Here is a 57671-nt window from a genome sequence, read left to right on the forward strand (position 1 = left end):
CAAAGATTCTGTTAATGAACTGGGTGAGAATGGGGATTAGAGCAGCCCTGACAAATCATCAGGGATTTCAAGGCTCTTCATATAACTCTCAGCATTCAATAAATCATCTGCAGTTGGAAGAATTCCACTCCACACACGATCGCGAGCCTCTACATCTTTAATCTCGCGAACCTGCTTCCAAAAAGCTGTTGCTTCACGTGCAAGACGAGGTGAAACCTGTAATCCAAGCATTGAAGAAAATAGTTGTTGAGCAGGTGCAGATGTTGCACGACGACGACGCAAGGTTTCTTGAAGCGCTGAAATATTTGGCAAGCGATCTCCAGCTGCAAGTGCAACAACTTCCTCGCTCCAACCATCAATTAACGCTAAAACTGTTTCAAGCTTTGTTAACGCAGCGCGTTGTGCAGGTGATTCTTGTGGCGTAAAGATGCCGTCATTTAATGCGATTGAGAAGCTTTCAGGGTTTGATGGATCAAAACCATTTCCAGATTCAAATGCACGTTGTGCTTGTTCTTGAATCGCATCCATATCGATGTTGATTCCCTTACCGTAATCGGTAATCGCGGTACGAATGTAGGCAACTAACCAAGGATTGTGTGCAAACAATCGTGCAATCGCTGCTTCACGTAGCGCATGGAAGATTCGCACCTCATCTATCGGAATATCTAGATCTGTTGCCCATTCCTTGATGTTCTGTGGGACAAGCGTTGGATAAGCGTTATCAAGCAACGGCAAGCCCACATCATGTGCGCCAGTGACCTTTCCTGCTAATCCACCGATCGCTTGACCTAATTGAGTTGCAATCAAAGAGCCAATAAAAGAGTTCAGAAGCGCAGAGATCATTCCAACTGGAATCTGCATCTGTGGTTGTTCCCCAACTGGAGTTTCAGGGGCTTCACCTTCACCAAATGAGGCTTGATTTAAAAGATCACCAATTGCAGAGGACAAACCAAGTGCTAGTGGCTCAACAGTTGTCTGCCATCCAGCAAGAGTTGAATCAACCCAATCGGTACGAGCTAACGCCACATTTCCGGTATTAGGAGATTGTGGGAAAAATGTTGCTTCATTAAGCCAAAGCTCTGCAATAGAAAATGCTTGTTCTATATCTGCCACATCATTAGCACCGATAGGAGATGAACCTTGAGCAGTTGCAAACTTCTTCGCGGTATCTCTAACAATATTCTTTGGAAGCGGTTCTGTAGATCCTGTGAAACCGGGACCATTAATTCCTAACTTCGAGAACTGTTCTTGAATTTGCTGCTGCATCTGTTGCATCATGGCAGCGAAATCAACCGGCTCATTAGAGTCGTCTGAGTTTCCTGGCGTGAAACCAAATGGCGTCATAGTTCAATCCTCCCAGTGTTGGAACAAATTTGCTCGCGGATTCATTCCCGCCTTCATCACATGCCTTCATTCCACGGACGCCATGCCAAACCAGTAGGGTAGGCACATGTCCAACGCATTTGCCGCTTTGATCTGGTGGGTAGTTCCCGCAGCAGGCCTCATTGGCGCGCTTGGCTACGTTGTGTGGGTGACAAAGTTTGAAGGAAAGTTCCAACAGGAAACTCAGCGCTCCGTTGGGCAGTTCCAACGTTTCCAGGATTCTCTAAGAGATTCTCAAGCTCGCGATGCAGGCACCGGCGTCATCATTGCTGGTGCAGCTGGCGGGGATGACAGTTCTAGTGATGATGCTGGATCAGATGCAGGTGCTGATGCAGGAAGTTCTGCCGACTAAAGGCGTTTTTGAGTTATTTCAATGTTGCGATTTTCTAAACTCCCCCGCATCGTCACAGTTACATTGTTACTTTTCTTCACACTAGCAACTATCGCTCCACTTCCATTTGCGATTGTGCTTCCAGGTGAGGCTCAAAATATCTTTAAGAATGTCATCACAATCAAAAATCTTGAAAACTATCCAGCATCTGGCCGAATTGATTTGATGTCGATCCGCGTTACCAACCCAGACACCTGGATCTTCGGTCCCGAAGTTATCTACTCGTGGCTAGATGCTGATCGCGCTGTGTATCCAAAATCTGCGATCTACCCTCCAGGAACAAGTACTGAAGAGGAGAGCAAGCAAGCAAAAGCTGACATGGTTGGCTCGCAAGATAAAGCGATTAGCGCTGCTATTAATTACTTGCAATCTCATCCAGAGATTATGGGCAGTGGCTCCCAGGGTGTTGCACGAGCAACCGCATTAGATGGAAAGAAGATTAAGTTCAAAGTTGGTGAAACTGGCGGCCCAAGTGGTGGGCTTATCTTTTCTATCGGCTTAGTGGAGTTATTAACTGAAAAGGATTTACTCACTCACCGACATATCGCAGGCACTGGAACTATCAATGTGCGCGGTGTGGTTGGACCAATCGGTGGCATCAATGAAAAGATCGCCTCGGCTCGAAAGGTTGGTGCAACTCTATTTTTCGCACCAGTAGAAAATGCTGAAGAGATTGCAAATATTCCAGATGGAATCAAGGTTGTTACCGTTGCAACTCTTGCGCAAGCTATTTCATATCTAGAGCGAACTGCAACTAAAGCAGGTTAAAGGAAAGTTACAGTAGCTTTCTTAGGGCTCAACGCAGTTCTGTAATTGAAATTCATTTCCATCTGGGATTTTGCAAACCCCTTGCAACAAAATCACTTTTTTAAGCCTTTATTAAGTTTCACAATGGTCATTTGGGCGGGGCTTGAACTTGGATTGGTAGCCCCAATCGCGTTGCGATAGTTTTGCCCCATGACTAATAACCCCCAGTTTCAACGCCCTACATTTAACTTCCGAGGACGAAAGAGCCCATTAGCTCTCACAATCGGAATTCTTGTAATCATTGGAGCAGCGTTCACAGCCTTAAGTGGTTTCTACGCCGATTGGTTGTGGTTCAAGTCGGTTAACTTCACAAACACCTGGTCAACAATTCTTTTGACGAAGGCCACACTGTTTGTGATCACAGGTTTGTTAACAGCAGGATTTGTTCTACTCAATGTTGTCTTGGCATACAAGCGTCGTCCGCTGTATGTTCCAATGTCACTTGAGGCAGACAACTTAGAGCGCTACCGCGGGCAGATTGAAAATATCCGTGGACGTGTAGTTGTTCTTGGTTCATTAGCTTTGTTCTACTTTGCAGGAACTTCTGGAACGACGTTGTGGAGCACATGGTTGCTCTTTAAGAACTCAACGCCTTTCGGAGTGAAAGATCCACAGTTCAACATGGATATTTCATTTTTTGCCTTCCGCCTACCTTTCTGGCAAACATTGATCTCATGGGCGATTTCAACAATCGTGTTGGCAATTCTTGCCTCAACAGTTGTGCACTACCTATATGGTGGAATTCGCCTACAGGTTCGTGAAGATCGCACAACAGTTGCAGCACGCGTCCAGCTTTCAGTTCTGTTTGGTCTAGTTGTTCTATTGAAGGCGGTTGCATACTGGTTCGACCGTTATGCGCTGGCGCTCAAGGAGAGCAAGCTAATTACAGGTCTTACCTACACAGATGTAAACGCTGTGCTGCCAGCAAAGGCAATCTTGGCTGGCATCGCACTGGTGTGCGCGCTTCTATTCTTTGCAAATATTGTTCGTCGCTCATGGGTACTTCCAGCTGCGGGAACCGCGCTTCTAGTTATCTCATCTGTATTGATCGCTGGACTTTATCCAGCTGCAATCCAGACATTCCAGGTAAAGCCAAGCGAATCATCAAAGGAAGCGGCTTTCATTCAGCGCAACATTGATGCAACCCGCGCAGCATACGGCCTACAAGATGTAACCGTAAGTGATTACCAGGCAACGCTTTCTACATCTGCTGGTCAGCTGACTAAGGATGCAGCAACAATTGCAAATATCCGTTTGATGGATCCCAATGTAATTGCAGCTACCTTCCGCCAATTGCAGCAGATCAAGCCGTACTACACCTTCCCAGATTCATTAGATATTGATCGCTACACAATCGATGGCGTAAAGCGCGATGTTGTTGTTGCGGTTCGTGAGTTAAATATTGAAGGAAACCCTTCACGTAACTGGATTAACGATCACCTTGTTTACACACATGGTTTTGGTTTTGTAGCGGCATACGGAAATACTCGTGATGCTGATGGAAAGCCATCATTTGCTGTTGGCGATCTGCCTCCAACAAAGGGTCTCGGAAAGTTTGAGCCACGTATTTACTTTGGTGAGAATGTTCCTAACTACTCAATCATTGGTGGAGTGAAAACTGATTCTCCAGTTGAGTTTGATTATCCAGATGATGCATCTGCTAACGGCCAGAAGAACTACACCTACTCAGGTACTGGTGGAGTTCCAGTTGGTTCATTACTGAACAAGCTTGTGTTTGCGCTGAAGTATCAAGAGCAGCGCATCTTGCTTTCATCATTGATCAATAAGGATTCAAAGATCCTCTTCGAACGTAATCCTCGTGATCGCGTGGCAAAGGTTGCTCCATGGCTCACACTTGATGGAGATTCATACCCAGCAATCGTTGATGGACGCATTGTTTGGATTATCGATGGCTACACAACAAGTGCTGGCTACCCATACTCAAAGCAGACCACTCTTTCTAGCGCGACAACTGATGCATTAACTACTAATTCATCATCTATTACTGCGCAGGGCAACGAGAACATCAACTACATCCGTAACTCAGTTAAGGCAACGGTTGATGCATACAGTGGTCAGGTTGTTTTGTATCAGTGGGATGAGAAGGATCCAGTCTTGAAGACATGGAGCAAGGCCTTCCCTGGCACGATTCAGCCAAAGAGCAAGATTTCAAAGGATCTGCTTGAGCACATCCGCTACCCAGAGGATATGTTCCGTGTTCAGCGTGAAATCTTGAGCTCGTACCATGTAACAACAGCTGCAGCCTTTTACGGCGGACAGGATTTCTGGCGTGTACCTCGCGATCCATCAACATTTGGTGCGAACGCTGGTGCACAACCTCCTTACTACTTAACACTTCAGATGCCTGGCGATGAGAAGCCAGAGTTTGCATTGACTACTCCATTTGTTCCACGTGGTGGTCGTGAAAACCTTTCAGCATTTGCAGTTGTTAACTCAGACTCAGGTGCTAACTACGGAAAGATCTCTGTTCTGCAGTTGCCTCGAAGCACAAACGTTGCAGGTCCTTCACAGGTTGCATCTAACTTTGAAGCAAAACCTGAAGTTGCTAACTCATTGTCATTGCTCCGCCAAGGTGGATCAGATGTTGTGCTTGGTAACCTGCTGACTCTTCCAGTTGGTGGCGGCTTGCTGTATGTACAACCTGTGTATGTTCGTGCAACAGCAAATAGTGCGGCGTATCCATTGCTACAAAAGGTGCTCGTTTCATTCGGTGATCAAATCGGATATGACGACACACTTAAGGGAGCACTTGATCAGGTATTCGGTGGAAACTCCGGAACTACAGCTGGTGGACAATCAACAAATGGTTCAACAGGTGTAACAACTAATTCATCCCTTGCTAACTCTCTTGCAAGTGCAAAGAAAGCGTATGCAGATGGATTAGCTGCTCTTGCAAAGGGAGACTTTGCAGCCTATGACAAGGCACAGAAGCGATTGAAATCTGCACTTGATGCAGCGATCAATGCGCAATCAAAGAAGTAAGGAAGTCTCAAGAAGTTTTGATCTCAGAGTTAGTGTGAACATTCACAACTAAAATTGAGTGATTTACTTCAAAACTTCTTTTGATAAAGGCCAGATTCATGCGGGTAATTGCATGGATTTGGTCTTTATCTATTGGTGCGCATAAGATTGCATCACCGACGCGGGGTGGAGCAGCTCGGTAGCTCGCTGGGCTCATAACCCAGAGGTCGTAGGTTCAAATCCTGCCCCCGCTACTAGTAACAACAGCATAAAAGGGTCCTCATAGAGGGCCCTTTTTGCTTTACTTAATGCGCAGTGAGTTAGTAACAACCAGGACGCTGCTCGCTGCCATGGCGGCAGCCGCATACAACGGCGACAACAAACCTGCCGCAGCTATTGGAATCCCAATGACGTTGTACACCAACGCCCAACCCATATTCAGACGAATAATCTTGAGCGTCTTCTTAGAAAGCTTCAGTGCAGAGATAACAGATCCAAGACCGGTATTCATCAAGGTGATGTCAGCGCTATTAATCGCTGTATCTGTTCCGGTGCCCATTGCCATAGAAAGATCAGCAGCGGTAAGTGCGGCGGCATCATTGATTCCATCACCGATCATCAAAACGGTGTGGCCTTCACTCTTCATGCGTTCCACAATTTCTAACTTAGTTTCAGGCATCGCATGCGAAACAACATGTGCGGCATCGATTCCAACTGTTGTCGCAACAGATGCTGCAACCTCGCTGCTATCGCCAGTTACCAGCCAAGGGGTAATTCCCATATTGCGCAGCTCTGAAACTGTTTGAGCTGCATCGCTCTTTAATTGATCGCCAACTGCAAAAACAGCAACTGCAACGCCATCCCATGCCATAACGGCAACTGTTAATCCTGCAGCTTGTCCACGTTCAACGGCGGATTTAATCTCTGCGTGGAACTCGGTAGAGCTATGAGCAACAGCAGCAGGTGAGCCAATAAGAACAACTGGGGATAGCGCACCGATTGATACGCGACCTGCTGCACCTGAACCTGGGGTTACAGAGAAATCAGTTACTGCAAAGGTTGGACGAGCATTTGCGCCGCCAACGGTAGATACACCAGATAATTGTGAGCTTGCATTTGCGAGTGCATGACGAGTAATCGCTTGAGCAACTGGGTGATTATTCAGCGCTTCAATCGCTTGAGCAGATGCCAGAATATTTGCAGGTGTTACTACATCTGCAAATGAACGACCAAGAACTGCCGCTGCAGCGGTAGATATCGTTGCATCCTGCACATTCATAACGCCTTCTGTCAGCGTTCCAGTCTTATCAAAGACAACCACATCAACATTTCGTGCGACCTCAAGTACTCGAGGTTCGCGGAGAACAATTCCGCGTGAAGCACCACGTCCTGAAGCCACCAAAAGGGCAACAGGTGTTGCTAATCCAAGTGCGCATGGGCAAGCGATAACCAGCACTGTGATCGCAATAGATACAGATTTAGTAAGAGTTGAACCGGTGAAGTACCAACCAGCAAAGGTTCCAATCGCAAGCACGGTAACAATTGGCACAAATACAGCGCTAATGCGATCTGCAAGACGTTGAATAGGTGCCTTTGTTCCTTGAGCACTAATCACCATCGCAGTAATTCGAGCAAGCTCGGTATCGCTACCAACACGTGTAGCGCGAACAATTAAACGGCCGTTGTGGTTTACCGATGCGCCAATAACCATAGATCCTGGGCGAACATCAACAGGCTTTGTTTCACCTGTCAGCATTGAATTATCAACTGCGCTTTCGCCCTTAACAACGATTCCATCAGTTGCAATGCGATCTCCTGGGCGAACTTCAAACTCATCGCCAATTTGTAGCTGCTCGATCGGAACAATTAGTGGGAATCCCCCACGAACAATTGTTACCTCTTTTGCACCAAGTGCTAATAAAGATGTGAGCGCACTACTCGCCTTTGCCTTTGCACGTGTTTCTAAATAACGACCAAGAATTACAAAGAAGATAACTCCTGCAGCAACTTCGGTGTAGACATCTCCGGCACCGGTTGAGTTGGCATAAATAGACCAACCAAAAGCAGAGAGTGATCCCATTGAAATCAAGTTATCCATTGTTGGATGCGTGATGTTTCGGATCGCAGCTTTGTGAATTGGATATGCAACAAGAAGAACAACTGGAGCACTCAGCGCAATTACAACCCATGCCGTTGGTGAGTACAAAGGATGTGGCAGACCAACAGCATCTAGCCTTTGGTGAACCCACATATCAATCTGGTGATGCCAGCTCATAACCATTGAAATAGCAACGGCTGGAACTGCAAAGATAAATGCAAAGAACAATGCCCGCGCAGATTTCTTGCTGTGCAGAGTTACAGATTGGGCGTCCACTAACAAGGTTGCTGAATAACCAGCTTTTTCAACTACTTTGATTAAATCCTTTGGGCTCATATCTGCTGGGGCCAAAATATGAGCTGTTTCTGTCGCAAAGTTGATTGTTGCACTGACGCCTTCGACCTTATTCAAAGCCTTTTCTACAGAGTTCACACAAGAAGAACAGGTCATTCCCTGTACTGACAGTGTTACTGGTTCTAGTAGCTGGCTCATTGTTTATTCCGTCTCTTATGGATTAAGTCCATTGATCACTGCATTGTGCAGCAATCCATTTGTTGAAACTCCGCTGCCACCAAAGGGACCTGCTTGGCCTGCGGTATTTGTAAATGTTCCGCCCGCTTCGCGAACAATTATGTCCAACGCTGCCATGTCCCACACAGCAAGTGATGGTTCAACGGCTACATCTACCGCGCCTTCTGCAACCAGCATGTGGGACCAGAAATCTCCGATTCCACGAGTGCGCCAAGCGTTTGCAAGCATCTTTTGGAAAGGCTCTAGGCGATCTCCCCAACCAACAAAATCAGAGTATGAAATCGAAGCATCAGTTAATGTTGAAACCTTTGAGACAGAAATTTTCTTCTCGTTAATGGATTGAGCAATTGCATCAAAATCAACCGCAGAGTCATAGGCGAAATCATCTCCTGATGTATCGCCAATACTTAGATCGTTTGGACCAAAATTAAAGCGCACCGTTGCACCATGGCCCTTGGCAGCTGCCCAACGGCGAGCTAACGCTGGTGCACTTGCGATTCCAACAACAACTTCCTCATCGCCTGATGCATCGACCTTCACAAGTGCAATCAAAGTTGCCCAGGTTGGAACTCCACGCATAAAGTTTTTTGTTCCATCAATGGGATCAATTACCCAGTAGCGACCAGAACTTCCCTTATCGCTTCCAAACTCTTCTCCAACTAATCCATCTAGTTGGCGATGAGTTGCAAGTGCTTCACGGATCGCTGTTTCAACAGCGCGATCAGCATCTGTCACGGGAGTGTTATCTGGTTTGTTAGTAACAACCAAATCTTGTGCTTGGTAGCGATCAAGGGTGATCGCATCCGCCATATCGGCTAATGCATGTGCCAGAGCTAAATCATCCAGCAGATCTATTGAACCCTTGTCTGTACTCATAGTGGTGTCAGTCTATTCCGTTGAGCAGCCTTGCCTCTTGAAGAAAAAGAGCCAATCACGCATGTAAAAAGTGAGATTAGTCCTCTACGGCAGGTGTTGGTGAATCCTTAACGGCAAGCAATGATCGAAGGCTTGCAAGGCGTGCAGTTCGATGAGGATTTGGAACTCCATCAGGGGCTGCCCACGCATCTAATTTGCAGGAGCTTTCAGAGTGAGAACAGTTAGAAAGACAGTTAGCAGCAACCTCAGATAGATCGCTAAATGCATCCACAATCTGCTGATTCTGAATGTGGGATAGGCCAAATGCACGAATACCTGGCGTATCAATAATCCAGCCCTCGCTATCGACTAACGGCAAAGCAATTGCGCTAGAAGATGTGTGGCGGCCACGTCCGGTGGCTTCATTAACATCACCAGTTGCACGGTTACTTTCTGGAATCAATGCATTAATCAGTGTTGATTTACCAACACCTGAATGTCCAACCAAAACAGAAATCTTGCCTTCAAGTACTTCATGCAGCTTCAGTAAATCCTTTTCACGTGAATCACTCTTGATTGCGGTGTGAATGATTTCAACATCTAGATCTGCATACTCTGCCAAAAATGCAGGCACTTCACTGATATCTGTTTTTGTCACAACAATCTTTGGAACAATTCCTTCAGTAAAAGCAGAAACTAGAAAACGATCAATTAAATTACGACGTGGCTCAGGATTCGCAGCTGCCACAACAATGATCAACTGATCGATGTTTGCAACGATGGTGCGTTCAAACTGCGCAGCATCATCAACTGTGCGGCTCAAAGAGTTGCGACGTTCTTGAACTGCAACGATTCGAGCAAGAGATCCTTCAGCACCCGATGTGTCTCCCACTAAAGAAACATTGTCACCAGTTACAACTGATTTTGGTCCAAGTTCGCGTGCACGCATTGCGGTGACTATGACGCCATCATCTGTAATACAGGTTTGGCGACCACGATCAACAGTTGTTACAAGTGCAGAAATTGCATCATTATGTGAAGGACGATCTTTGCTTCGCGGGCGGGTGCTACGTGATGGGCGAATTCGCACATCTGATTCATCGTATTCGCGAGGTGTCATACTAAAAGTGAGCTCCATAGCCCTGGAAAATCAGGCAGAGTTTTACGGGTAGTGGCAATGTTTTCTACTTCGATATCTGGAACAACTAGCCCCAAAACAGCGCCCGCTGTAGCTAATCGGTGATCATCGTAGGTATGGAATACGCCGCCGTGTAATGGTGCAGGGGTGATGTGAAGAGCTGTCTCTTCCTCAACAACATTTCCACCTAGCACGTTAATTTCACGTGTAAGTGCGGCAAGACGATCTGTTTCATGCAGGCGCAAATGCCCAATTCCGCGTAAATGTGAAGGTGAATCAGCAAGTGCGGCAAGCGCTGCGATTGATGGAGTCAGCTCACCGACATCATGCAGATCAATATCAATTCCATGAATTGTTCCGTTGCCGGTCAAAGTTAATCCTGCATCGCTAAAGGAAACTGATGCCCCCATCGCAGTAAAAATGGAACGTAGTTGATCGCCAGGTTGCGTTGTTGCCTTTGGCCAATCTGCAATCGTCACACTTCCACCACACACCATGGCAAGTGAAAGAAACGGCGCAGCATTGGAAAGATCTGGTTCGATCACTAAATCTTTACCCTGCAAATCTCCTGGCTTAACAGTCCATGTTTGATTCGCAGCATCTACCTCGACTGTTGCTCCAAAATCACGAAGCATCTCTACCGTCATCTCAATGTGTGGCATTGAAGGCAATGAACCGCCCTGATGCTTTGCAACAATTCCATTAGTAAAACTTGGAGCAACTAAAAGCAGTGCAGATAAGAACTGGCTTGATGCGCTTGCATCGATTGTTAGCGCTCCACCTGGAATAGATCCCGTGCCTTGCAACTTAAGCGGCAAGCTGTACCGACCTTCGTGGTCAATTGAAATTCCAAGCTCTTCAAGCGCTTTGATTACTGGCCCTAGTGGGCGTTCGTATGAACGGGGATCGCCATCAAATGCCACTTCACCAGTTGCAAGTGCTGCAAGTGGTGGCAAAAATCGCATTACGGTTCCGGCATTTCCAACATCTACCTTTACTCCACCGCGCATTGGGGCTGGGGTAATAATCCATTGCAACTCTTCAGCACCGTTGACGGAAACTGTTTTTTCTTCAATACCAATGCCAAGTGCTTTAAGCCCTGCAACCATGAGCTCGCTATCGCGAGAAACTAGTGGGCGACGTAAAACAGATGGGCTCTTTGCTTGAGCAGCCAAAATAAGGGCGCGGTTAGTTACTGATTTTGATCCAGGAATTACAACGCTGATATCAACTGGTGTTGCACCGCGATAAATCGCTGGCCAGTGAGCGCTGTTTGTCATCGCCTTATTCTAACCGTTAGCCGACCCTGCGATACCCTTGAATTATGTGTGGACGTTATGCGCAAACCGCAGATATGCGCGAGCTGATGGAGCAGTTTGAGGTAACAGGTACTTCGCCCCAAGCCTCGCTTCCACTGAATTGGAATATCGCTCCAACTAATCCGATTTACATTATTCGTGCCAACGATCGCACCGGAAATGATGTCGAAACAAAGCGCGCGCTGACCACAGTTTCGTGGGGATTAATAGGGCCGTGGTTAACAGATATGCAAGAAGCCCGTGCATCGCAATCTCGCGCAATTAATGCTCGCAGTGAATCAATTCATGAAAAGCCAACCTTTAGAAATGCATTTAGATCAACTCGTTGCTTAATTCCCGCAGCTGGTTATTACGAATGGGCAACTGCTATGGGCAGATATTCGCCTAAGCAACCTTTTTATATTTCAGCTCGCGACGGCAAACAACTTCCAATTGCCGGAATCTGGAGCAGTTGGTCTGCACCTAATGGTGAAATCATTGAAACGGCATCGATCATTACGCAAGAGGCCCAAGGCGAGTTAGCAACAATTCACAGCCGCATGCCAGTCTTTATGCCACAGGATCGTTGGGATGTGTGGCTCAACCCTCGTAATACCGATGTGAATGAGTTGAAGTCTTTGATGGTCGTTGAGAACCCTGAATCGATTGTGGTTGCTCGCCCGGTTTCAAACGCGGTCAACAGCGTGGCAAATAATGGAAAAGAGTTGATCGTCGAAGCCGATTTGGGAGAGCCAGAAACCCTCTTTTAACGATAGTGTTTTAGCGATGTCAACGGATCTAGTTAAAGAGAGCTCAGCGGATCGTGCTGTCCGCTTCGAGCGAGATGCCCTTGCCTTCACAGATCAGCTTTATGCAGCCGCACTTCGCTATACAAAGAATCCGCACGATGCAAAAGATTTAGTTCAAGATACTTATTTGAAGGCCTTTGCTTCCTTCCACCAATTTGAACCAGGCACCAATTTAAAGGCGTGGTTGTATCGCGTTCTAACAACAACATTTATCAATACCTACCGCAAAGATCAGCGCCGACCACAGTTAAGTGGTGGCGAGATTGAAGATTGGCAGTTAGCTGATGCCGCTTCACATACAAGCGATCAAGGAAAATCAGCAGAAGTTGAGGCGTTGGAGAACCTTCCAGATAGCGATATCAAGCGTGCTCTTCAAGATATTCCTGAAGAGTTCCGCATCGCTGTGTACTTGGCCGATGTTGAAGGCTTTTCATACAAGGAGATTGCCGAGATCGTTGGTGTTCCAGCGGGAACTGTAATGTCACGGCTGCATCGGGGAAGAAAACAGCTGCGCGAACGGTTAACAGAGTATGCAAAAGAATTGGGCTACACCACCGAGAAGAAATCGGGGGCTAAGCCATGACATTCAACTTTGCACTTGGATGCAATGAAGTCCTGAACTCATTTGTGTTGCTGATTGAAGGCAATATCGAAGAGCCACAGATGAACATGATCGAGGTTCACATCTCTACCTGTCCTGCATGTGAGGCAGAGCTCGCTCATGAACAAGCGATGCGAGATTTAATGCAAAGTGCATTACGCCGCAGCTGTAATGAAAAAGCGCCAGAAGATCTGCATGATGCGATCTATCGCCAGATTCATGGACAAATGACAGGTGCATTTACTGAGGTTGTTACCCAATACAGCATGACTGAGATTTCAATTGAGATAGATGAGTTCGGGCAGATTGAGCACCGCGAAGTAACTATTGAGCACACCGAAGAGATTCGCTTCCTTAATGGCGATATTGATGACACTGATCCGAATGGTCAGGTGCGATAACGATGCATCCCGCAGAAGAGGTTATTGGCGCAGTTGGCTTAACTGAGATGGTTGTTCGCCCCGGTGATACATCTGTTGCAATTGGAATTGGCGACCTGCCGATCATCGCTCCATCACTGTTAATTAACTTAATGGAGCATGCAGCGATCTTGTCTTTGGATCTTTATTTGGAGCCTGAAGAGACAACTATCCCTGTCAGCGTTGAGTTTATTTCACTGTCACCAGCAAGCATTGGCGCTGAGTTACGAGGAACATCTCGAGTGATTGAGATCGAAGGAAAAGAATTAACTTTTGAATGTGAAGTGTATGAACATGATCGCCAGATCGCAGCGGCCTTAATAAAAAGATCAGCGGTGGAGCGAGTATCTTTCCTCGCCCGCACCGCTGCTCTTAATCTTGTGCACGATTCTCATAAAAACTAGAACCGATTTACATACAAACTACGCCTTCTTTGTCGCCCAGAAGATCTCTGCAATCTCATCGATCTTTGCGATCAAAGAATCTGCAACTGCAACATCCTGAGTTCCCTTTGTACCTGCAGCGCCTGCAAGCTTTGTTGCCTCATTGAACAATGAGTGCAGCTGTGGGTACGCCTCGAAGTGAGGTGCCTTGAAGTAATCAGTCCACAGCACCCATAGGTGCTCCTTAACCTGATGTGAGCGCTCTTCCTTGATCGCCACTGAACGTGAACGGAAATCTGCATCTGTATTTGCTGCGTACTTTTCCATGCAAGCCTTTACAGATAGCGCTTCAATCTTTGCCTGCGCTGGATCGTAAACTCCACATGGAAGATCGCAGTGTGCGTAGACAGTTGTCTTTGGTGCAAACATTTTCTTCTCCCCTTATTTCCAGTGAATTGCCTGGTTATGGTGCGAGACTACCGCCCGTGAGCAAATTTGGCACAGTCAAGGTCGCAGGGGGCTCGATGTCCCCCACATTTAACGATGGTGACTGGCTGCTCGTTTCTTGGTTTGATGCAGGTCTGTCGGCGCTCGTTGGAGATCGCATTCTGGGCAAGGTGGTAGTGGTTGAACGTGAAGAGCGGCCTGGAATCTTCCTAGTAAAGCGCTTACAAAAATCACATGGCGGCATCTATTGGGTGCAAGGCGACAACGATGAAAGTACCGATTCACGCACCTGGGGATGGATTCCAGGCAATGAAATCGTTGGTGTGGTCTTGTTTAGATACAAGAAGGCTTAGCGAGTAAAGGCCTCTAACAACAACGCCTTTTGCTCATCCTCATGCAAGTGATGGCTTCCAGTTGCTGGAGATGCTGTGGCGCGACGAGAAATTCGACGCAAAGTGCGAGCACCAAAACCATGTCCACCATGTGCATCAGATGTGCGAAGTGCAATGTGAGACCAAGGTCCCTGGTTTGCAGGTTCATCTTGAACCCATAACAAATTCGCATTTGGATGCTTGTTTGCCTCTGCAACCATTTCATCAATTGGAAGTGGGTACAAAAGTTCAACGCGAACAATTGCTGTTGAGTTCTCGCCAAGCTTTGCACGCTCTGCAACTAGGTCGTGATAAATCTTTCCAGAACAGAAAATAACGCGTGATGCGTTCTGTACTGAGTCATCACCAATTACTGGTTGGAAGTGACCTGATGTGAAATCAGATAGCGCAGAAGCTGCTGCCTTCAAACGAAGCATCGACTTTGGAGTAAATACGATCAAAGGACGACGTGCAGGGTTCTTCATGTGCCAACGCAATAAGTGGAAGTAATTAGCAGGGCTTGCGGGCTGTGCAACAGTCATGTTCTGCTCTGCACATAGCTGCAAGTAACGCTCGATACGTGCTGAAGAGTGATCCGGTCCTTGTCCTTCATATCCATGTGGAAGTAGAAGTACTACAGATGAACGCTCGCCCCACTTCTGCAGTGCAGATGATACGAACTCATCAATAACGGTTTGAGCACCGTTTGCGAAGTCACCGAACTGGCCTTCCCATAGAACTAGCGCTTCTTCACGCTCAAGGCTGTAGCCATATTCAAAGCCCATAGCAGCGTATTCGCTGAGCAATGAGTCGATAACAAAGAACTGATTTTCATTGCTAATTAATGAACGAAGTGGAGTCCACTCATTGCCATTTTCCTTATCAATGATGACCGCGTGACGGTTTGAGAAAGTTCCACGTCGTGCATCTTGTCCAGCAAGACGAATTGGATGGCCTTCCTTCAGTAATGAACCAAATGCAAGCATCTCGCCGGTAGACCAGTCGATGGTTGCATCGTTCAAAGATTCCACGCGCTTTGCAAGCTGTGGAGTTAACTTAGGATGAACATTGAATCCTTCTGGAACTGCAGATTGTGTTGCAGCGATTTCACGAGCAAGTTGTTCTGTAATTGCTGTGTTGATCTCTTCTGCAGCTGGAGCAACTGGAGCCTTGAAGTTTGCATCATGCTCTGGCTCAATGTTGTTAACTGCAGCAAAGATTGACTCAAGCTGTGCCTGGTAATCGCGTGCGATCTCTTCAGCCTCTTCAGGTGTAATGTCTCCACGACCTACAAGTGCTTCGGTGTACAAGGTACGTGTTGAACGCTTTGCATCAATCAGCTTGTACATCATTGGTTGAGTGAAGCTTGGCTCATCACCTTCGTTGTGACCACGACGGCGGTAACAAATCATGTCGATCACAACATCCTTGTTGAACTCTTGGCGGTATTCAAATGCCAAACGAGCAACGCGAACACATGCTTCAGGGTCATCTCCATTTACATGGAATACCGGTGCCTGAATAATCTTTGCAAAATCAGTTGAGTACTGAGATGTGCGTGATGCATGTGGTGAGGTTGTGAAACCAACCTGGTTATTAATAACAATGTGGATTGTTCCGCCTGTGCGGTATCCGCCTAATTGTGAAAGCTGCAGAACTTCAGCGTTTACGCCTTGGCCCGCAAATGAGGCATCTCCGTGCATCAGAATTGGCATTACAGAGTAAGCATTTTTCACATTTAAGCGATCCTGCTTAGCGCGAACAATGCCTTCAAGTACTGGGTTTACAGCCTCAAGGTGTGAAGGGTTTGCAGCCAAGTAAATCTTTGTCTGCGCTCCAGTTTCAGAGGTAAATACACCTGATGTACCTAAGTGGTACTTCACATCGCCGGAACCTTGAACTTGATTCTCTGCGTAGTGACCTTGGAACTCTTGGAAGATCTGTCCTGCTGATTTTCCTGCAACATTTGCAAGAACGTTTAGACGACCACGGTGTGGCATACCGATGCACACCTCATCCAACTTACTTTCAGCAGCTGCAGAAACAACGGCATCAAGAAGAGGAATGACAGACTCTCCGCCTTCTAGTGAGAAGCGCTTCTGACCAACAAACTTTGTGTGAAGGAATGATTCAAATGATTCTGCGCTGTTGAGCTTACGCAAAACACGCAGCTGCTCTTCGCGTGGAAGCTTGGCGTAACCAACCTCAACCTTGCCCTGAATCCATTCGCGTTCCTTTGGATCCTGGATGTACATGTACTCAACGCCAACTGAACGGCAGTATGAGTCACGAAGAATTCCAAGGATCTTGCGAAGTGGCATGAACTTCTTGCCACCGAAGCCACCAGTTGCGAATTCACGATCAAGATCCCACAGAGTTAATCCATGAGTTACAACATCTAAATCAGGGTGTGAACGCTGGATGTATTCAAGCGGATCAACATCAGCCATTAAGTGACCGAATGTGCGGTACGCCTGAATTAATTGCTGGACACGTGCAGTCTTGTTGATCTCTTCATCGCGAGTAAATGCAAAGTCACTTGCCCAACGAATTGGCTCGTATGGAATACGTAGCGCAGAGAAAATCTCATCGTAGAAACCTTCCGCACCTAACAAGTACTCGTGCATGCGGCGCAGGAAATCTCCTGATTGCGCGCCTTGAATAATGCGGTGGTCGTAAGTACTTGTAAGAGTAATTACCTTGCTAATAGCCATGTTTACAAGGGTTTCTTCGCTTGCACCCTGGAACTCAGCTGGGTAATCCATCGCTCCAACGCCCAAGATCAACCCTTGTCCCTGAACAAGACGTGGAACTGAGTGAACAGTTCCGATTGTTCCTGGGTTAGTAATTGACATTGTTGTGCCAGCAAAATCTTCAACAGTTAGTGCGCCAGCGCGCGCCTTCTTGATTACCGCTTCGTATGCTGCCCAGAACTGTCCGAAATCTAAATCTTCGCAACCCTTAACTGATGGAACCAACAACTGACGTGAACCATCTGGTTTTGCCAAGTCGATTGCAACACCTAAGTTGATGTGCTCTGGCTTTCCAATTGCTGGCTTGCCATCTAGTTCGCCAAAGAATGCGTTCATCTCTGGCATTGCACGAACTGCCTTGATCATTGCGTAAGCAATGATGTGAGTGAAGGAAACCTTTCCTCCGCGACCACGTGCAAGGTGGTTGTTAATAACAATTCGATTATCAATCATCAACTTCGCAGGAATTGCGCGAACTGATGTTGCAGTTGGAACTGATAGTGATGCCTCCATTGATTGAACAACGCGAGCACTAACTCCGCGGATTGGTTCAAGTGTTGATGCACCTGGAGTAATGAGAACTGGTGCTGGGCGAACAACAGGATCTGCAGGAGTTGGTTGTGCAACCGCTGTTTCACGAACAATTGGTTGTTGAGCAACTGGCGCTGCAGGTGCAACTGGAGCTGCCGCTATTGGTGCAGGTTGTGCAACCGGTGCTGCAACTGGTGCAGGAGCTGCTGCTTGTTGTTGTGCCTTTGGAATTGGTGGAACACCTTTGCTTGGTGCAGCTGATGTTGCTGGCGCACCTGGCTTATTAGTTTTGAAATACTCAACCCATGCAGGGTCTACGGAAGAAGGATCCTGTAGATATTGCTCGTACATTTCATCGACGAGCCAATCATTTGCACCAAAATCCTGTGCCGACACTGGCAATCTCCTTCTGCATTGATTACAGGCTTAGCCTATCTGCCTCGGCCCGCATGAAAAACCCTGAAAAGCCCCTCATTAGGCGAGATTGACCACACCTTTCTCAACAAGAAAGTGCTGGTCTTTCAACCTGCAAATGGCGGGCATTTAGTCCACCCTTAACCCATGTCAATAGCGATAGTCACAGGGGCCAGTCGAGGCTTGGGCTTTGAAAATGCCAAGGGATTAGCCGCACTGGGATATGACATTGTCATGATCGCAAAGGATCAGAGCCGCCTGTCATTAGCTCAGCAATCGCTACAACGTCATTACCCGACTCAACACTTCACCACTTATGCAGTTGATCTAGAAGATCTCGAAGCAACTCGCACGACCGTTGATTTGATTGCACAACAACAATCGGCACCGGATGTCATGATTTTGGCGCACGGTGTGATGAGCGAAAAAATGTCAAAGACTTTAAGAACTACAGATGCTGAGTGGCGTCGAGTTATGACAATCAATCTTGATTCAGTTTTCACACTAGTTAACGGCCTTGCACCTGCAATGGTTGAGGCGCGCAATGGACGAATCATTATTTACTCTGCATGCCTTGGTCGAATGTCAGGACCTGGAAATGCGGGAGGACTTGCTCCATACAGAATTAGTAAGGCTGGTGTTAACGCACTTGTGCGAAACCTTGCACATGAAACTGGTTTAGGTGCTCGTGGAGTATTAGTTGATGCTGTTTGTCCTAATCATTCACAAACAGATATGGGTGGCCCTGATGCACCTCGTACCGCTGCAGAAGGTGCAGCATGTGCGCTGTGGTTAGCAACTCGTGAATTTAATCCTGGAGATACAACAGGAGTTCTGTGGGAAGACAATCAGATTGTTGAGTGGTAATCGCTTTTTACTCTTTTTAAGAATGAATTAGGGAATCTAGAGATCAGTTGGAATAGCGCGCAAAGCTGAAATCAAAGTTGCGCCAGCAAGTGCGGCCAAAGGAATAGCCACAAACCACAAATGCGCTTCAACTTGATATGAAACAACACCTAACGCAATTAAATTAGCTAGGACCGCAGGCGAGCGACCAAAGTACTTCCCGCGCTTATAACCAAGTGCGGATGCTGCTAATCCTGCTGCTCCAAGAAGTGCAAAAAGTAGAACTCCGAGGAATGGCAGGAGTTCAAAGGAGTCTGCGGTAAAGGTAAGAACAACCAACCACAGCGCTAACGCGACGATGACGCCTGACTCAATGAAAAGTAGGGATGCCACTAGTGCGCGTGCTTTTGCAGCCTTGGCAGGATCTTGACTCATAGAGGCGAGATTAACTTATGCGAGGTAAAAATGCTCTTTTCACATGATGGAATCCATGATTCTCAAACACACCTTGCATCGCCCTCTTACTTCTACGAACAACTTCGTCGTGAAATTGCTTTTGCATCCAGATCTGGAAAACCGTTGGCGCTCATCAAAGTCGTGTTTAACAATCCTGACAGTGAGAAGGTTCGAGCCCACGACATACTGCACTTTTCCTATGAGCTAACTCAGCTAACTAGAAATGAGGATTGTGTCGGTCGTTTAGGTGTCAATGAAGTTGTGATCATCGTACGAGATGGTGAACAGAATGCAGAGATGTTTTTACAGCGCTTACTGACTTCTACTTCACTGACTGTTAATCATTCATTATTGATCTACATGGGAATGGTTTTTAGCCACAGCGATGAAGATGCGTTGAAATTGCTAGATCGCCTTGATAGGACCGAGCTGGTCTCGCATTAGTTGCTCTTTCTGATTACGAAGAGTCACACCAGCAATCCGTTATCCACGGCTTTTGGCGACATCATGTAGTAAGTCAGCCCCGTACCTAGGTTTCACGGCATGGAACTAGATTTGAATGTGACCTTTGGTGCCATTGCACCATTTATGTGCGACCCAACAATTGAAGAGATTTGGATTAACTCACCCGAGCGTATTTTTATTGCTCGCAATGGAAGAAGTGAGCTGACCAATCTACTCTTAACCGCTGATGATGTTCGAAATATTGTGGAACGAGCGTTAATGTGGAGCGGTCGCAGACTTGATCTTTCACACCCATTTGTCGATGCCAGATTGCCCGATGGAAGCCGTTTACATGTTGCAATCCCTGAAATTACAGCACACCACTGGGCGGTAAATATCCGCAAACATTTAATGCGCAATCTCAGTGTGAATGATTTGGTTGCTCGTGGAGTTATGAGCGCTGAAATCGGCACAGCACTTTCCTACAGCGTCCAAGCTGGTCTCAACATCTTGGTGTGTGGCGGCACTCAGGCAGGAAAAACGACTGTTCTGAATGCTTTAGCTGGCGCCGTTCCGCGCAGTGAAAGAGTTGTGACAATCGAAGAGGTTTTTGAATTAACTCCTCAGCTTCCGGATGTTGTGCAGATGCAAACAAGAAGTGCGAATTTGCAAGGTGAAGGGGAGATTCCTTTACGCAGGTTAATTAAAGAGTCGCTTCGTATGCGACCTTCACGAATTATCGTCGGAGAAGTTCGTGAAGCCGAAGCCCTGGATCTTTTGATTGCATTGAACTCTGGTTTGCCGGGCATGGGAACTTTGCACGCTAACTCTCCGCGAGATGCAATAGTTAAATTACAGACATTGCCCTTACTGGCTGGTGAAAACATTTCACACAAGTTCATTGCTCCAACTGTTGCTTCGGCGATTGATTTGATTGTTCACGCCACATTGGACGCTAATGGCGTTCGCAGAATAAATGAGGTTGCTGCCGTTACAGGCAGATATGAGAATGATCGGGCAGAAATTGAATCGCTATGGAAGTGGGATGGCAATCAATATCAGCGAGGAGTTGGTTCGTTGCCAAACCCTGAAAGATTTACTGCGATCGGGGCTCCATTGAGTCAATGGTGGCACAAATGAAACTTTCACTACGAATTGGTATATCTGCGGCGGTTTCGACCGCGTTAGTTGCAATGATGACTAGATCAATAATCATTGCACTTGCATTTGGTGCTTTAGCGGCAGGTATTGCCTTTGTAACTGTAAGAACAAAAACTCACATTAACGAGGCTGCGCTAATCGCTGCCTGGCCTGAAGTTATTGATCATTTGATGTCAGGAATTCAATCTGGACTTTCTTTATCTGAATCACTCGCTGGGCTTTCAACCCGTGGTCCCGAGATCTTGAGACCTGCCTTTGTGCAGTTTCGTGCCACTTTGTATGGAAGCGGTGATCTAACAGGGGCGATTGCTGAGCTAAAAACCATCTTTGCACATCACGGTAGTGATCAGATTTTTGAAGCACTACTCATCTCTAAAACCTTAGGTGGAAGTGAACTTCTGCAGATATTACGAACTCTGGGTGATTTCCTACGTCAGGATTTAGCGCTTCGTCGTGAGATTGATGTAAAGCATGGATGGATTAAAAACTCAGCACATATTTCAGCTGCTGCTCCATGGATATTACTCTTACTGCTTTCAACTCAACCAAGCACTGCAAAGGCTTACTCAACACCTACGGGTGCGATGATTTTGATCGCTGGTTTAGTCATGACAGCGATTGCATATGTGTGGATGAATCGATTAGGGCGATTGCCTCAAACTCCGAGAGTTTTCACTGGAGTTGAGCGATGACGATCTTCTTTTTCATAACTGCTTTGCTTGTGATTCCTGCTGGATTTCTTATAGTTATTGGCGATGAAGTAAATCCGTTAGAAGAAGCGCGCAGAGTAGTTGCAAAGAATGCAAAAAAGAGTGATGACCGCACCGCTGTTCGGGCAAGGCTAGAAGAGCTAGGTAAAGGGAGTGATAAAGATTATGAAGAGTTTCGGATTAAGCAGTATGGATACAGCGCAGCAAGTAGCTCTGTTGCCTTAGTTCTTCTCTTTCTCCTTTCACATTCATTTGCTTTATCAATACTTGGTTCGGCTTTAGTAGCGACAACGATGTATGTACTGCTGGATCGCGACTTAACAAAATCCGTAAAGAAGCGGCACGAATTAATCGAGGCGGAGTTTCCTGCAATTATTGAGATGTTGACGCTTGCAATTGCAGCTGGAGAAACACCGATGAGCGCGATGCATCGCATTGCAGAGTCAGCTAACGGTGCTCTAGCGCACGAGTTCTCCGTTGTTGTTGCGGGAGTGCGCGGTGGATCCCCTTTAAGTGAAACCTTAGATTCAATGGGCCGCCGAGTTAAATCGGTAATGATTCGCCGTTTTGTTGATGCTTTGATAACCGCTACTTTGCGCGGTGCTCCACTTGTTGAAGTGCTTTCACGCCACGCAGTTGAAGCTCGTGGCAATCAGAGAAATCGAGTTATGGGAGCGGCTGGTAAGGCTGAAATATCAATGATGATTCCAGTTGTATTCCTTATCCTGCCGATCTCCATACTCTTTGCACTATGGCCATCTTTAACAAACCTCAATATGTTCGCTAGCTAAGGAAAGCAACTAGCGCCCACATTGCGATTGCCAAAATACTTTAGGCAGCGCTTTCCTCGCGCTCATCCTTTTCAACATTGAGTTCAATCAATTCACCATTTGCAGTGCGAGCAGCAACCTCTTTGAGTGAAGGTCGTCCTGCTTTGCGCTTCTTTGCGATGATGCGACCATCTTCAAATAGTTCGCCTCCCCACACACCAGCCGGCTCTTGGCGCGATAACGCACCCTCTAAGCACTGTGCACGCACGGGACATCCACCGCAGAGCGACTTCGCTTCCGCAACCTGCATCTCATCCTCAGAAAAATAGAGCTCAGGATCTGCAGTGTGGCATGGCAAATTAAATGATGACCCATCGCTGTATGTGCCCGTTACGGCATCCAAACCGATCTTCTCATCTGCCCAGCCTGGTACTAGTAGTTCGCTGAAGAGAACGCTCATGTTCTCACCTCTTCTTTCCTTGTTGGCCAACTGTCGTTGGGTCTTGCTATCTCTTTCGGTTTTCAGTGGTTATCGGGAGATATCCGTACTGCATTCTTTGCTTTCTCCTGAATTTATTTTTTAGTAATAAACATCGGGGAAAACAAAAAGGGCTCCGAATCCTTTGTGGATTCGAGGCCCTTGGCTTCAGTTCTAAATCGAGTTATTCGATTGAACCACCATTGGCCTCGTATCCGGCATAAAAAGCTGCGTAAAACGCTGGCTTTGCGGTATGCCAAGTAGAAGGCTTATTGGTTGTATGAGCAGAAGGAATCACAGCAGAACGCAAAGCGTTTGCTGATACGAATGATGCGTTAGACATATTCGTTTCCTTTCGACTCGCTTCATCTTCGCCATGAGGATGAAGGCTTAAGGATAAAGCATGGGTTGAGGTACTGGCAAGGTAATTAATTCCCCGCGTAAATGAGGGTAAATCGGCTATATCTGCGCTGAATTAAGGGGTGAGACTAGTTAGCCAGTCCTGCTTCGGCCAAGAATCGTGATGCTTTTCCACGATAGCTAAGACGTAGATCTGATTTAGCGCGAGTAATTCCAACATAGAACAAGCGACGTTCTTCATCGATTGATGCTTGATCACCGGTGGTGCTGTTGTTTTCCAGCGGAAGAATTCCATCGCTTACTCCCATAAGGAATACGCGCTCCCATTCAAGGCCTTTTGCTGCGTGCAATGTTGCAAGAGTTGTCACAGGCATTGTCGGTGGGTTGTTCTGCTGAACACGATCTTCTACTTCGCGCAGGTAGGTGCGCAAATTCTTTGGAGTAAATCCGCTGTCACCATCTAATTCGCGAGCAAGGTGTAGCAGCGCTGCAATTCCATCGATTGCTCCCCCAGTTAAGAATGGCTGAGCAAGAGTGCGAAGTTCATCCAGCCATGAAACACCTTCAGTTGGAATAACTGATGCTGTGCGAACCTGCTTCAAGAAATCGCGAACCTCTTTGCGTTCAAAGAAACGTTCTGTGTTTCGAACTTGATAAGGAAGGTTTGCAGCGTTCATCGCTTTTTCTAAACCATTGAGTTGGTTGTTGGTGCGGGCAAGAACTGCAATCTCTTGCGCTGGAGTTCCTTCTGAAATTAACTGCGTAATGTCGCGAACGATTCCGGCGATCTCTGCTGCCTCATCGTTATAGGAGCTAATTGTTGGCTTGCTACCGTGATCATTGATCGCAACAAGTTCATTTCCCATCGCACCTTTTCGCAAGATGCTGTTTGCGGTGAAGATAATTTCAGGTGTTGAACGATATCCAGTTGTTAGGCGAACAACTTCAGCTTCTGGAAAGCGCTGTGTGAATGAGTTTAAGAAGACCGGAGTTGCTCCAGCGAATGAGTAAATAGTCTGGGCCGGATCTCCAACAACACATAGCTCTTGGCGAGAACCCAACCAGGCGTTGATTAATCGCTGCTGCAGCGGCGAAATATCCTGGTACTCATCAACTGTAAAGAATCGGTATTGATCCTGAACACGTTCGCGAACTTCGCGTTCTTCTTCAATCATTGCAGTGGTTAGAAGAAGTACATCCTCAAAGTCGATAGCGCGCTCTTGGTGCTTCACGCTTTCATATGCGGTGTAGACCTTGGCTAACTGTTCTGGATTAATGCGCGGCTTCACTGTTCTCTTCAATGATTCGCTCAAGTAATCAGATGGAGCAACCTGCGAAACCTTGGCCCATTCGATCTCAGTTGCGATATCGCGCAGCAAATCTCGCGAGGTAATTGATAGTTCGCCCTGTAATTGAGCACGTTTGATCGCTTCGGTCAGGAATCCACTCTTGGTAGTCAGAAGATCAGGTGTGCGGCCACCAAATACCTGTGGCCAGAAAAATGTCAGCTGCTTGAGCGCTGCTGCGTGAATGGTTCGCGCTGCAACTGATGGAACTCCAAGTGAGCGAAGTCGTGTGCGCATTTCTCCTGCAGCACGTGCAGTAAAGGTAAGTGCCAAAACCTTGTGCGGATCCATTGTTCCGATAGCTGCTGCATATGCGATGCGGTGGGTAATGGCGCGGGTCTTACCTGTTCCAGCACCTGCAATTACGCACACTGGGCCACGTGTAGCAAGAGCTACTGCGCGTTGTTCATTATCTAATGCTTCAAGAATCTCTTCTGCGCGAAGGTTTCCTACGGTCTCCACGATTCACCACCACGTAACTGTTCGCGGGTGTATCCATCAACACGTGTGTACCAAGCTTCAATCATTCGACGAGCAACTGAAATAGTTGGTGGAAGCAAAATATCTTCAGCAATAACAGCTGCCTTCATTTCATCACGTGAAAACCAGCGTACTTCAGTGATTTCAGTTCCATCTGGGCGCGCTTCTTCGGGGCGATGTGTAATCGCTTCAAATGCAATCATGATCGATGCAGGAAATGGCCAAGGCTGTGAAGTTAAGTATTTGATCTCAGATGCATACACACCAGCTTCTTCAAATACTTCGCGCGATACGCACTCTTCAAATGATTCGCCGGTTTCGACAAAACCTGCAAAAGTTGAAAAGCGCTTATCTGGCCAGATGGGTTGATGTCCCAAAAGAATTCGATCATCTTTATCTCGCACTAAAACAATTACCGCTGGATCTGTACGTGGGTGATGTTGCGTTGCATCCTCAACACAGACGCGAACACTTCCGCCTAGTTCACTTACAGTCTTCGCGCCGCATCGCGCACAGTGTGTGTGGTTTGCATGCCAGTTCGCTAAACCAACTGCGTGCATTGCAAGGGCTAATTCATCGGCATCTAAATTGCCACCAACTTCGCGCAAAGTTTTGAATCCTTCATACTTACGCTTTTCAAACTCTTCAGTGCCATCATCTTCTGGCTGATTGATCCAGGTGGTGCGCCATGCAAAGTACGCCTGATTGTCATCGCGGCCGATTCCAAGGAAGAAGCGATCGCCTTCGATAAATGTTTCCTGCAAAGCCTTTACTGCAGCGGCATCGATAAAAGTCAGCGAATCTTCTGCTGCGCTTAAACGAGCATCAACTAAGTGAATAATCTGGGCTGATTTCCAGAGTTCTGCCAACTTTGTGGCATCAGAGCGCAGCTCACTTTCACGATTTATCAGTGACAACGCGCTCATAGGGGTGAACGCTACTAGCCTTGGGCGGTGCTCGTAACCTCGTGGAATCTGCTGCATGGAATGGCCATTCCGCCCAGCAATGATGTCGCCGCCGACCAGATAAAGCTGGGGCAGGCTATTCAAGCGATCGGCGCTGATGTAATTGGCATTCAAGAGGTTGATGAAAAGTTAGAGCGCTCAGGAAATATTTCCCAGGCACGTTTAGTGGGCGAAGCAATGGGCACGCAACATTGGGGCTTTGCTGCAGGATTAATCGGAACACCTGGATACTCATGGCGGGCTGTTGATCCAACAGATGTACCAATTGTTGTTCATGGAAACTCTTTCTCAACTGATGGAAGTGAGTTAGTTGGTGGATATGGAATCGGCATCGTTTCAAAGATTCCAGTAAAACATTGGGATCGACTAGAACTCAAGAAATCTCCATTTGGAATGCCCATCATGATTCCAACTGAAGGTAAGAATGGAAAACAAACCGTCAGACCAATCTATGTAGCAGATGAGCCACGTGTTGCACTGGCTGCAACTTTGGAAAATGGTTGGACGGTTATTAATACCCATCTCTCTTTTGTTCCCTTTGTGAACTATCGCCAACTAGGAAAAATTAAGCGCTGGGCTAAACATTTGACTGAAGAGTATGGGACTCAAGTTTTAATTATTGGAGACATGAACCTTCCAAAGGGATTGCCAGCAGTAGCTTCACGATGGAATTCGTTGGTTACTCAGAACTCATACCCATCTTGGGGTGCAAAAGTTCAATTTGATTACATTCTTAGCAACACATTAAAGCCTGAACAGTTTGAAGCTCTTCCAACAGTTGTGACTGGAATGAGCGATCACTTACCGCTTAGGATCAGGATCATCTAAATCCCCACCATAGGTATACGGCTTTAAAGTATTTGTTGTTTGTCTATACACATGTGATTCATCAACGCCAGGATCATGTTTGTCTCTAGTAAATCGCCCAGCTTCGGCATCTTCTCGAGCAATCGCATCTAACTCTCGTTGCGTCGCGATAAAAGCTTGATCCTCTTTGGATACTACATAGGTTGAAACAATCACAATTAATCCACCTAATACCTGCAACCAAGTGGGTGCACCACGGCCTAAAACAATGCTGGCCGCTACTCCTGCGATAGGAATGAGGTTGAGATAAATACCTGGTGTTGAGCCCGGAAGCATTTTGATTGCGTAGTTAAAGGCTACAAAGGGAAGGCCAACGCCAAACAACCCTGACAATATCGCTGAGCTCCAAATAGATGTTGAGACAGTTGGTATTGGTTGTTCGCTAAGAATAAAGAATGTGCCCAAGAAGATTGTTGAAACAAAGGTCTGACCCAACGCTAAATCAGTTGCGGTGTAATCCCCTAAGTATCTGCGAATCACATTTGCATACACACCAAAGGTCATGGCAGATAAAACGAAAAAGGCAACGGTGGAGGTATTGGGTGATGCCGCACCTGCGATCTCGACCAACTTTTCACGTGGAGCAGAAATGCCAGCCATGATTACGCCAACAAAACCAAGAATGAAAAAGAACCATTTAGTTGCAGATAGGCGATCGCCCAACCAGATGATTCCGAGCAAGACAGTAAACAAAGTTTCGCCGGTAAGAATCAAGACACCAGTGCTTGCAGTCTCATGTGTGTATCCCGTATTTCCTAACAACCATGCAAGTCCAGGTTGAAGGATGCCGATAGGGATAATCAACCGCCAAGGAATGTTTGGCTTTACTCGTTTAATGATTGTGACAATCAACAGAAAGAGAAAACCGACGCCACATTCAATTAAGGAAAGAAAGAGTGGAGAGAACTTAGTTATGGCCAGATCCGCTAAAGGATTTGAGATACCCCAGCTAATAACTGCAGCTAAGAGGATTACATAACTCATTAAGGAAGCGTACCGACAGATCCAATCAAAGCGATCAATGCAGCCTCATCTAACAGGTCAGCTGGCTGGTCAGTAACTCCAGTTGGAACGTAATGGAATGCGGCGCTGATCTTTGAAATGTCGCATCCCGATAACTTCGCCCACGCTAAGCGGTACATCGCCAACTGGACTTGTGCAGACTTTCCTAACTGCTTAGAACCTGTCTTCCAATCCACTACCTGGAAGCCATCTCCGTCTGCGTAAATAGCATCAATTCGGCCTCTAATCAGGACCCCAGCAATGGTTGTTTCAAAGGGAACTTCAACCCGTGCAGGTGTGCGATTAACAAAGCCACTCTTGAGCCATGCAGCTTTGAGATCTTCTAGCTTTGAATCATCATCGAGTGGATCTAAGTAATCCAGGTACTCATCACCAAACAATGTGGCTGCATCAGTAAATTGACGTTCTACCCATAAGTGGAATGCGGTTCCGCGACGCGAATACTGATCTTGGCCGCGAGGCATTGGGCGACGAATATTCAATGCAAGCTCTTGTGGGTTTTCATGCAAAGCAACCAAGGTCGATGTAGACATGCGTGATGGCAGCGGCACTTCAACAACATCTGATGCGCGATTGCGTTGTTCCGTAATCAAACTGTGCGCATCCATGATCCAAGAATTAACTTCAGCATCCTGCGAATCAATAAGTGGATGAACTTCAGCTGCATTTACTAATTCAATCGCTGCATCAAACTGTGCGCGCTTACCCCCTAGGTAATCTCGTGGCCACACAGCGGTGACTGGATTTTCCAAGGTTGGATTCTCTGCATCATCATCTGGTGCTGCAACATCTGAAATCAAGCGACCACCGTTGGCGCTTGCTGATGTTGCGATCAAATTAAAGATCTGCGATGGTGAAACCGCATTTGCCCCATCACGCCACCATGCTGTTGTGCACAGCAGGTGCGTACGAGCACGTGTCACCGCAACATATGCAAGACGCATCTCTTCGCGCATTTTGATCTGATCAACGCACTGCGAACCAAAGGCCTTGATCGCCTTTGCTGCATCCGAATTCTTTGCAATTCCATCTAATGTGAAATGTGGAAGCTCATGCGCATCACCGCGAAGTGCAAATGGCACATGCTTTTCATTCTTCAACCAGTTATCAGGGTCACTGCGATTGACGCCCGGGAAGGTGCCTTCAGATAAACCAGGCACGGCAACAACATCCCATTCAGCGCCCTTTGCCATGTGAACAGTAAGGATTTGGACCACATCTGTGCGTACTTCAGGGGCTCCAACCTTTAATCCGCCCTCTTCATCAGATGCAACATCCAACCAATCCAAGAAGGCCGAAACTGATCCACCACTGCGTTCAAACTTTGAGGCTTCATCTAGGAATCGATCTAGGTGACGACGACCGGTTTGTGAACCTTCGCGCAAGGTAATTTCAGATTCCAAAGTTAAATAGTTTTCAATCTCTGTTACTAAATCAGTGATCTGACCACCTGCACGTGAACGCAGACGGCGAAGATCCTGCGCAATGGTGACCAGGCGTTGATATCCAAGATCGCTAAAGCCGCTCTTCTTCGCAGAGGTGATTTCATCCAATGCATCAATGATCGAGCCTGCAAATTGATCATCTGCTTCTAGTTGATCAGGGTTACCTGCAGCAATCTTCTTAATGAAACTCTTGGAATCTGCATGCATTGCTTTTGCGCGTTCACGACTAAATGCACCGAGCGCTGCGATATCACGTGGTCCTAAATTAATACGTGGTCCAGTCAGGTGGCGCATCAATGACGAACCAGCATCAGGATCTGTAATGATCTTCATCAAGGTCACAACATCCGCAACTTCAGGAATATGAATCAATCCGCCGATACCGATTACTTCAACAGGCAGACCTTGTTCACGCAAAGCATTTTCAATCGAAGTGATCTGACTGCGCTTGCGTACCAGTACCGCAAATGATTTGTTGTCATCTGGATTCCATAATGCTTTAAAGTATTCAGCGATCGCTTGGGACTCTGTTTCAACTGTTTCGTACACACCGTATGCAAGCTCGCCATCGCCTGCACCATCACGGGCTTCAAGTTCAACAACCTGCTGACCACCTGCTGCTTTGATCTCGGCGCTAATGGTGTTTGCTGCAGCCAAAATGATTTTGTCATTACGAAAAGTTGTTGGCAGCGAGAACTGTTCAGTTCCTGTTTGTCCTGCCGCCTTTGGGAAGTACTTATGGAAAGAAGCCATCGTGCCGGCAGATGCTCCACGCCAGGTGTAAATAGCCTGCGACGGGTCTCCCACAGCCATAACGGGGTGGCCAGTTTCGCTGACAAAGTTTCCGTACAAAGCAGAAAGCATACGTACCTGAGACTGGGATGTATCTTGATACTCATCCAATAGAACGACCTTGTACTTGCCGCGCTCTAAAGTGCCAACATCTTCAAAGTTCTGCGCAATGTCTGCCGCAAGTGACATCTGATCATCAAAGGACAATTCCCCTGCAGCTTTACGGCGTTCCATAAAGGCTTCGACCATCGGCAACAATGAATTGCGTTGACGCATCGCACGAGCAACTGCGCGGGTATCTTCATTGGTGCTGCCTGCCAATAACTGCAACTTTTCCAACATCTCGTTGCCGATTGCTTCGATATCTGAAGCCTTGACTTGATGTTCCAGCATTAACTTTGAAAGTCCCAGCAAATCCTTGATCACCGTGCTTACCGCGCTGTCATTGCGATATGAGTCATCAGACCAATTGCGCACTACATCTGATGCGATTTGCCAAATCGCTGCTTCGCCTAGTGGATCAGCGTCTGCATCAATTCCGTATCGAATTGCATGTTCACTTAATAACTTGCCTGCATATGAATGGTAAGTCGTAACTGCAGTACTAGTTGAAGTGATGTGTTTGAACTCTGGCAATTGCGATAGTTGGCGCAAACGCTTACGAATGCGAACCGATAATTCACCAGCAGCTTTACGAGTAAAGGTAAGACCCAGGATTTGATCAGGTGTGGCAAAACCGTTGGCAACCAAGTACAAAACACGGTTGCTCATAGTTTCAGTCTTCCCAGAGCCCGCACCTGCAATAACAACTGCTGGTTCTAGACCGCTGCTGATGATCGCTGATTGATGCTTAGTAATCGGCTTGATCTGTGAACCAAACTTTGGATGTGCCTGAAGCTTGGCGATGATTTGCTCAGGTGTGTACTTAGGCTGGATTGATTCAGTACTCATCACTCAATCACCGCCCGACCATCACTTTGAACAGGGCAGGATTTCCTTACTGGGCAGCCTTTACAGCGCTTATTAACGGTGGCAAAGAAGGTTGCAGCTCCCATGCCCTCGCCGATTGTTTCAATTGTTTGCTTAGTCTCTTCAAGATCGATCGCATACTGCTGACGAATAGACGCTCCTGCAGTAGTTGTTCCCAGATACACAAGTTCGGCACCTGCGCTCTTGTCACCATCGGTAAATCCACCTTCATGAACACCTAATTGATAACTAGCAAGCTGCAGATTCTTCTTTGCATCCTCTTTGCTAATTGCGGTGTTACCGGTTTTAAAGTCAATAATGAAGAGTGAACCATCTGCTTCAACTTCTAGCCGGTCAACGGTTCCGATAATTCGAGCCCGACCCAGCTTTACATCAAAGCGAAGTTCAGCACCCTTTACTTCGCGCTTAGTTTCCTTGTGGTAATCGACAAACTTTTCAAGCATGGTGACCGCAGATTCAAGATGTGATGCACTGACCCATCCGCTTTCAGGATCGATCAATTTCCATGAACTTTGTAGATTCTCAATTAACTGTTCGCGAGTTGTGCCTGGCTCTTGCACCATCTTCGCGGCAAAGGCGTGAATTGCAGAACCTAAAACTTGGGCAGTGCTGTCGCCATCAGATCCGCCGTTGTTTTGCAGGAACCATTTGACTCCACATTCCACAAAGCTTTCAGCACCTGATGGCGAAACAATTACTTCCTTGTCAGGATCAATAACAGGTGCATCGGTACTTATCGGAACAGAACCAATCCAGCTGTCAGGGTTTGCAAGGTGAATACCTTCGGCGCTCATCGCCTTTAACAACGTTGCAGCCTCTTTCGCCTTTGGTCCAGCTAACTGCGCGCGAAGTTCAGCTACTAAAGCAGGTGCGGTAATTGGTCGAGGAACATCAGTTAATACATGTTCATCCTCATCGCTCTTGTTAACCATAACTTCAACAGCTTCAAAGAACTGCGATGGCTCTTCATCTTCGCGCTGTACTGCCGTGACGAAAAGTGATTGCTGGGCGCGGGTTAGAGCGACATGGAACAAGCGTTGCTCATCCTGCATTAGCCCGTTAGCGGCAATCACATCTAACTGATCCCGAGGAATGTCAGGATTGCGCTTTCGTTCTACTAAACGCTCTGCACCTAACAAGGATGAACGTTGCTTCAAGTTTGGCCAAGTGCCCTCTTGCAGGCCAGCGATTGCAACAACCTGCCATTGGCGACCCTTTGCGCTGTGAACGGTAAGAATCTCTACGAAATCTGGGCGCACTCCCTTAGCTGTAATCACGTCGCCTGCAATATCTTCAGTTGCGATCTCGTTGATAAAGGCCGCTGGACCCGACAGAGGGAAACGCTCAGAGAAGCGTTGAGCAGATTCAAACAACTGCATCATCGCATCTAGATCGCGATCTGCGGCTGCTCCGCGAACTCCAGGTCGCAACGCTTGATTGCGCCAAGCGACAGATAGTTTCTGTCCATCACTTGTTAATGCGTTATCCCAAATGAACCACAACAAATCATCTGCTAAAGCAGTCTTGTTACGAGCGATCGTCTTTGCACCCTTTAACAATTCATGAACTCGAAGCACGCTGTCGGCACCTTCAATAAATAGTTCGCCATCATTGATCGCATCCAACAAAAGCTGAGTACCTGAACGCTCATCACCATCAGGGCGGGCGGTAATCATGGCTCGGCGAATCCGACGCAGTGAGATTGAATCTGCTCCACCGAACTCGCTCATTAACAAACGTTCAGCGGTATCCAAATTCAGAGGCTGCGCACCGATAGCTACACGTGCCAATAACAAAAATGGCGCAATTGCAGGATTACCAGCTAAGGCTTGTAATTCAGATGCAACTGGAATTCCAACTTGAGAAAATGCACGACGTAACGCTGATGCTTGAACTCCTGGTGTACGAAGTACGACAGCCATATCGCTGTAAGAAATACCTTCACGCAAATGTGCACTGCGGAATTGGTGGGCGATAAATGCGGCTTCTTCAGCCCCGCTTCTAAAGCGATGAACCCCAACAAAACCGCCACTTTCTGCCACACATGAGCGCTTACGGGTTACTGGAGATCCGCGGAATCCCTGAACATATTCATGCCCAACTTCAAAGATCGCCGGTGCATTGCGATACACGCGATTAAGAACAACTTCCTTTGCACGAAATGGATCTAACGCTGCTGCTAATCCATCTGGGTCTGCACCGCGGAAACGACCGACAGCACTATCTGCATCTGCGCAGATGATTACATCGTTGCCAGCAAGCAGCGCCAATAGTTCGCGTTGTGCGGGATCACTTTCCTGAAACTCATCAACCATGATCGTTGTGAAGCGTTTACGCAGTTCATCCAACAAATCAGGGTTGTTACGTAAATGAATCGATGCACGAGAAACCAATTCGGATGGATCGATACGCAACTTTGCATCCTGTGCGCTGAACTCACGCATAATCATGGAATTGGTATATCTCTTCCAGAAAGCAGCGGCTGCCTCCCAATACTTTTCACCTTCTTGTTTACCAAGAACCGCTAACTCATCTGCATCAATGCCACGTTCTGATGCACGCAAAATCAAATCGCGAAGTTCGCGGGCAAAACCATTAGTAGTTAACGCCTTGTGTAAATCTTCGGGCCACTCTTTGAAGCCATCTTCGATATCGCCTTTCAGCAATTCGCGGATGTAACTTTCCTGTTCTGGGCCACTGAGCAAAATAGGATCGGGATCTCCCTTTGCTTTCATCTTCAAGATTGAAAATGCCAGCGAGTGAAAAGTTCTTGCCAATGGTTCAAACATTGTCTTTGTAGTTCGTAACGCGATCGCATCACGTAATTCAGATGCTCGCTCGCGACCATTGGTCAGCAGCAAAATTGAATCTGGATTTTGTCCATCCACAATTCGCGCTAAAGCAGCTTCAACTAAAACAGTTGTCTTTCCGGTTCCGGGTCCGCCCTGCACAACAATCGGTGATCCGCGATGAGCGACAACCGCGTGCTGATCAGCATCCAAGGTAAGTGCGGTCGCCTGAAGTACCTGTCGTACAAGGCTGAAGGGCTGCTTACTCACAGTCACAATTCAACCGTAATGCACTGACGAATCAGGGATGCGAGCATAAAAACTCCCGAACTGATTAACAGTCCGGGGTTTTTAGTTGAACTAATTACGCGTTTAAGTTCGCCTTCTTCTGACGAGAAGTCGCACGTGCGCGCTCATTCTGATCAAGAACAACCTTGCGGATACGAACAACCGCAGGTGTTACCTCGACGCACTCATCTTCGCGACAGAACTCAAGCGCACCTTCCATGTTGAGCTTCTTAGGCGGAATCAAACGCTCTGATTCATCAGTTCCTGAAGCACGCATGTTTGTAAGCTTCTTTTCGCGAACACAGTTAACATCCATGTCATCTGAACGAGAGTTCTCGCCGATAACCATACCTTCGTACACTTCATCGCCTGGCTCTACGAAAATAGTTCCGCGATCTTGTGTTCCATACAGTGCATATGAAGTAACTGTTCCCATACGGTCAGAAACAAGTGATCCAGTTGCACGAGTACGAATATCTCCGTACCAAGGCTCGTAACCATCAAATACGTGGTGTAGCAAACCAGTTCCGCGAGTTTCAGTTAAGAACTCAGTACGGAAACCAATAAGTCCACGTGATGGAACCTTGTAATCAAGACGGATCCAACCGGTTCCGTGATTAACCATTTGCTCCATGCGACCCTTACGAAGTGCCATCAACTGAGTAAGAACACCTAAGTACTCTTCAGGTGCATCAATTGTTAAACGCTCCATTGGCTCATGAACTTTGCCATCAATCTTCTTGATAACTACCTGTGGCTTACCAACAGTTAGCTCGAAACCTTCGCGCTTCATGATTTCAACGAGAACAGCAAGCTGTAGCTCGCCACGTCCCTGAACTTCCCATGTATCTGGGCGATCAGTATTGAGAACGCGCAATGAAACGTTACCTACTAGTTCGGCATCAAGTCGGCCCTTAACTTGGCGTGCAGTAAGCAGTTTTCCGCTCTTGCCCGCTAGTGGAGATGTATTGATACCGATTGTCATCGAAATAGATGGCTCATCAACTGTAATAAGTGGAAGTGCGTGTGGGTTTTCAAGATCAGCAAGGGTTTCGCCCAATGTGATTGTCTCGATACCTGCAACCGCAATGATGTCTCCTGGGTGAGCTTCAAGTGCTGGAACGCGCTCTAGCGCTTCAGTAATGAGTAGCTCTGAAATCTTTACTCGCTCTTGAGTTCCATCTGTCTTAATCCATGTGACGTTCTGACCCTTTTTAATAACACCTTCGCGTACGCGACATAGTGCAAGACGACCCAAGAATGGTGATGAGTCAAGGTTTGTAACGTGTGCTTGCAATGGTGCACCTTCGTGATAAATCGGTGCAGGAATTGCAGAGAAGATAGTGTCAAACAAAACATCTAGGTTTTCTTCTTCTGGCATTCCACCATCTGCAGGACGCTTCAGTGATGCGCGACCAGCTTTAGCTGATGCATACACAACTGGGAATTCGATCTGCTCTTCATTTGCTCCAAGATCAAGGAACAGTTCGTACGCTTCATCAACAACTTCAGCGATACGTGAATCGGGACGGTCAACCTTGTTGATCAACAAAATTACTGGAAGATTCTTTTCGAGTGCTTTACGCAAAACGAAACGTGTCTGAGGCAATGGACCTTCTGATGCATCCACCAACAAAATGACGCCATCAACCATTTCAAGTCCGCGCTCTACTTCGCCACCGAAGTCGGCGTGGCCCGGAGTATCAATGATGTTAACGATTGTGTTGCCGCGCTTAACAGCGGTGTTCTTTGCAAGGATCGTAATTCCCTTTTCGCGTTCTAGATCCATTGAATCCATCATGCGATCCTGGCCTTCGCCCTGAACCTTGTGTGATGCGAATGCGCCGGACTGCCACAACATGGCATCAACCAGTGTTGTCTTTCCGTGGTCAACGTGAGCAATGATCGCTACGTTACGTAGATCTTCGCGCTTCTTTTCAGGTAATCCTGCTAGGTGTGCTTGCTTCTTAGACATTGAATCTGAACTCCACTACATCTCCATCGGCCATTACATATTCCTTGCCTTCCATACGAACCTTGCCCTTTGCTTTCGCATCAGCCATAGATCCAGCGGCAATCAGATCTTCAAAGCTGACGATTTCAGCCTTAATAAATCCCTTTTGGAAATCTGTATGAATAACACCAGCGGCCATGGGTGCGGTGTCACCTTTGTGAATCGTCCACGCGCGAGCTTCCTTTGGACCTGCAGTTAAATATGTCTGCAATCCCAAAGTATCGAAACCAACACGTGCCAAGGTTGCAAGACCTGGTTCTTTCAAACCAATTGATTGCAACAATTCCAATGCATCCTCATCGCTGAGCTCTGCAAGTTCTGCTTCTGTTTTTGCATCCAAGAAGATCGCTTCAGCTGGTGCAACAAGTGCCTGCAACTTTGCTTTCAGTTCTGGATCATTTAATTCAGCAGCATCTACGTTAAATACATATAAGAACGGCTTTGCAGTTAATAGGTGAAGCTCCTGCAAAAGTTCACGATCAATTGAACTTTGAGACAATGGCTTTCCAGATTGCAACCAATCATTGGCAGCCTTTACAGCTTCAAGAACTGGCGCTTTTTCCTTTGCGATGCGAACTTCCTTTTCAAGACGTGGAATCGCCTTTTCAATTGTCTGCAAATCTGCGAGCGCTAATTCGGTGTTAATCGTTTCCATATCTGATGCTGGATCGATACGACCATCGACGTGAACAACATCGCCATCGTTGAAAACGCGGATCACCTGACAGATTGCATCGGTGTCACGAATATTTGTAAGGAACTTATTGCCAAGGCCTGCACCTTCAGATGCGCCCTTAACAATTCCGGCGATATCAACGAAGGAAACTACGGCTGGAAGAAGTTTTTCTGAGCCAAAGATGGTTGCTAGCTTGGCTAGACGCTCATCTGGCACTCCCACGATTCCCACATTGGGCTCGATGGTGGCGAAGGGGTAGTTAGCGGCCAGAACATTGTTCTTGGTCAGAGCATTAAAAAGGGTCGACTTTCCAACGTTAGGCAGTCCGACGATTCCAATAGAGAGGCTCACTGGGGTAAGCCTACGGGGGTTTGTCGGTGCTCCCTGCCACGATAGGCCCATGCCCGCATACGTAGTGACCTTATTAATAGGACTAATCGCAGGATCTGCGATCGGATACCTATTTTCAGCCCTCAAATCCAAGGATTCGGCGGGCAATCAAGCCCTGCTCGATGATTACAAGGCCCAGCTAGAAGCAGAGCGCACCAAGACAGAATCTGCAATCAAGTTAAATGCTGAACTGATGGCGGTCAAGGATTCAGTTACAAAGTTGACTACCCAATCCAATGAAGCAAACCGCATCCGTACCGAGGCGGAAGCAAAGCTGAACACAACAATTCTTGAAATGCGTCGTGCATCTGAATCAATCTTTGATGAAACAAAGAAGATCGCTGGAGCACTATCTAATTCGCAGACCCGCGGAAAGTTTGGCGAGGCACAACTTGAGCTATTGCTGCAGGGTGCAGGACTTCGCGAAGGGCATGAATACACAGCGCAACGATCAACAACTGATTCTGACTCATCTGGAATTCCAGATATCACCGTAACAATGCCTGGCGGCTCTCGTTTGTTTATCGACTCCAAGTTTCCCTTTGAACGCTTTCTTGAAGCCTTTGGAACTGATGATCAATCAGAACGTGATGAGTACTTGCAGCAGCACACAAAGGATTTGTTAAAGCATGTTGATGCGCTCGCAAAACGTGGGTATCACAAGTCGCAAGGCTCCCCTGATTTCGTAGTTCTCTTTGTTCCATTTGAAACCCTGCTTTCTGAAGCACTTCGCCTTGATCCAATGTTTCTTGAAAAGGCCTTTAAAGTCGGCGTAACTGTTGCGACTCCAACATCAATGATGGCGCTGCTTCGCACTATTGGTTACATCTTCACCCGCAATAAGTTGGCGGAAAACGCTGATGAGATTCAAAAGGTTGCCAGCACATTTCTGAAGAACATCACCTTGCTGCACACCAAGATCGTTGCAGTTGGTAAGGCAATCTCATCTACTTCTAAGGCGTATGAGGATCTTGTGCCAACAGCTGAAAAGACTGTTTTGGCACCGGCGCGAAGAATTCATAACTTAGGTGTTACAGGGGATAAAGATAAGTTGGCTATTGAGTATCCTGAGGCACCTGGTGCGGTTCGAGATCTGAAAAATGCAGAGCTTGAAGCAACCGATGATTACATTGATGCAGAAGAGGTAGGCGAATGAGTACATTGCAGAAGATTCAGATCCAAGGTCCTGGTTTAAAGAAGCCTGGAATTGTTGTGCTGCAAACAGCTTTCATTGGTTTCTTCGTCTTCATTGAGATGACAATCCGTACCGGTGTTGGAGTTCTTACAGGTATCGCAATCTGCGCCGCTCTGTATGGCTCTTTGCGCTTTGGCCGACCAGGAACTACTTATGTTTCAGTTGTAACTCCCCCATTGGCATTTGCTGCCTCTGCACTCTTTTTAACAATGGTTTTAGATGGCTTTAGACCATCACGAGTTGGTATTGATTTCATCGCAGCCCTTGCATCAGAGGCACCGTTTTTGATTCTTTCAGCCTTGTATGGCTGGTTTGTGTACTTGAATCAAAAGGCGAAGAAGAAGCCTTCAAAGCGCAAAGCAGCAGCCGAAGAAGATTAAGCCTGGCCTGCTGCCTTCATATCTTTACGAAGCTCTGGTGGCAGTGCGAAAAGTAGTGATTCTTCAGCGGCTGTAACCTCTTGAACATCTTGGTATCCATGTTCATGCAATGTCGCTAAAACATCCTTTACAAGGATTTCAGGTACTGATGCACCGCTTGTAACACCGATTGTTTCAACACCTTCAAACCAGTGATCCTGAATCTCTTCAGCGTAATCAATCAGATGTGATGCCTTTGCACCGTACTCAAGTGCAACCTCAGCCAAACGCACTGAGTTACTTGAATTTTGTGAGCCAACAACAATTACTAAATCTGCTTGTGGTGCAATCTCCTTGATCGCTTCTTGGCGATTTTGAGTTGCATAACAAATGTCATCACTAGGTGGCGATTGAATCTCAGGGAAGCGCTCCTTCAAGATATTTACAGCTTCCATAGTTTCATCAACTGACAAAGTTGTTTGTGACAACCAGACCAAGTTCTTGCCAGGTGTTGGTTGAATTGTGCGCGCACCATCTAAACCATCAACGATGCGTACACGATCTGGTGCTTCACCAGCCGTGCCCTCAACCTCTTCATGGCCATGGTGACCAATAAGCAAAATCTCTGAATCCTCTGTCGCAAAGCGACGAACCTCGTGGTGAACCTTGGTTACCAATGGGCAGGTTGCATCAATAGTTTTTAGATTTCGTTGGGCTGCCTGCTCATGAACTAGCGGTGAAACTCCGTGAGCTGAGAAAACAACGGTCTTACCCTCGGGAACCTCAGAGGTCTCATCAACAAAGATCGCGCCCTTTGCTTCAAGGGATGCAACAACGTGAACGTTGTGAACGATCTGCTTGCGAACATAGACAGGTGCGCCATACAGGGCCAATGCTTTTTCGACTGTGATCACAGCGCGATCCACGCCCGCGCAATATCCGCGAGGCGCCGCCAGTAGAACTCTCTTAGCCATGGGGGCAGTCTATTAGGCTCATCCCATGTTCGAAACTTCAAGTGAGTCCCCGGCTCCAGTTCGGGTCGTCTCTGAAGCGATCAAGGATTATGTAGACCGCCTGGGTCCAATTTGGATTGAAGGCGAGATCAGCGAGCTAAACGAGCGCAGCGGGATGATGGCATTTATGCGCCTGCGCGATACCAGCGTTGATATGTCTATTTCAGTGATGTGCCATAAATCGGTAATCGCAACTGTTAAGCCGCTACCGGATAACGCACGAGTTGTTTTATATGCAAAGCCATCTTGGTACACAAAGAATGGGTCCCTTTCATTTTCAGCCCGCGAAATTCGCCAGGTCGGTGTTGGTGAATTGTTGGCACGCCTTGAGGCGCTGAAAAATCAATTAGCGGGCGAAGGACTTTTTAATTCAGATCGCAAGGTTGCACTGCCATTGTTGCCAAAGGTTATTGGATTGATTTGTGGTCGCAACACAGATGCAGAAAAAGATGTTGTTGAAAATGCAAAGCGTCGCTGGCCAAGTGTTCAATTTGAAATCCGCGAAGTAACTGTTCAGGGAGCTGCTGCAGTTTCAGAGGTTTCAGATGCGCTGCGCGAACTAGAGGCAAATAAAGATGTTGAGGTCATCATCATCACTCGTGGTGGTGGATCCTTTGAAGATCTACTGCCCTTTAGCGATGAAGGCCTGGTGCGTTTAGCTGCATCATGTGAAACCCCGATTGTTTCTGCGATCGGCCATGAAAAGGATTCACCGCTATTGGATTTAGTTGCGGACTATCGAGCATCGACTCCAACTGATGCGGCAAAGCGCGTAGTGCCAGATATTTCCGAAGAGATCGCAATGATCGGCCAAATGCGCGACAGAGCACGTCGCACACTGATTAATCGCATCGACCACGAGGCCACCAGAATTACTAACTTCAAGAACCGCCCAGTTATGAAGGACCCACATGTACTAATTACAACAAGGGCTGAAATCATTACTGGGCTGCGCGATAGATCTAATCGTTCCTTTGCGAGCCGTTTGAAGTTAGCAAAGGAAGAGCTCAAGCAGGTGAAAGCCCGCGTTCGTGCGCTTTCACCACAAGCAACTTTGGATCGTGGCTATTCGGTAGTGCAGTTAGCAGATGGTCAGATAGTTACAGATCCAAAGAAGTTAAAGCAGGGCGATGAGTTAAGGCTGCGTCTTGCAAAGGGCGAGACAAAAGCCACAGCACAAGGCAACTAAAGAGAGAGTAGATTTGACCTATGGCCGAAGCAAAAAAGATCTCATATGAAGCAGCTCGTGACGAGTTAGCTGAAGTTGTTGAATCCCTTGAAGAGGGCAGCGCGACTTTGGAAGAGTCATTGAAGTTATGGGAGCGCGGCGAAGAGTTAGCCAAGATCTGCCAGGAATGGTTGGACGGGGCTAAGAAAAAACTTGATGCAGTAAAACCTGAATAGGAACCACGATGCCAAACTTTTCATACTCAGATCTTCTGCCCATCGGTGAGGATAAGACTAAGTACCGTCTTGTCACCAAAGAAGGCGTAAGCGTTGTAAAGCTTGGCGATAAAGAGTTTTTACAGGTTGAACCATCAGCCCTTGAAAAGTTATCGGCTGAAGCAATCCATGACATCAACCATTATTTGCGTGCCGAGCACCTTCAACAATTAACAAATATTGTTAAAGATCCTGAAGCCTCACCTAATGATCGCTTTGTTGCGATCGATCTTTTAAAGAACGCCAATATCGCTGCCGGCGGAGTTCTGCCGATGTGCCAAGACACAGGTACAGCGCTGGTTATGGGCAAGAAGGGCCAGTTTGTTTTAACAACAGGCAAGGATGAGGTCGCGATTTCACAGGGTATTTATGATGCCTATACATCTTTGAACCTTCGTTATTCCCAGATGGCTCCAGTAACAACCTGGGAAGAGAAGAACACTGGCAACAATCTGCCAGCCCAAATCGAAATTTACGCAGATAGCGATCACCAGAACGAGTACAACTTCATGTACATCGCAAAGGGTGGCGGTAGTGCCAATAAATCATTTTTGTACCAGGAAACAAAGGCTGTCTTGAACCCAACCTCATTTATGAATTGGTTGGATGAAAAGCTTCGTTCAATTGGAACCGCTGCATGCCCTCCGTACCACCTTGCAATTGTCATTGGCGGAACAAGTGCCGAACACACTGTAAAGACAGCAAAGCTGGCATCGACTAAGTACTTGGACTCACTTCCAACTTCAGGTGATGCGGCAACTGGCCATGGCTTCCGCGATATTGAATTGGAGCAAAAGGTTCTTGAACTAACTCGGACTTTGGGAATTGGTGCACAGTTTGGTGGCAAGTACTTCTGCCACGATGTTCGCGTTGTTCGCCTGCCTCGTCATGGTGCTTCGCTTCCAATCGCAATTGCGGTTTCATGTTCTGCAGACCGCCAGGCAAAGGCAAAGATCACCAAGGATGGAATCTTCCTTGAAGAGCTAGAGCGCGATCCAGCCCACTTCTTGCCTGAAACAACTGATGAGCATTTAAATGATGATGTTGTGGCGATTGATTTGAACCAGCCAATGGCTAATGTCTTGGCTGAGCTTTCCAAGCACCCAGTTAAGACCCGTCTTTCATTGACCGGAACCCTAGTTGTAGCCCGCGACTTGGCCCACGCCAAGATCAAAACCATGATGGATGAAGGCAAGCCAATGCCTGAATACTTAAAGAACCACGCTGTTTATTACGCAGGTCCGGCAAAGACACCTGAAGGGTATGCATCTGGATCCTTTGGACCTACAACTGCAGGTCGTATGGATTCATATGTTGATTACTTCCAGGCCAATGGTGGATCAATGGTGATGCTTGCAAAGGGCAACCGATCAAAGGCTGTTACCGATGCATGTAATTCACATGGTGGTTTCTACCTTGGGTCAATCGGTGGACCGGCAGCACGCCTTGCTCAAGATTGCATCAAAAAGGTTGAGGTCCTGGATTTTGAAGAGCTAGGAATGGAAGCTGTCTGGAAGATCGATGTCGTTGATTTCCCAGCCTTCATCGTTGTCGATGACAAGGGCAATGATTTCTTTGCGGAAACTAGTAAGCCAATGATGATCGGTAAGAAACCGGCTTAGTAGTAATTAGAGCGCTTGTGCTTTGCCAGCGCCTTGCATGGTGTCTCATAACGAATGCTGATGTAGCGAAGTCCCCAACGGATTTGAGTCACTGGGTTAGTACGCCAATCTGTTGAAACAACATTCATCTTTGTTGCCGGAAGTGCCTGAGCAATTCCGTGAGCACCTGAACGTGAGTTACGAGCCTTGTAGTTCCAATGGCTTTCCTTGGTCCAGAGCGAGTTCAAGCACTTGTACTCTTTCTCGCTAAAGCCGTACTCGTTCAGCAAAATTGATTTAGCAACCTTCTTGGCACCAAGTGGGGTGCGGGCTAGCTCGACCTGGCGGCTGACCGCAGATACAAGAGCAAGCTCTGAAGAGAAGATCGCTCCCGATGCTGTCGCTGACAGATCATCTTCGGCAAATAGTGAAGTCGATGGATCTGTCGGCTCCACTATCGAGGCCGCCTTTGGAGTATCCAAAGCAACCTCTGAAACAGGTGCGATCTCGAGGGCGTTAGCTGCCGGAAGGATTGTTGCTACAAGTAGCAAGGCGGCTGTTGCGCCCCAGATCGCTACCGACTTCTTCGAGCTTTTAAAGTTTGCTGCCTTCACGTTCTGTTCTCCTTCCTTCAATCTCTAACCCTTGGGCGATCACCCGCGGTTTCTTTCCATAGGCCATCAGCCTCAAATGAGGCTTAAGGTCTAAGGGGAATGGCTTTATGGTGCGGTAGATGGCGCTCATCGGCAAATCAAAGCCCGCATGAGTCGCAAATTCTCAGGAAGTGAATTCCCTGTGGATGGGTAAAACCGCAGGTCAGATAGGCGAATGTCCGATATGTCCGAAATGTGACTGTGACATTGTTTTAGGGGTGTTTTGCTCCCCCGCTTGATGGCTAACTTGCCGCTGGGCCTTCCAACATTTCCGTCACTAGCGCCGCGATCGGCGAGCGCTCGCTACGGGTCAGGGTCACGTGGGCGAAGAGCGGATGGCCCTTCAAAGTTTCGACAACAGCGACCACTCCATCATGGCGACCGACCCGAAGGTTGTCTCGCTGCGCGATGTCATGGGTCAGGACGACCCTGGATGCGGTGCCGATTCTGGAAAGCACGGTTAGCAGGACGCCTCGTTCCAGCGACTGCGCCTCATCCACGATCACAAAGGAGTCGTGAAGAGAGCGGCCGCGGATGTGGGTCAGGGGCAGAACCTCGATCAGGCCGCGGTCGATGATCTCATCGATCACCGGCTGGCTAACTAGCGCTCCCAAAGTATCGAAAACCGCCTGGGCCCAGGGCGACATCTTTTCGCCCTCAGAGCCTGGAAGGTAGCCCAACTCTTGGCCGCCAACTGGATAGAGCGGGCGGAAGATAACCACCTTTTTGTGAAGACGCTTTTCCATAACCGCTTCGAGTCCGGCGCAAAGGGCGAGAGCGGATTTACCGGTTCCGGCTCTGCCGCCCAAAGAGACGATGCCGATATTTTCATCCAGCAAAATATCCAAGGCAATTCTTTGTTCCGCACTTCGTCCATGCAAGCCAAATGCTTGGCGATCGCCGCGGACTAATTTCAGCTGCTTGTCCTCGGTGACTCGGGCAAGGGCTGATCCCTTTTCTGAATGCAGCACTACCCCGGTGTGAACTGGAAGTTGGTGGGCGGATTCATGATCGGCAAAATCGCTGGCATACAAATCATCGATCACGCCGTGGCTGACATTGATCTCTTCAATTCCGGTCCAGCCGCTGTTGGACACCAGTTCGGCTAGATACTCCTGGGCCTCGACTCCAACCGATGATGCCTTAACGCGAAGTGGCAGATCCTTGGTAACAAGGACAACATCCTTGCCATCTGACATTAAGTTTTTTGAGATCGCCAGGATGCGTGAATCATTGGTGCCATCGCGCAGGAAGCCATGGGGCAGCGTTGAAAGATCGGTGTGGTTTAACTCGACTGAAAGGGTTCCGCCTTCAGGAGTAATTGTTAGAGCTTTATCAAGACGACCATGGCTGACTCGAAGATCATCAAGGGCGCGAAGTGCGGCACGGGCAAAGTAGCCAAGCTCGGGATGGTCGCGTTTGGTCTCAAGTTCTCCGATAACTGCGATCGGGATGATGACTTCATGTTCGGCAAATCTATAGAGCGCCCCGGGGTCTGCGAGCAAAACACTGGTATCTAAAACAAAGGTTTTCTTAGCTTTTTGACCCTTAGCAGCCAATGCTTGCTCCTAGATTTAATTGTTATCGCCGGACTTACTTCGGACAATGAAAAGGTAGAACTGAGGGCGAGGCAATTTGCGCAGACACGCGATAGTGAAAAGTTAATTTTTGGTTTCGATTTATGAACCGAAGCGGCGTTGTCTCACAGAGTAGGCACGCAAGGCGCGAAGGAAATCAACGCGACGGAAATCTGGCCAATAGGCTTCACAAAAGTAGAACTCAGATAAGGCGCTTTGCCATAACAGGAAGCCACCAAGGCGTTGTTCGCCCGAGGTACGGATCAACAATTCAGGATCTGGTTGGCCAGCGGTGTATAAAAACTTTGAAATATCTTCAGTGGTCAAAGTGGCTGCAGCTTCAGCTAATGAATGGCCAGCCTTTTCCTCTTCGCTCATGTAGCTCTTCACCGCATCAACGATTTCGCGGCGGCCGCCATAGCTAATGGCGACGTTGACTTCGACGCCATCATTTCGAATTGGCTTTAATGCGTTGAGTTTGTCGGCAAGCCATGGCGGCAAAAGATCTAGCGCACCTACAGCTTTGATATTCCAGCGACCGGTGGCCGCTAATTCATCAACTGTGTTGCCGATGATCTTTAGCAATTCATCAATCTCTTCTTGAGATCGCTTGAAGTTATCGGTCGATAGCAACCACAGGGTCACGACCTTAACTTGGGCATCATCACACCAACCAAGAAAATCAATGATCTTGTTTGCACCAGCTTTGTGGCCATGAGGATCGTTGACCGTTGGATTGGATTTTGCCCAGCGTCGATTTCCATCAAGGATCACGCCAACGTGGTGTGGGGTTTTAGAAAAATCTAAAGATCGAACTAAGCGCCACTCATATAGTGGATACAGCAGCGACTTAATTAACTTACGAATACTGGCGAACAACTCTGCGCTCCGCGGCAATGGATGCGATTGGAAGGGTGCCGGCAAGAATCAGCCACAGCATCTTTGTTAGAGACCAGCGGGCCTTTGTTGAAAATTGAATCGCTGTGATGATGTAGATCGGATACAGGTATCCGTGAACCATTGGGATCCAAATGGTGTAATCGTGGAATGTTGGGTTATCCAACAAGTACTTAGCGGGCATGTAAACAAACCACAGAAGTAAGGACATAGTTCCGGCGATTAACGCCATGATTCGAAATCTAAGGATCGCACCGCTCATGGGGTAACTCTACGGCGATAGAAGGGCAGGTACAGCACCACGCCCGCCATGAGCCACCAAATGACTACATAGGAAAGGTGTTGCCAATAGAAACCTGGGATCTTCGAGGTCAGCTTTTCAGGTGTTACTCGGGTTCGATCCAGCTGTTGGTCACGGGTTGATTCGCTGTTGGCCAAGATATAGCCGTCATATAAATCTAGCTCCGTTAGAGAAGTGACCACCGCGCTATCAAGACGTGAAATAACACCGGGTGCATTCTCTGCACGATCTCCAAATTGGCTAGCAACAAGCAAACCAGTCACATCAATATTCATGGATTGTTGAATATCTGGATTTAACAATCGCTGCGACCAAAGGCCGCGCACAACCAAGATCGCCGAATTTGTTCCAACTTGTAAAAGTGCAACCTCCCAATCAGCAAACTTTCCGGCTCCATCAATTTGATTAGGTGCTTTGAAGTTAGCTATGTAATGACCAGTTGCTGAAACTGTTTTATTTAGCGCTGTTGCCGGAATTGCTTCGCGAGGTGCGGTGACAGATTCCAACGCAACAACATTGGTATCGATTGTTGTTGCAACCTTCAAACTACTTTTTAAATCAGCGGCACGTTGTAGCTGCCAAATTCCTAGACCAACAAAAACGGCAGCGATCAGTAATACAGCTACCGCTTGAAGAGCTTTTGTTACAAAATTACTCTGCTGAGTCATCGCTTCGATCTACGCCCATGAATCGCTTGTAAAAACTGCGCATCAAAAATGCAACGGCGATGATCAAAGCAGCAACTGTGACTGAACCAGCTGCACCCATATCAATGTTCTTAGTCATGACATAATGATGTCATGCAATCGCAAGAAGCGTTCGACTACAACGACCGGTACGGAGTTAAGGAAAGCCGTAGCTGGGTTGCCGTTGCGCTAATAACCGCCGTACTTGGTGTGGGGTGGATTACCTGGGCTGGGTTGCACCATTCAAACCCTGAAATCAGAACCCAGTTGATCACCTTTGTTGTCGATAATGATCGTGAAGTTTCTGTGCGATATTCAGTAGATCGCCACAGCACTAGCAATGCAACGGTCTGTACCGTCATTGCTCGCGATTACGACAAGAACATCGTGGGTCAGATAGATGAAGAAATCCCTGCAGGCCAATCAAAAGTCGAACTGGTCACCGTTGTTCCTACGCGTAGCGAAGCGGTTAACGCTGATGTATCAAGTTGTCGCGCCAAGTAAGTAACCAGTACCTTTATGCCTTATGACACAGACATGGCTTACCCAAGAAGCAGCGGATCGCTTGCAGGCCGAGCTGACCCAGCTTGAAGGTCCAGGTCGTAAAGATGTCACCGCAAAGATTGAAGCAGCGCGTGCTGAAGGCGATCTAAAAGAAAATGGCGGCTACCACGCAGCTCGTGATGAGCAAGGAAAGATGGAAGCACGTATTCGTCAGTTAAAGCAGATGCTTGAGAACGCACATATTGGAACACCACCTGCAAGTGCCGATGGAAAAGTTGGCGCAGGAATGGTTGTTACAGCGATTATCGCTGGCGACGAAATGAAGTTTTTAATTGGTTCACGTGAAATTTCATCTGGTGATCTAGATGTGTACAGCGAAAAGTCACCACTGGGTGCAGCTGTTCTTGGGCAAGAAATTGGTGCAAAGGTTTCTTACACAGCACCAAATGGTCGCGAAATCTCTGTAGAGATTGTCGCCGCCGAGTTTTACGCCTAATTATTAACTTGAGAAGTTCTTGTACTTACGAATACTCAAAGGAATAAAAATCACCATCAGCAGAACCATGTAAAGCAGTGAAGTCTCCAACGGGTGCTGACTTGGCCATGAATTAGCGGTTGCTCCAAATTGATTCTTTAGACCAAACATCTGGCGGCATGCGGCAACCATTGTTGATACCGGGTTCCATTCAGCAAAGTACTGAAGCACCTTTGGCATTCCTGTAGTTGGCGCGAATGCATTTGAAAGGAATGTCAGCGGGAAGGTAACCAAGAAACCAACACTTTGAACTGTGCGAGCTTCCTTTACTGACAGACCAACCAAAATTCCGATCCATGACAGTGCGTAACCAAACATAAAGAGGAATACAAAGGCCAGGGATGTCTGTAGGACTCCTGATGTTGGACGCCAACCGACTGCAAAACCAGCAAGTGCCATAACAACCAATACCAAGATGTTAAGAAGTGCATCTCCAAAGGTACGACCGAAGATTACTGCGCCGCGAGAAATTGGTAGAGATCTGAAGCGATCGATCAGACCCTTCTTCATATCTTCAGCTAAGCCAATAGCAGTTGATGCCAATGTGAAGGCAACTGTTTGCACGAAGATTCCGGGCATCAATAACTGCACATATCCACCAGGTTGACCTGTATCGATTGAGCCACCAAAGACAAAGCGGAACAACAGAACAAACATAACTGGCTGAATAGTTGAGAAAACAAGAACTTCAGGGACTCGGGCAAGCTGCAAAAGCTGGCGCTTTGTAATAGTTACGACATCACTGATTGCGTACTTCATTTCTTGCCTCCTCTCTTTGGCTTTACCGGTTCGGCGACTGTCTCTTCTGCAACATGTCCTGTTAAGGAAAGGAACACATCATCCAAAGATGGACGCTTTAATCCAATATCTAGTGGGTGAATCTTTGCTTCATCCATTGCACGTAATGCATCCATAAGATCCTTTGAGCCATTGAGCACTGGTGCACTAATTGTTCGTAGATCTAAATGAGTAGCCTGGCCGCTGATCTTTGCAACGATCGCTTGTGCTGCAGCTACATCTGCATTTTCAACGGTGATCTCTAAACGCTCTCCACCAACCTGCTTTTTCAAAGCATCTGATGTTCCACGAGCAATCACGGTTCCGCGATCAATTACTGCTATCTCGTCTGCAAGTTGATCTGCTTCTTCAAGGTACTGAGTTGTTAAAAGAAGTGTTACTCCACCTTTAACTAGCTCTTGAATGACTCCCCACATATCTTGGCGACCACGAGGATCTAACCCTGTTGTTGGTTCATCCAAGAACAAAATCTTTGGCTTAACAATTAGTGATGCTGCAAGATCTAAACGGCGACGCATTCCACCTGAATATGTCTTAATTGGTCGACGTGCAGCTTCTACTAAATCAAAACGTTCAAGTAATTCATTAGCGCGATCAATCGATGATTGGCGTCCTAAGTGATACAAACGTCCAAACATCACCAAGTTATCCCAGCCGGTTAATGTTTCATCGACAGCTGCATACTGACCTGATAATCCGATGAGTTCACGAACTTTCTCAGGATGCTTTATGACATCGATGCCTGCAACTGTTGCACTGCCTGAATCAGGCTTTAACAAAGTTGCGAGTATTCTCACAGTTGTAGTTTTTCCTGCACCATTTGGCCCAAGTACGCCTAAAACAGTGCCTTCTTCAACATCAAGAGACAAGCCATTGAGTGCGACGACCTCGCCATTGCGATAGGTCTTTACCAAGTTTTCTGCGATAACTGACTTCACGCAGTAACCTTACCTTTATGTCTACTAACAGCCCACTTAACGCCTCAGCCAAAGAGCACTCACACAAAGAAATTATGGTCATCTTGGGTGGCCTAATGACTGGAATGCTTTTGGCAGCCCTTGACCAGACCATCGTTTCAACAGCCCTAAAGAGCATCGTTGAAGAGTTTGATGGTCTCAACCATTACACATGGGTGGTCACCGCTTACCTATTAACTTCAACAGCATCAACACCGCTGTACGGAAAGATTTCAGATATTTATGGTCGACGCGTTGTCTTCCAGTTTGCGATCGTAACCTTCTTGCTTGGTTCATTACTTGCAGGTGCTTCACAAAACATGACGCAGCTCATCGCCACACGCGCACTTCAAGGTCTAGGTGCTGGTGGTTTGATGGCTCTTACCTTCGTAATCATTGGTGACATCGTTCCTCCACGCGATCGTGGCAAGTACCAGGGTTACTTCGGTGCGGTTTGGGGACTTTCATCAGTTGCTGGTCCACTTCTTGGTGGTTACTTTTCAGATCACGCGCAGATCCTTGGCGTAACTGGATGGCGTTGGATTTTCTACATCAACATTCCATTTGGAATTGCTTCGCTATTAATTACCTCTGCAGTTCTACACATTCCAAAGATTAAGCGCGAGCATAAGATTGATTACCTAGGTGCGATCCTGATGGTTGCAGCAGTGTGTCTAGTTCTGCTTTCAGTATCTATTTACGGCCCTCAAAATGGCTGGACAGATTCACGCACAGTTTCATACCTAGTTATTGGTGTACTGACAGCGGTTCTCTTCATTCTGTGGGAAAAGCGCGCAGTTGAGCCAATTCTTCCGCTGCACCTTTTCAAGAACCACACCTTCACAATTACATCTCTATTAGGTGGAGTAATTGGCGCAGGAATGTTTGGCGCAATCGTTATGTTGCCTTTGTACTTCCAGGTTGTTAAGGGATACACAGCAACATCTGCTGGACTTAAGTTGATTCCTTTAATGCTTGGAATCGTTTCAACATCAATCGTTTCAGGCAAGCTCATTTCAAAGCATGGTCATTACAAGCGCTACCCAATCATGGGAACAGCGATTATGACTGTGGGAATCTTGCTGATGACTCGTTTACAGATTGATACTCCTTACTGGCAGATCTCGATCTACGCGATCATGGTTGGTGCCGGACTTGGTCTTTCAATGCAGACGATCGTTATTGCCCTTCAAAACGCAGTTGATTTCAAGGACATGGGTGTTGCGACAAGTTCAAATACATTCTTCCGTTCACTGGGTTCTGTATTCGGAACAGCGATCTTTGGATCAATCCTTACAAACCGCGTTGTGCATTACATGGCAACAGGTTTCGCCGATCTTGGAAAGAGCAATCCTCAAGCACTTGAAGGATTTGATTCATCAAAGCTTGCGGGGTTAACAAATAACACTGCGGTACTGAAGACATTTCCTCCAGTAATCAAGAACACTGCGCTTGAAGCTTTTGTTAACTCATTCCACATCGTGTTCTATGCAGCAGCTCCCGTTACTGCGCTCGGTTTCGTGTTAGCTCTAATGCTTCGTGAAACTCCACTTCGTACCTCTAAGGATTATGCAGCGGCTCGTGAAGAGGCAGCTGGAGAATCTCTAGGTTGATCAAATCTCCATTTAAGGAGCTGCCGCGAGAGGTTTCGATCCTCGTGGCAGCTTCCTTTTTTGTCGCCATAGGTTTTGGAATCGTCATGCCGGCGATCCCTGTTTTTGCAAAATCCTTTGGCGTTAACAATGCAGCAATTGGATTAATGGTTTCCGCCTTCGCCATTACACGATTCTGCTCTGGACTGATTTCAGGAACTTTGGTCGATAAATTTGGTGAACGCGCAGTATTTTCTTCTGGCGTATTTATGGTGTCACTCTTTACATTTTTGGCAGGTCTTGCGCAGAATTACCATCAATTGCTGTTATTTAGAGCTGCGGGTGGACTTGGTTCATCCATGTTTTCAGTAGCTGCTGGTTCAGTAATCATGCGATCCGTCGATGATAATCACCGCGGTCGTGCTCAATCTGTGTACCAAGGTGCATTTCTTTTAGGTGGAATTGCTGGTCCTGCAATTGGCGGATTATTGTCTGCAATTTCTCTTCGTGCACCATTCTTCGTGTACTCAATTCTTCTGATGTGTGCAGGAATCGTTGCCTTCTTCTTTTTAAAGGGTGACAAGATCGGAGTTAAGGTTTCAACCTCTGATTCAGTTGAGTCAACTTCGATCGCGGAAGCTTTGCGAATGAAGCCTTATGTAATCGCTTTAGTTTTAACATTTATCTCAACGTGGGTGACCTTTGGACTTCGTGCATCGATTTTGCCAATCTTTGTAACTGAAGAGTTACATTCAACAACCGCGGTTGTTGGATACGGATTAGCAATTTCTGCAGTTATGCAGGGAATATTCTTACTGCGCGCGGGTCGATTTTCCGATGCTAAGGGTCGCAAGGCTTCTGCTGTAATTGGAGCAAATGTTGTTTTTGTAGGGGTCTTAATACTTACATTTTCAACACATGTATGGATGTTTTTACTGTCCATGATAATCATGGGATTAGGTGGATCATTCTTAACCACAACTCCTGCCAGCATTGTTGGAGATGTTATTCGCGGAAAAGGCGGAAAAGTTATCGGCATTTTCCAAATGGCAGGCGATGCCGGAATGATGATCGGACCAATTGTTATTGGTGCAATCTCTGATGTGTACTCATATCGCACTGCATTTGGCTTCTCCGCCACTATTTTTATCGTTGTTCTAGTCCTGGTTTATCAAATTCCTGAGACGAGAAATGTCGAAGGGCCCCAGGTTAAAAACCTGAAGCCCCTCGATGAAGATCTTTAATTAACGCTGATTAGTCATCGCCACGCAGGATCGATAGTACGCGGAGTACCTCCATGTACAACCAGATGATTGTGACCATAAGACCAAACGCTGCGCGCCATGATTCTGACTCTGGAGCACCAGCTGCGATTCCATTTTGAATTGAATCAAAATCTAGAATCAAGAAGAAGGCTGCTAGAACCATTCCACCAGTTGCAATAATCAATCCAAGTCCACCGACGTTGTAAATGCTTGCACCGAAGAATGAGCCGATAAGTGAAACGACTCCAAGAACAAGATAACCGATAAGCGCAGTCATCAATACCTTTGTGAACTTAGGAGTTACACGAATTCGTCCGCTCTTATAAGCAAACAACATTCCTGCAAATGCGCTAAGTGTTACAAGGATCGCCTGGCTAACAATTCCGTTATATGCGGTGTTGTATGCATGGCTGAGTGTTCCAAGTGCAAGACCTTGGAAAGCTGCATATGCGATTGCAAGTGCTGGCTTAACTGTCTTGCTAAATGCGTTCACCATTCCGAGAACAAGTCCACCGATGAAGCCGATCATAAGAGCGCCGCCACCGAGGTTAAGTGTCCATGCCGCTGCACCGACAGTTACAAGAACCGCGAACAAAATTCCGGTACGTGTAACAACATCATCAATAGTCATGCGACCTGTGCGCAATGATGATGCGGCAGGTGCGTTGTACAAATTCTCTAGCGCTGCTGGGTCTGAGTTAATTGTGCTCGGATCAAATGCAGCGTATCCACGCTGATTAAACGCCCGTCCAAGAACAGGGTTTGAACTGCGCATATCTTTTCTCTCCTTTTGTTGTGCCACCAGAAGTTCTGGTGGTTGTAGTGCAGGACAATCGTACGGTTAAGGGTTGCGCAGGGCGAAAGGAAAGCACGCTCACATGCTTAGAAGCTGCTTAAAACTGGTGCCCCCGGTCGGACTCGAACCGACACTGGAAGGATTTTAAGTCCTCTGTCTCTGCCATTGGACTACGGGGGCGTGGCCATGGTTCTTAAACAACGGAGGCAAATCTACCGCCCTTTTTGAGGACAGATTCCAACATTGGTCGGGTCAGCTTTCCCGTAAAGGTGTTCTGCTGGCTTGGGTGGTAACTGGCCAATAGCAAGTAATCACGACCTTCGTGGCTGTATTTCAGCGATGCACCGTGCGAGAACTTAACTTTCTTTACCGGATGACCTAAATCCTTGAGGGTCTTAAAGATCGCATCCCAGGCAAATGAGCCAAGCCCAATTATTGCCTTCGTAGTTGGCAGCGAAAGTTCTAAATCTCGTAGAAAGAATGGTGCGCACATATCACGCTCTTCATTTAATGGTTTGTTTCCAGGAGGTGCGCAACGAACCGCGCAGATAATTCGGGTGTCCTTTAACTTTTGTCCATCATTAATTGATGTACTTGTTGCAATCTTTGCAATTCCGATTTTGTTAAGAGCGCCATACAACCAATCCCCTGATGAATCACCGGTAAAGATTCGACCTGTTCGGTTTGCTCCATGTGCACCAGGAGCCAAGCCCACAATCAGCAACTTTGGTTTGTCAGAACCAAATCCAGGAATTGCTTTGCCCCAGTACTTTTCATTTTCATACGATTTACGTTTTACAACCGCTACCTCTTCACGCCATTCAACTAAACGTGGGCACTTACGACATCCCACAATTTCTTTGTCGAGAAGTGGTAAAGATTTAGCCTTGGACAAGCGAACGTGCCATTCCATCCAAAATATCTGATTCCGATGCAACAAACCCCGTTGCACCCGTTGCCTTAATGATTTCCGAAAGCACCAATGCACCTGCAGGAATTACATCGACGCGACCTGGATGCATGTAACCAAGAGCTAAACGTTCTTCTCGGTTTTTTGTTAAAAACATTGTTGAAGCATCATGAACTTGTGCAGCGGAAATGCGTGTCAAGTGAATTGCATAGCGATCATATTCAGGCAGATCTAGCGCTGCTGCTGCAACGGTAGTTGCGGTACCTGCGACTGCAACTAGTGTTTTTGCCTGTGTAATAGGCACTTCAGCAGCTGCTTGTGCGATTGCGGCTTGGATATCTGTGCGTGCCAATTCAACTTGTTGTGGCGTTGCTGGGTCATTAGCAAAGTGGCGTTCAGTCATGCGAACACAGCCGATATTTACACTTCGGGCAGCTTCAACCGAAGAGGTTCCGAATACGAACTCTGTTGATCCCCCGCCTATATCAATCACTAAGAACGGGCCTTCGGCAGGATCTAAATCTTGAATTGCACCGGCAAAAGAAAGCGAAGCCTCTTCATTTCCGCTGATTACTTCAGGTTCAATGCCAAGACGCTCGCGCACCCCATCAACAAATAAATGACGGTTAGTCGCATCGCGGGTAGCACTTGTTGCGCAGAAGCGAATCTTTTCAACTCCACGCTTTGCAATCTCTGCAGCAAACTTATCGACGGCAGCTAATGTGCGAGCAATTGCGTCGGGATGGAACTGACCTGTTTGATCAACACCTTGACCCAAGCGAACGATCTCCATATCGCGAACAACTTCGCGGAAGTTATTTCCATCAATATCTGCAATCAGTAAACGAATTGAGTTAGTGCCACAGTCAATTGCCGCTACTCGCATGGGTTGTTTTTCCACCATTCAGGGAGCTTTGCTAACGCTTCATCGCCCAGCGGATTTACATCTGGTCCTGCTGCCAAAGAATGCGCAACCAGCGAATGCAAACATTTAACACGGTTTGGCATTCCACCAGCAGAAACATTGTCTACTTCTGGTACATCGATTCCGAGCGCTGAACGTGATGCGATGTAATCATCATGAGCTGCGTGATACGCACCCGCTAATTCAGCATCGGTTTCTAAACGCTCATTCATTTCACCCATCAACCCAGTTGTTTCCAGGGTTGAAATAACAGCGGTTAAACGTGGGCAAGTGGCGTAAAAAAAGGTAGGAAATGGGGTTCCATCCTCAAGCCGAGGTGGTGTTTCAACAACCGCCGGCTTTCCGCATGGACAGCGATATGCAATTGCATGAACATCGCGCGGGGTGCGCCCTAGTTGAGTTTGAATGCAATCCAAATCAGCTTGTGTTACCTCACGCATTAGTTGCCGGTCTCGCTAATTGATGCGATTAAACGTGAGTACCACGGCTGACCATCAGCTAGAGAGCTAGCAATCTTTGTGGTTCCATTTTGCGCAGCATCTGTTTCGCCTTCGGTAACGATGTATTGACGTTCGCCGGGCATCACAAAGTGCAGACGTTCACGTGCCTGAGACTTTATGTATTCAGGATCCTGCCACAGCAATAACTCTTTTCGAGCTTTCTGCAGAGCTGTTTGATCTGCAGAAAGCTGCGACTTCAATGCACTTATCTGTGCTCGTTGTGTGAAGTAATGCTTCACAGGTGGAGCAATCGTTAATGCAAGAAAGAAAAGAATTGCCGATAAGGCTAAAACGCGATTAGAGGTACGTCGACGACCAAAGCGAAGTTGTCGACGTGCCATAACTAATTCTTACGCCTTGAAACGTGGAAATGCGTCGCGACCTGCGTAGCGACCACCCTCGGCTAGTTCCTCTTCGATACGAAGAAGTTGGTTGTACTTAGCAACGCGCTCTGTACGTGCAGGTGCACCTGTCTTGATCTGTCCACAGTTAAGCGCAACAGCTAAGTCGGCAATTGTTGTGTCCTCTGTTTCACCTGAACGGTGGCTCATCATGCTGCGGTAGTTAGCACGGTGTGCCATATCTACTGCATCGATTGTCTCGGTAAGAGTTCCAATCTGATTTACCTTAACTAGAAGTGCGTTTGCTGTGTTTCCAGCGATTCCCTTAGCTAGACGCTCAGGATTAGTAACAAATAGGTCATCTCCAACGATCTGAATGCGTGAACCAAGGGCCTTAGTCATCTCAGTCCAACCAGCCCAGTCTTCTTCGTTCAGAGGATCTTCAATTGAAACGATTGGGTATGCATCTACTAGAGATGTGTAATACGCGATCATTTCATCAGATGTCTTCACAGCACCTTCGAAGTTGTACTTACCATTCTCGTGGAACTCAGTTGCAGCCACATCCATTGCCAATGCAATGTCAGTGCCTGGCTTGAATCCTGCAGCTGTAATCGCTTCAAGGATCAAATCAAGTGCTGCACGGTTGCTATCGAGATTTGGAGCAAAGCCACCCTCATCGCCAACTGATGTTGCAAGTCCGCGCTTCTTAAGAACCGCCTTAAGTGCGTGATAGATCTCAGCACCCCAGCGAACTGATTCGCGGAATGTTGGCGCACCAATTGGAGCGATCATGAACTCTTGAATATCAACATTTGTATCTGCGTGTGCGCCACCGTTAAGAATGTTCATCATTGGAACTGGAAGCACGTGCGCATTTGGTCCACCTAGGTAGCGGAACAGTGAGAGATCTGAAGATTCTGCAGATGCCTTTGCAACAGCAAGTGATGCACCAAGGATTGCATTTGCACCAAGACGTGACTTGTTCTTTGTGCCATCAAGCTCGATCATCGCTGCATCGATCAGACGCTGATCTTGTGAATCAAAACCGATGATCTCTGGAGCGATCTCATCATTTACAAATGCAATCGCCTTTTCAACACCCTTACCAAGATAACGCTTACCGCCATCGCGAAGTTCAGCTGCTTCAAATGCACCTGTAGATGCACCACTTGGAACTGCAGCGCGTGCTTGTGTGCCATCTTCTAATTGGATTTCAACTTCAACCGTTGGATTTCCACGGGAGTCGAGAATTTCACGGGCACCTAATGCTTCGATAATTGCCATTGCGTATCTCCTTTGAGTTCTTAACCTTTTGCCGAC

55 protein-coding genes and 2 tRNA genes are annotated in these 57671 nt (G+C 47.2%); 24 read left to right on the top strand and 33 right to left on the bottom strand.

Translation table 11 applies throughout. The features are described 5' to 3' along the window. Positions 1 to 36: 36 nt before the first annotated feature. Complete coding sequence (locus tag AC8GFU_RS05970) at positions 37 to 1344, bottom strand: zinc-dependent metalloprotease (RefSeq protein ID WP_506626231.1); 1308 nt, start codon at positions 1342 to 1344, stop codon at positions 37 to 39. Positions 1345 to 1450: 106 nt separating this feature from the next. Here AC8GFU_RS05970 and AC8GFU_RS05975 point away from each other — a divergent pair, with 106 nt between their 5' ends. The 4 genes from AC8GFU_RS05975 (at position 1451) to AC8GFU_RS05990 (ending at position 5817) form a co-directional block, all read left to right on the top strand. Continuing rightward, the gene (locus tag AC8GFU_RS05975) at positions 1451 to 1735 is read left to right on the top strand and encodes a hypothetical protein (protein WP_506626232.1); all 285 of its coding nucleotides are present in this window, start codon (positions 1451 to 1453) and stop codon (positions 1733 to 1735) included. A gap of 21 nt (positions 1736 to 1756) precedes the next feature. Continuing rightward, entirely contained in the window at positions 1757 to 2542 is a 786-nt protein-coding gene (locus AC8GFU_RS05980) for a S16 family serine protease (protein WP_506626233.1), read from the top strand. Positions 2543 to 2731: 189 nt separating this feature from the next. Beyond that, positions 2732 to 5584 (top strand): UPF0182 family membrane protein, encoded by a 2853-nt coding sequence (locus AC8GFU_RS05985; protein WP_506626234.1) that lies wholly within the window; start codon positions 2732 to 2734, stop codon positions 5582 to 5584. 159 nt (positions 5585 to 5743) lie between these two features. Further along, positions 5744 to 5817, top strand: a tRNA-Met gene (locus AC8GFU_RS05990). 47 nt (positions 5818 to 5864) lie between these two features. Here the strand turns inward: AC8GFU_RS05990 and AC8GFU_RS05995 are convergent. The 4 genes from AC8GFU_RS05995 to aroA form a co-directional block, all read right to left on the bottom strand. After that, positions 5865 to 8153: a heavy metal translocating P-type ATPase gene (locus AC8GFU_RS05995; protein WP_506626235.1), complete on the bottom strand. Its 2289-nt coding sequence runs from the start codon at positions 8151 to 8153 to the stop codon at positions 5865 to 5867. 15 nt (positions 8154 to 8168) lie between these two features. Then, on the bottom strand, positions 8169 to 9068 hold the full coding sequence (locus AC8GFU_RS06000; protein ID WP_506626236.1) for an inositol monophosphatase family protein: 900 nt from the start codon (positions 9066 to 9068) through the stop codon (positions 8169 to 8171). Positions 9069 to 9144: 76 nt separating this feature from the next. After that, the gene (gene rsgA / locus AC8GFU_RS06005) at positions 9145 to 10167 is read right to left on the bottom strand and encodes a ribosome small subunit-dependent GTPase A (RefSeq protein ID WP_506626237.1); all 1023 of its coding nucleotides are present in this window, start codon (positions 10165 to 10167) and stop codon (positions 9145 to 9147) included. Then, on the bottom strand, positions 10164 to 11465 hold the full coding sequence (gene aroA, locus AC8GFU_RS06010) for a 3-phosphoshikimate 1-carboxyvinyltransferase (RefSeq protein ID WP_506626238.1): 1302 nt from the start codon (positions 11463 to 11465) through the stop codon (positions 10164 to 10166). The genes rsgA and aroA overlap by 4 nt, the downstream gene beginning before the upstream one ends. 44 nt (positions 11466 to 11509) lie before the next feature. Here aroA and AC8GFU_RS06015 point away from each other — a divergent pair, with 44 nt between their 5' ends. The 4 genes from AC8GFU_RS06015 to AC8GFU_RS06030 are packed head-to-tail and all read left to right on the top strand — an operon-like array spanning position 11510 to position 13716. Continuing rightward, positions 11510 to 12253 carry an SOS response-associated peptidase gene (locus AC8GFU_RS06015; RefSeq protein WP_506626239.1) on the top strand — a complete coding sequence of 248 codons (744 nt, stop codon included), beginning with the start codon at positions 11510 to 11512 and terminating at the stop codon, positions 12251 to 12253. 16 nt (positions 12254 to 12269) lie between these two features. Beyond that, a complete protein-coding gene (locus AC8GFU_RS06020) occupies positions 12270 to 12875 on the top strand; it encodes a sigma-70 family RNA polymerase sigma factor (protein ID WP_506626240.1) in 606 nt (201 codons plus the stop codon). Beyond that, complete coding sequence (locus tag AC8GFU_RS06025) at positions 12872 to 13294, top strand: anti-sigma factor family protein (protein WP_506626241.1); 423 nt, start codon at positions 12872 to 12874, stop codon at positions 13292 to 13294. Before AC8GFU_RS06020 ends, AC8GFU_RS06025 begins: the two co-directional genes overlap by 4 nt. A 2-nt stretch (positions 13295 to 13296) precedes the next feature. Next, positions 13297 to 13716, top strand: a complete 420-nt coding sequence (locus tag AC8GFU_RS06030; protein WP_506626242.1) for a thioesterase family protein — start codon at positions 13297 to 13299, stop codon at positions 13714 to 13716. 18 nt (positions 13717 to 13734) lie between these two features. On the opposite strand, the gene sodN is transcribed toward AC8GFU_RS06030, so the two are convergent. Beyond that, positions 13735 to 14124, bottom strand: coding sequence for a superoxide dismutase, Ni (gene sodN / locus AC8GFU_RS06035; RefSeq protein ID WP_506626243.1), 390 nt, complete (start codon positions 14122 to 14124; stop codon positions 13735 to 13737). 95 nt (positions 14125 to 14219) lie between these two features. Here sodN and AC8GFU_RS06040 point away from each other — a divergent pair, with 95 nt between their 5' ends. Continuing rightward, complete coding sequence (locus AC8GFU_RS06040; protein ID WP_506626244.1) at positions 14220 to 14495, top strand: S26 family signal peptidase; 276 nt, start codon at positions 14220 to 14222, stop codon at positions 14493 to 14495. Here the strand turns inward: AC8GFU_RS06040 and AC8GFU_RS06045 are convergent. Continuing rightward, positions 14492 to 18148 carry a multifunctional oxoglutarate decarboxylase/oxoglutarate dehydrogenase thiamine pyrophosphate-binding subunit/dihydrolipoyllysine-residue succinyltransferase subunit gene (locus AC8GFU_RS06045; protein ID WP_506627175.1) on the bottom strand — a complete coding sequence of 1219 codons (3657 nt, stop codon included), beginning with the start codon at positions 18146 to 18148 and terminating at the stop codon, positions 14492 to 14494. The genes AC8GFU_RS06040 and AC8GFU_RS06045 overlap by 4 nt on opposite strands. Positions 18149 to 18358: 210 nt before the next feature. On the opposite strand from AC8GFU_RS06045, the gene AC8GFU_RS06050 reads away from it, so the two are divergent. After that, complete coding sequence (locus AC8GFU_RS06050) at positions 18359 to 19078, top strand: SDR family NAD(P)-dependent oxidoreductase (RefSeq protein ID WP_506626245.1); 720 nt, start codon at positions 18359 to 18361, stop codon at positions 19076 to 19078. 36 nt (positions 19079 to 19114) lie between these two features. Here the strand turns inward: AC8GFU_RS06050 and AC8GFU_RS06055 are convergent, their stop codons facing one another. After that, positions 19115 to 19492, bottom strand: a complete 378-nt coding sequence (locus AC8GFU_RS06055; RefSeq protein ID WP_506626246.1) for a hypothetical protein — start codon at positions 19490 to 19492, stop codon at positions 19115 to 19117. Positions 19493 to 19522: 30 nt separating this feature from the next. On the opposite strand from AC8GFU_RS06055, the gene AC8GFU_RS06060 reads away from it, so the two are divergent. The 4 genes from AC8GFU_RS06060 to AC8GFU_RS06075 all read left to right on the top strand — a co-directional run bounded on the left by AC8GFU_RS06060 (position 19523) and on the right by AC8GFU_RS06075 (position 22619). Next, positions 19523 to 19957, top strand: coding sequence for a nucleotidyl cyclase domain-containing protein (locus AC8GFU_RS06060; RefSeq protein ID WP_506626247.1), 435 nt, complete (start codon positions 19523 to 19525; stop codon positions 19955 to 19957). A 99-nt stretch (positions 19958 to 20056) separates the two neighbouring features. After that, the gene (locus AC8GFU_RS06065; protein ID WP_506626248.1) at positions 20057 to 21097 is read left to right on the top strand and encodes a TadA family conjugal transfer-associated ATPase; all 1041 of its coding nucleotides are present in this window, start codon (positions 20057 to 20059) and stop codon (positions 21095 to 21097) included. Then, on the top strand, positions 21094 to 21810 hold the full coding sequence (locus tag AC8GFU_RS06070) for a type II secretion system F family protein (RefSeq protein ID WP_506626249.1): 717 nt from the start codon (positions 21094 to 21096) through the stop codon (positions 21808 to 21810). Before AC8GFU_RS06065 ends, AC8GFU_RS06070 begins: the two co-directional genes overlap by 4 nt. Further along, complete coding sequence (locus AC8GFU_RS06075) at positions 21807 to 22619, top strand: type II secretion system F family protein (protein WP_506626250.1); 813 nt, start codon at positions 21807 to 21809, stop codon at positions 22617 to 22619. Before AC8GFU_RS06070 ends, AC8GFU_RS06075 begins: the two co-directional genes overlap by 4 nt. A gap of 40 nt (positions 22620 to 22659) precedes the next feature. Here AC8GFU_RS06075 and AC8GFU_RS06080 read toward each other — a convergent pair whose 3' ends face one another. The 4 genes from AC8GFU_RS06080 to nudC form a co-directional block, all read right to left on the bottom strand. Further along, positions 22660 to 23058, bottom strand: a complete 399-nt coding sequence (locus tag AC8GFU_RS06080; protein ID WP_506626251.1) for a WhiB family transcriptional regulator — start codon at positions 23056 to 23058, stop codon at positions 22660 to 22662. 202 nt (positions 23059 to 23260) lie between these two features. Continuing rightward, positions 23261 to 23419: a hypothetical protein gene (locus tag AC8GFU_RS06085; RefSeq protein ID WP_506626252.1), complete on the bottom strand. Its 159-nt coding sequence runs from the start codon at positions 23417 to 23419 to the stop codon at positions 23261 to 23263. 145 nt (positions 23420 to 23564) lie between these two features. Continuing rightward, positions 23565 to 25244, bottom strand: coding sequence for an ATP-dependent helicase (locus AC8GFU_RS06090; RefSeq protein ID WP_506626253.1), 1680 nt, complete (start codon positions 25242 to 25244; stop codon positions 23565 to 23567). Continuing rightward, positions 25232 to 26188 carry an NAD(+) diphosphatase gene (nudC, locus tag AC8GFU_RS06095; protein WP_506626254.1) on the bottom strand — a complete coding sequence of 319 codons (957 nt, stop codon included), beginning with the start codon at positions 26186 to 26188 and terminating at the stop codon, positions 25232 to 25234. Before nudC ends, AC8GFU_RS06090 begins: the two co-directional genes overlap by 13 nt. A 27-nt stretch (positions 26189 to 26215) precedes the next feature. Between nudC and AC8GFU_RS06100 the strand changes: the two genes are divergently transcribed. Next, the gene (locus AC8GFU_RS06100; RefSeq protein ID WP_506626255.1) at positions 26216 to 27055 is read left to right on the top strand and encodes an endonuclease/exonuclease/phosphatase family protein; all 840 of its coding nucleotides are present in this window, start codon (positions 26216 to 26218) and stop codon (positions 27053 to 27055) included. Here AC8GFU_RS06100 and AC8GFU_RS06105 read toward each other — a convergent pair. The 5 genes from AC8GFU_RS06105 to ychF all read right to left on the bottom strand — a co-directional run bounded on the left by AC8GFU_RS06105 (position 27029) and on the right by ychF (position 37462). Beyond that, a complete protein-coding gene (locus AC8GFU_RS06105) occupies positions 27029 to 28078 on the bottom strand; it encodes a DMT family transporter (RefSeq protein WP_506626256.1) in 1050 nt (349 codons plus the stop codon). The genes AC8GFU_RS06100 and AC8GFU_RS06105 overlap by 27 nt on opposite strands. After that, on the bottom strand, positions 28078 to 31305 hold the full coding sequence (locus AC8GFU_RS06110; RefSeq protein ID WP_506626257.1) for an ATP-dependent helicase: 3228 nt from the start codon (positions 31303 to 31305) through the stop codon (positions 28078 to 28080). The genes AC8GFU_RS06105 and AC8GFU_RS06110 overlap by 1 nt, the downstream gene beginning before the upstream one ends. Beyond that, the gene (locus AC8GFU_RS06115) at positions 31305 to 34403 is read right to left on the bottom strand and encodes an ATP-dependent helicase (protein WP_506626258.1); all 3099 of its coding nucleotides are present in this window, start codon (positions 34401 to 34403) and stop codon (positions 31305 to 31307) included. Before AC8GFU_RS06115 ends, AC8GFU_RS06110 begins: the two co-directional genes overlap by 1 nt. A 94-nt stretch (positions 34404 to 34497) precedes the next feature. Beyond that, on the bottom strand, positions 34498 to 36396 hold the full coding sequence (gene typA / locus AC8GFU_RS06120; protein ID WP_506626259.1) for a translational GTPase TypA: 1899 nt from the start codon (positions 36394 to 36396) through the stop codon (positions 34498 to 34500). Continuing rightward, entirely contained in the window at positions 36389 to 37462 is a 1074-nt protein-coding gene (ychF, locus tag AC8GFU_RS06125; protein ID WP_506626260.1) for a redox-regulated ATPase YchF, read from the bottom strand. Before ychF ends, typA begins: the two co-directional genes overlap by 8 nt. 49 nt (positions 37463 to 37511) lie before the next feature. Between ychF and AC8GFU_RS06130 the strand changes: the two genes are divergently transcribed. Together AC8GFU_RS06130 and AC8GFU_RS06135 are read left to right on the top strand one after the other, a co-directional pair. Continuing rightward, positions 37512 to 38657 carry a DNA recombination protein RmuC gene (locus AC8GFU_RS06130; RefSeq protein WP_506626261.1) on the top strand — a complete coding sequence of 382 codons (1146 nt, stop codon included), beginning with the start codon at positions 37512 to 37514 and terminating at the stop codon, positions 38655 to 38657. Continuing rightward, positions 38654 to 39076, top strand: coding sequence for a hypothetical protein (locus AC8GFU_RS06135; RefSeq protein ID WP_506626262.1), 423 nt, complete (start codon positions 38654 to 38656; stop codon positions 39074 to 39076). The genes AC8GFU_RS06130 and AC8GFU_RS06135 overlap by 4 nt, the downstream gene beginning before the upstream one ends. On the opposite strand, the gene AC8GFU_RS06140 is transcribed toward AC8GFU_RS06135, so the two are convergent. Then, positions 39073 to 40029 carry a 4-hydroxy-3-methylbut-2-enyl diphosphate reductase gene (locus tag AC8GFU_RS06140; RefSeq protein ID WP_506626263.1) on the bottom strand — a complete coding sequence of 319 codons (957 nt, stop codon included), beginning with the start codon at positions 40027 to 40029 and terminating at the stop codon, positions 39073 to 39075. The two genes, AC8GFU_RS06135 and AC8GFU_RS06140, sit on opposite strands and share 4 nt — an antisense overlap. A 25-nt stretch (positions 40030 to 40054) precedes the next feature. Between AC8GFU_RS06140 and xseA the strand changes: the two genes are divergently transcribed. Genes xseA through AC8GFU_RS06155 form a run of 3 tightly spaced genes read left to right on the top strand, consistent with a single transcriptional unit; the run spans position 40055 to position 43133 of the window. Continuing rightward, entirely contained in the window at positions 40055 to 41257 is a 1203-nt protein-coding gene (xseA, locus tag AC8GFU_RS06145) for an exodeoxyribonuclease VII large subunit (protein ID WP_506626264.1), read from the top strand. Positions 41258 to 41277: 20 nt separating this feature from the next. Then, complete coding sequence (locus AC8GFU_RS06150) at positions 41278 to 41472, top strand: exodeoxyribonuclease VII small subunit (RefSeq protein ID WP_506626265.1); 195 nt, start codon at positions 41278 to 41280, stop codon at positions 41470 to 41472. 8 nt (positions 41473 to 41480) lie between these two features. After that, positions 41481 to 43133: a fumarate hydratase gene (locus AC8GFU_RS06155; protein ID WP_506626266.1), complete on the top strand. Its 1653-nt coding sequence runs from the start codon at positions 41481 to 41483 to the stop codon at positions 43131 to 43133. Here the strand turns inward: AC8GFU_RS06155 and AC8GFU_RS06160 are convergent. From AC8GFU_RS06160 to AC8GFU_RS06185, 6 genes are all read right to left on the bottom strand, one after another. Further along, positions 43130 to 43726, bottom strand: a complete 597-nt coding sequence (locus tag AC8GFU_RS06160) for an aggregation-promoting factor C-terminal-like domain-containing protein (protein ID WP_506626267.1) — start codon at positions 43724 to 43726, stop codon at positions 43130 to 43132. The genes AC8GFU_RS06155 and AC8GFU_RS06160 overlap by 4 nt on opposite strands. Before the next feature lie 281 nt (positions 43727 to 44007). Then, a complete protein-coding gene (phoH2, locus tag AC8GFU_RS06165) occupies positions 44008 to 45324 on the bottom strand; it encodes an RNA 5'-3' helicase PhoH2 (RefSeq protein WP_506626268.1) in 1317 nt (438 codons plus the stop codon). Positions 45325 to 45444: 120 nt separating this feature from the next. Further along, positions 45445 to 46221, bottom strand: coding sequence for an isoprenyl transferase (locus tag AC8GFU_RS06170; RefSeq protein ID WP_506626269.1), 777 nt, complete (start codon positions 46219 to 46221; stop codon positions 45445 to 45447). Then, complete coding sequence (locus tag AC8GFU_RS06175; RefSeq protein ID WP_506626270.1) at positions 46202 to 46501, bottom strand: DUF3817 domain-containing protein; 300 nt, start codon at positions 46499 to 46501, stop codon at positions 46202 to 46204. Before AC8GFU_RS06175 ends, AC8GFU_RS06170 begins: the two co-directional genes overlap by 20 nt. Beyond that, on the bottom strand, positions 46498 to 47208 hold the full coding sequence (locus AC8GFU_RS06180) for an SURF1 family protein (protein ID WP_506626271.1): 711 nt from the start codon (positions 47206 to 47208) through the stop codon (positions 46498 to 46500). Before AC8GFU_RS06180 ends, AC8GFU_RS06175 begins: the two co-directional genes overlap by 4 nt. After that, positions 47192 to 47326, bottom strand: a complete 135-nt coding sequence (locus tag AC8GFU_RS06185; protein ID WP_506626272.1) for a hypothetical protein — start codon at positions 47324 to 47326, stop codon at positions 47192 to 47194. Before AC8GFU_RS06185 ends, AC8GFU_RS06180 begins: the two co-directional genes overlap by 17 nt. 14 nt (positions 47327 to 47340) lie before the next feature. Between AC8GFU_RS06185 and AC8GFU_RS06190 the strand changes: the two genes are divergently transcribed. Both AC8GFU_RS06190 and greA read left to right on the top strand, forming a co-directional pair. Next, on the top strand, positions 47341 to 47730 hold the full coding sequence (locus AC8GFU_RS06190) for a DUF4307 domain-containing protein (protein WP_506626273.1): 390 nt from the start codon (positions 47341 to 47343) through the stop codon (positions 47728 to 47730). A 22-nt stretch (positions 47731 to 47752) separates the two neighbouring features. Then, positions 47753 to 48226, top strand: coding sequence for a transcription elongation factor GreA (gene greA / locus AC8GFU_RS06195; RefSeq protein WP_506626274.1), 474 nt, complete (start codon positions 47753 to 47755; stop codon positions 48224 to 48226). A 3-nt stretch (positions 48227 to 48229) separates the two neighbouring features. Here the strand turns inward: greA and AC8GFU_RS06200 are convergent, their stop codons facing one another. Together AC8GFU_RS06200 and AC8GFU_RS06205 are read right to left on the bottom strand one after the other, a co-directional pair. Continuing rightward, a complete protein-coding gene (locus AC8GFU_RS06200) occupies positions 48230 to 49024 on the bottom strand; it encodes an ABC transporter permease (protein ID WP_506626275.1) in 795 nt (264 codons plus the stop codon). Beyond that, complete coding sequence (locus AC8GFU_RS06205) at positions 49021 to 50001, bottom strand: ATP-binding cassette domain-containing protein (RefSeq protein WP_506626276.1); 981 nt, start codon at positions 49999 to 50001, stop codon at positions 49021 to 49023. The genes AC8GFU_RS06200 and AC8GFU_RS06205 overlap by 4 nt, the downstream gene beginning before the upstream one ends. Positions 50002 to 50018: 17 nt before the next feature. Between AC8GFU_RS06205 and AC8GFU_RS06210 the strand changes: the two genes are divergently transcribed. Together AC8GFU_RS06210 and AC8GFU_RS06215 are read left to right on the top strand one after the other, a co-directional pair. Further along, positions 50019 to 51632, top strand: coding sequence for an MDR family MFS transporter (locus AC8GFU_RS06210; RefSeq protein WP_506626277.1), 1614 nt, complete (start codon positions 50019 to 50021; stop codon positions 51630 to 51632). Positions 51633 to 51676: 44 nt separating this feature from the next. Continuing rightward, a complete protein-coding gene (locus AC8GFU_RS06215; RefSeq protein WP_506626278.1) occupies positions 51677 to 52855 on the top strand; it encodes an MFS transporter in 1179 nt (392 codons plus the stop codon). Positions 52856 to 52865: 10 nt separating this feature from the next. Here AC8GFU_RS06215 and AC8GFU_RS06220 read toward each other — a convergent pair whose 3' ends face one another. The 7 genes from AC8GFU_RS06220 to eno form a co-directional block, all read right to left on the bottom strand. Then, positions 52866 to 53651: a Bax inhibitor-1/YccA family protein gene (locus AC8GFU_RS06220; RefSeq protein WP_506626279.1), complete on the bottom strand. Its 786-nt coding sequence runs from the start codon at positions 53649 to 53651 to the stop codon at positions 52866 to 52868. Positions 53652 to 53776: 125 nt separating this feature from the next. Then, a tRNA-Leu gene (locus AC8GFU_RS06225) sits at positions 53777 to 53852 on the bottom strand. 13 nt (positions 53853 to 53865) lie between these two features. Further along, positions 53866 to 54585, bottom strand: a complete 720-nt coding sequence (locus AC8GFU_RS06230; protein ID WP_506626280.1) for a uracil-DNA glycosylase — start codon at positions 54583 to 54585, stop codon at positions 53866 to 53868. Further along, complete coding sequence (locus tag AC8GFU_RS06235; protein WP_506626281.1) at positions 54554 to 55468, bottom strand: Ppx/GppA phosphatase family protein; 915 nt, start codon at positions 55466 to 55468, stop codon at positions 54554 to 54556. Before AC8GFU_RS06235 ends, AC8GFU_RS06230 begins: the two co-directional genes overlap by 32 nt. Further along, positions 55459 to 55947: a DUF501 domain-containing protein gene (locus AC8GFU_RS06240; protein WP_506626282.1), complete on the bottom strand. Its 489-nt coding sequence runs from the start codon at positions 55945 to 55947 to the stop codon at positions 55459 to 55461. Before AC8GFU_RS06240 ends, AC8GFU_RS06235 begins: the two co-directional genes overlap by 10 nt. Then, entirely contained in the window at positions 55947 to 56348 is a 402-nt protein-coding gene (locus AC8GFU_RS06245; protein WP_506626283.1) for an FtsB family cell division protein, read from the bottom strand. The genes AC8GFU_RS06240 and AC8GFU_RS06245 overlap by 1 nt, the downstream gene beginning before the upstream one ends. Before the next feature lie 9 nt (positions 56349 to 56357). Further along, complete coding sequence (eno, locus tag AC8GFU_RS06250; protein WP_506626284.1) at positions 56358 to 57635, bottom strand: phosphopyruvate hydratase; 1278 nt, start codon at positions 57633 to 57635, stop codon at positions 56358 to 56360. Positions 57636 to 57671 lie beyond the last annotated feature (36 nt).

It is taken from the genome of Planktophila warneckei (SeqCode) (assembly GCF_965234675.1).
Classification (GTDB): domain Bacteria; phylum Actinomycetota; class Actinomycetes; order Nanopelagicales; family Nanopelagicaceae; genus Planktophila; species Planktophila warneckei.

Coding starts and splice junctions, on each gene's coding strand:
- AC8GFU_RS06220 (WP_506626279.1), bottom strand. CDS start 53,651: ATGCGCAGTTCAAACCCTGTTCTTGGACGGGCGTTTAATCAGCGTGGA.
- AC8GFU_RS06065 (WP_506626248.1), top strand. CDS start 20,057: ATGGAACTAGATTTGAATGTGACCTTTGGTGCCATTGCACCATTTATG.
- rsgA (WP_506626237.1), bottom strand. CDS start 10,167: ATGACACCTCGCGAATACGATGAATCAGATGTGCGAATTCGCCCATCA.
- AC8GFU_RS06150 (WP_506626265.1), top strand. CDS start 41,278: ATGGCCGAAGCAAAAAAGATCTCATATGAAGCAGCTCGTGACGAGTTA.
- typA (WP_506626259.1), bottom strand. CDS start 36,396: ATGTCTAAGAAGCAAGCACACCTAGCAGGATTACCTGAAAAGAAGCGC.
- AC8GFU_RS06085 (WP_506626252.1), bottom strand. CDS start 23,419: ATGTCTAACGCATCATTCGTATCAGCAAACGCTTTGCGTTCTGCTGTG.
- AC8GFU_RS06200 (WP_506626275.1), bottom strand. CDS start 49,024: ATGAAGTACGCAATCAGTGATGTCGTAACTATTACAAAGCGCCAGCTT.
- nudC (WP_506626254.1), bottom strand. CDS start 26,188: ATGAGCGCGTTGTCACTGATAAATCGTGAAAGTGAGCTGCGCTCTGAT.
- AC8GFU_RS05995 (WP_506626235.1), bottom strand. CDS start 8,153: ATGAGCCAGCTACTAGAACCAGTAACACTGTCAGTACAGGGAATGACC.
- AC8GFU_RS06210 (WP_506626277.1), top strand. CDS start 50,019: ATGTCTACTAACAGCCCACTTAACGCCTCAGCCAAAGAGCACTCACAC.
- AC8GFU_RS06110 (WP_506626257.1), bottom strand. CDS start 31,305: ATGAGTACTGAATCAATCCAGCCTAAGTACACACCTGAGCAAATCATC.
- AC8GFU_RS06140 (WP_506626263.1), bottom strand. CDS start 40,029: ATGGCTAAGAGAGTTCTACTGGCGGCGCCTCGCGGATATTGCGCGGGC.
- aroA (WP_506626238.1), bottom strand. CDS start 11,465: ATGACAAACAGCGCTCACTGGCCAGCGATTTATCGCGGTGCAACACCA.
- AC8GFU_RS06245 (WP_506626283.1), bottom strand. CDS start 56,348: ATGGCACGTCGACAACTTCGCTTTGGTCGTCGACGTACCTCTAATCGC.
- AC8GFU_RS06235 (WP_506626281.1), bottom strand. CDS start 55,468: ATGCGAGTAGCGGCAATTGACTGTGGCACTAACTCAATTCGTTTACTG.
- AC8GFU_RS06230 (WP_506626280.1), bottom strand. CDS start 54,585: ATGGAATGGCACGTTCGCTTGTCCAAGGCTAAATCTTTACCACTTCTC.
- sodN (WP_506626243.1), bottom strand. CDS start 14,124: ATGTTTGCACCAAAGACAACTGTCTACGCACACTGCGATCTTCCATGT.
- AC8GFU_RS06060 (WP_506626247.1), top strand. CDS start 19,523: ATGCTCTTTTCACATGATGGAATCCATGATTCTCAAACACACCTTGCA.
- AC8GFU_RS06190 (WP_506626273.1), top strand. CDS start 47,341: ATGCAATCGCAAGAAGCGTTCGACTACAACGACCGGTACGGAGTTAAG.
- AC8GFU_RS06175 (WP_506626270.1), bottom strand. CDS start 46,501: ATGAGCGGTGCGATCCTTAGATTTCGAATCATGGCGTTAATCGCCGGA.
- xseA (WP_506626264.1), top strand. CDS start 40,055: ATGTTCGAAACTTCAAGTGAGTCCCCGGCTCCAGTTCGGGTCGTCTCT.
- AC8GFU_RS06050 (WP_506626245.1), top strand. CDS start 18,359: ATGTCAATAGCGATAGTCACAGGGGCCAGTCGAGGCTTGGGCTTTGAA.
- AC8GFU_RS06105 (WP_506626256.1), bottom strand. CDS start 28,078: ATGAGTTATGTAATCCTCTTAGCTGCAGTTATTAGCTGGGGTATCTCA.
- AC8GFU_RS06155 (WP_506626266.1), top strand. CDS start 41,481: ATGCCAAACTTTTCATACTCAGATCTTCTGCCCATCGGTGAGGATAAG.
- AC8GFU_RS06130 (WP_506626261.1), top strand. CDS start 37,512: ATGCCCGCATACGTAGTGACCTTATTAATAGGACTAATCGCAGGATCT.
- AC8GFU_RS06025 (WP_506626241.1), top strand. CDS start 12,872: ATGACATTCAACTTTGCACTTGGATGCAATGAAGTCCTGAACTCATTT.
- AC8GFU_RS06185 (WP_506626272.1), bottom strand. CDS start 47,326: ATGACTAAGAACATTGATATGGGTGCAGCTGGTTCAGTCACAGTTGCT.
- AC8GFU_RS06180 (WP_506626271.1), bottom strand. CDS start 47,208: ATGACTCAGCAGAGTAATTTTGTAACAAAAGCTCTTCAAGCGGTAGCT.
- AC8GFU_RS06015 (WP_506626239.1), top strand. CDS start 11,510: ATGTGTGGACGTTATGCGCAAACCGCAGATATGCGCGAGCTGATGGAG.
- eno (WP_506626284.1), bottom strand. CDS start 57,635: ATGGCAATTATCGAAGCATTAGGTGCCCGTGAAATTCTCGACTCCCGT.
- AC8GFU_RS05975 (WP_506626232.1), top strand. CDS start 1,451: ATGTCCAACGCATTTGCCGCTTTGATCTGGTGGGTAGTTCCCGCAGCA.
- AC8GFU_RS06055 (WP_506626246.1), bottom strand. CDS start 19,492: ATGAGTCAAGATCCTGCCAAGGCTGCAAAAGCACGCGCACTAGTGGCA.
- AC8GFU_RS06135 (WP_506626262.1), top strand. CDS start 38,654: ATGAGTACATTGCAGAAGATTCAGATCCAAGGTCCTGGTTTAAAGAAG.
- AC8GFU_RS05985 (WP_506626234.1), top strand. CDS start 2,732: ATGACTAATAACCCCCAGTTTCAACGCCCTACATTTAACTTCCGAGGA.
- AC8GFU_RS06070 (WP_506626249.1), top strand. CDS start 21,094: ATGAAACTTTCACTACGAATTGGTATATCTGCGGCGGTTTCGACCGCG.
- AC8GFU_RS06045 (WP_506627175.1), bottom strand. CDS start 18,148: ATGTACGAGCAATATCTACAGGATCCTTCTTCCGTAGACCCTGCATGG.
- AC8GFU_RS06075 (WP_506626250.1), top strand. CDS start 21,807: ATGACGATCTTCTTTTTCATAACTGCTTTGCTTGTGATTCCTGCTGGA.
- AC8GFU_RS05980 (WP_506626233.1), top strand. CDS start 1,757: ATGTTGCGATTTTCTAAACTCCCCCGCATCGTCACAGTTACATTGTTA.
- AC8GFU_RS06030 (WP_506626242.1), top strand. CDS start 13,297: ATGCATCCCGCAGAAGAGGTTATTGGCGCAGTTGGCTTAACTGAGATG.
- greA (WP_506626274.1), top strand. CDS start 47,753: ATGACACAGACATGGCTTACCCAAGAAGCAGCGGATCGCTTGCAGGCC.
- AC8GFU_RS06000 (WP_506626236.1), bottom strand. CDS start 9,068: ATGAGTACAGACAAGGGTTCAATAGATCTGCTGGATGATTTAGCTCTG.
- AC8GFU_RS06040 (WP_506626244.1), top strand. CDS start 14,220: ATGTCCCCCACATTTAACGATGGTGACTGGCTGCTCGTTTCTTGGTTT.
- AC8GFU_RS06240 (WP_506626282.1), bottom strand. CDS start 55,947: ATGCGTGAGGTAACACAAGCTGATTTGGATTGCATTCAAACTCAACTA.
- AC8GFU_RS06020 (WP_506626240.1), top strand. CDS start 12,270: ATGTCAACGGATCTAGTTAAAGAGAGCTCAGCGGATCGTGCTGTCCGC.
- AC8GFU_RS05970 (WP_506626231.1), bottom strand. CDS start 1,344: ATGACGCCATTTGGTTTCACGCCAGGAAACTCAGACGACTCTAATGAG.
- AC8GFU_RS06080 (WP_506626251.1), bottom strand. CDS start 23,058: ATGAGCGTTCTCTTCAGCGAACTACTAGTACCAGGCTGGGCAGATGAG.